55 protein-coding genes, 3 tRNA genes and 1 pseudogene (1 of these 59 only partly in view) are annotated in these 55830 nt (G+C 66.9%); 27 read left to right on the forward strand and 32 right to left on the reverse strand.

Going from position 1 to position 55830, the window contains the following annotated elements; all coding sequences use genetic code 11:
* The 6 genes from WKW82_RS30755 to mnhG form a co-directional block, all read left to right on the forward strand.
* A protein-coding gene (locus WKW82_RS30755) for a monovalent cation/H+ antiporter subunit A (RefSeq protein ID WP_340346571.1) crosses the window boundary here: on the forward strand, nt 1–713 show its final stretch. 2245 nt of this gene lie to the left of the window's left edge; the window shows 713 of its 2958 coding nt (coding positions 2246–2958); the start codon falls outside the window, past its left edge; it ends in the stop codon at nt 711–713.
* Nucleotides 713–1075: a Na+/H+ antiporter subunit C gene (locus WKW82_RS30760; RefSeq protein ID WP_340346572.1), complete on the forward strand. Its 363-nt coding sequence runs from the start codon at nt 713–715 to the stop codon at nt 1073–1075. The genes WKW82_RS30755 and WKW82_RS30760 overlap by 1 nt, the downstream gene beginning before the upstream one ends.
* A 154-nt stretch (nt 1076–1229) precedes the next feature.
* A complete protein-coding gene (locus WKW82_RS30765) occupies nt 1230–2924 on the forward strand; it encodes a monovalent cation/H+ antiporter subunit D (protein WP_340346573.1) in 1695 nt (564 codons plus the stop codon).
* 118 nt (nt 2925–3042) lie between these two features.
* Entirely contained in the window at nt 3043–3534 is a 492-nt protein-coding gene (locus WKW82_RS30770; RefSeq protein ID WP_340346574.1) for a Na+/H+ antiporter subunit E, read from the forward strand.
* Nucleotides 3531–3809: a K+/H+ antiporter subunit F gene (locus WKW82_RS30775; RefSeq protein WP_340346575.1), complete on the forward strand. Its 279-nt coding sequence runs from the start codon at nt 3531–3533 to the stop codon at nt 3807–3809. The genes WKW82_RS30770 and WKW82_RS30775 overlap by 4 nt, the downstream gene beginning before the upstream one ends.
* Complete coding sequence (mnhG, locus tag WKW82_RS30780) at nt 3806–4198, forward strand: monovalent cation/H(+) antiporter subunit G (RefSeq protein ID WP_340346576.1); 393 nt, start codon at nt 3806–3808, stop codon at nt 4196–4198. Before WKW82_RS30775 ends, mnhG begins: the two co-directional genes overlap by 4 nt.
* Before the next feature lie 31 nt (nt 4199–4229).
* Here mnhG and WKW82_RS30785 read toward each other — a convergent pair whose 3' ends face one another.
* Nucleotides 4230–4829 carry a murein hydrolase activator EnvC family protein gene (locus WKW82_RS30785; RefSeq protein ID WP_340346577.1) on the reverse strand — a complete coding sequence of 200 codons (600 nt, stop codon included), beginning with the start codon at nt 4827–4829 and terminating at the stop codon, nt 4230–4232.
* Nucleotides 4830–5031: 202 nt separating this feature from the next.
* Between WKW82_RS30785 and WKW82_RS30790 the strand changes: the two genes are divergently transcribed.
* Complete coding sequence (locus tag WKW82_RS30790; protein WP_340346578.1) at nt 5032–6282, forward strand: cation:proton antiporter; 1251 nt, start codon at nt 5032–5034, stop codon at nt 6280–6282.
* A 21-nt stretch (nt 6283–6303) separates the two neighbouring features.
* Here WKW82_RS30790 and WKW82_RS30795 read toward each other — a convergent pair whose 3' ends face one another.
* From WKW82_RS30795 to WKW82_RS30830, 8 genes are all read right to left on the reverse strand, one after another.
* Entirely contained in the window at nt 6304–7134 is an 831-nt protein-coding gene (locus tag WKW82_RS30795) for a hypothetical protein (RefSeq protein ID WP_340346579.1), read from the reverse strand.
* 288 nt (nt 7135–7422) lie between these two features.
* The gene (locus tag WKW82_RS30800) at nt 7423–8436 is read right to left on the reverse strand and encodes an XdhC family protein (RefSeq protein ID WP_340346580.1); all 1014 of its coding nucleotides are present in this window, start codon (nt 8434–8436) and stop codon (nt 7423–7425) included.
* A gap of 13 nt (nt 8437–8449) precedes the next feature.
* Entirely contained in the window at nt 8450–9094 is a 645-nt protein-coding gene (locus tag WKW82_RS30805; protein WP_340346581.1) for an SRPBCC family protein, read from the reverse strand.
* A 41-nt stretch (nt 9095–9135) separates the two neighbouring features.
* Nucleotides 9136–10329 (reverse strand): vWA domain-containing protein, encoded by a 1194-nt coding sequence (locus WKW82_RS30810; RefSeq protein ID WP_340346582.1) that lies wholly within the window; start codon nt 10327–10329, stop codon nt 9136–9138.
* 7 nt (nt 10330–10336) lie between these two features.
* Nucleotides 10337–11257: an AAA family ATPase gene (locus WKW82_RS30815; protein WP_340346583.1), complete on the reverse strand. Its 921-nt coding sequence runs from the start codon at nt 11255–11257 to the stop codon at nt 10337–10339.
* A gap of 138 nt (nt 11258–11395) precedes the next feature.
* Nucleotides 11396–12184 carry an FAD binding domain-containing protein gene (locus WKW82_RS30820; RefSeq protein ID WP_340346584.1) on the reverse strand — a complete coding sequence of 263 codons (789 nt, stop codon included), beginning with the start codon at nt 12182–12184 and terminating at the stop codon, nt 11396–11398.
* 23 nt (nt 12185–12207) lie between these two features.
* Complete coding sequence (locus WKW82_RS30825) at nt 12208–14652, reverse strand: xanthine dehydrogenase family protein molybdopterin-binding subunit (RefSeq protein WP_340346585.1); 2445 nt, start codon at nt 14650–14652, stop codon at nt 12208–12210.
* 16 nt (nt 14653–14668) lie between these two features.
* Nucleotides 14669–15163 (reverse strand): (2Fe-2S)-binding protein, encoded by a 495-nt coding sequence (locus WKW82_RS30830; RefSeq protein ID WP_340346586.1) that lies wholly within the window; start codon nt 15161–15163, stop codon nt 14669–14671.
* Between the two features lie 176 nt (nt 15164–15339).
* Between WKW82_RS30830 and WKW82_RS30835 the strand changes: the two genes are divergently transcribed.
* From WKW82_RS30835 to WKW82_RS30845, 3 genes are read left to right on the forward strand one after another with little or no spacing between them, the layout of a single operon-like run.
* On the forward strand, nt 15340–16464 hold the full coding sequence (locus tag WKW82_RS30835; RefSeq protein WP_340346587.1) for a helix-turn-helix domain-containing protein: 1125 nt from the start codon (nt 15340–15342) through the stop codon (nt 16462–16464).
* On the forward strand, nt 16461–17225 hold the full coding sequence (locus tag WKW82_RS30840; protein ID WP_340346588.1) for a substrate-binding domain-containing protein: 765 nt from the start codon (nt 16461–16463) through the stop codon (nt 17223–17225). The genes WKW82_RS30835 and WKW82_RS30840 overlap by 4 nt, the downstream gene beginning before the upstream one ends.
* 33 nt (nt 17226–17258) lie before the next feature.
* Complete coding sequence (locus tag WKW82_RS30845) at nt 17259–18170, forward strand: bestrophin family protein (RefSeq protein ID WP_340346589.1); 912 nt, start codon at nt 17259–17261, stop codon at nt 18168–18170.
* 58 nt (nt 18171–18228) lie between these two features.
* Here WKW82_RS30845 and WKW82_RS30850 read toward each other — a convergent pair.
* From WKW82_RS30850 to WKW82_RS30865, 4 genes and pseudogenes are all read right to left on the reverse strand, one after another.
* A pseudogene (locus tag WKW82_RS30850) lies at nt 18229–18312 on the reverse strand (helix-turn-helix domain-containing protein); the annotation flags it as partial.
* Between the two features lie 10 nt (nt 18313–18322).
* On the reverse strand, nt 18323–19069 hold the full coding sequence (locus WKW82_RS30855; RefSeq protein ID WP_340346590.1) for a TOBE domain-containing protein: 747 nt from the start codon (nt 19067–19069) through the stop codon (nt 18323–18325).
* A complete protein-coding gene (locus tag WKW82_RS30860) occupies nt 19066–19923 on the reverse strand; it encodes a methylglyoxal synthase (protein WP_340346591.1) in 858 nt (285 codons plus the stop codon). Before WKW82_RS30860 ends, WKW82_RS30855 begins: the two co-directional genes overlap by 4 nt.
* Nucleotides 19923–20324 (reverse strand): winged helix-turn-helix transcriptional regulator, encoded by a 402-nt coding sequence (locus WKW82_RS30865; RefSeq protein WP_340346592.1) that lies wholly within the window; start codon nt 20322–20324, stop codon nt 19923–19925. Before WKW82_RS30865 ends, WKW82_RS30860 begins: the two co-directional genes overlap by 1 nt.
* Before the next feature lie 89 nt (nt 20325–20413).
* Here WKW82_RS30865 and WKW82_RS30870 point away from each other — a divergent pair, with 89 nt between their 5' ends.
* The 5 genes from WKW82_RS30870 to WKW82_RS30890 all read left to right on the forward strand — a co-directional run bounded on the left by WKW82_RS30870 (nt 20414) and on the right by WKW82_RS30890 (nt 24173).
* Nucleotides 20414–21277, forward strand: a complete 864-nt coding sequence (locus WKW82_RS30870) for an SDR family oxidoreductase (RefSeq protein ID WP_340346593.1) — start codon at nt 20414–20416, stop codon at nt 21275–21277.
* 106 nt (nt 21278–21383) lie between these two features.
* A complete protein-coding gene (gene tsaA / locus WKW82_RS30875) occupies nt 21384–21878 on the forward strand; it encodes a tRNA (N6-threonylcarbamoyladenosine(37)-N6)-methyltransferase TrmO (protein ID WP_340346594.1) in 495 nt (164 codons plus the stop codon).
* A 180-nt stretch (nt 21879–22058) separates the two neighbouring features.
* Entirely contained in the window at nt 22059–22823 is a 765-nt protein-coding gene (gene modA, locus WKW82_RS30880) for a molybdate ABC transporter substrate-binding protein (RefSeq protein ID WP_340346595.1), read from the forward strand.
* A gap of 12 nt (nt 22824–22835) precedes the next feature.
* Nucleotides 22836–23489, forward strand: coding sequence for a molybdate ABC transporter permease subunit (gene modB, locus WKW82_RS30885; RefSeq protein WP_340346596.1), 654 nt, complete (start codon nt 22836–22838; stop codon nt 23487–23489).
* A gap of 9 nt (nt 23490–23498) precedes the next feature.
* A complete protein-coding gene (locus tag WKW82_RS30890) occupies nt 23499–24173 on the forward strand; it encodes a sulfate/molybdate ABC transporter ATP-binding protein (protein ID WP_340346597.1) in 675 nt (224 codons plus the stop codon).
* A gap of 387 nt (nt 24174–24560) precedes the next feature.
* Here WKW82_RS30890 and WKW82_RS30895 read toward each other — a convergent pair.
* From WKW82_RS30895 to folC, 9 genes are all read right to left on the reverse strand, one after another.
* Nucleotides 24561–24637 (reverse strand) — tRNA-Asp (locus WKW82_RS30895).
* Nucleotides 24638–24707: 70 nt separating this feature from the next.
* Nucleotides 24708–24783, reverse strand: a tRNA-Glu gene (locus WKW82_RS30900).
* Between the two features lie 37 nt (nt 24784–24820).
* A tRNA-Ala gene (locus WKW82_RS30905) sits at nt 24821–24896 on the reverse strand.
* 76 nt (nt 24897–24972) lie between these two features.
* Nucleotides 24973–26361, reverse strand: coding sequence for a glutamate--tRNA ligase (gene gltX, locus WKW82_RS30910; RefSeq protein WP_340346598.1), 1389 nt, complete (start codon nt 26359–26361; stop codon nt 24973–24975).
* Nucleotides 26362–26366: 5 nt separating this feature from the next.
* Nucleotides 26367–27584, reverse strand: a complete 1218-nt coding sequence (locus WKW82_RS30915) for an O-succinylhomoserine sulfhydrylase (RefSeq protein WP_340346599.1) — start codon at nt 27582–27584, stop codon at nt 26367–26369.
* 8 nt (nt 27585–27592) lie between these two features.
* A complete protein-coding gene (gene purF, locus WKW82_RS30920) occupies nt 27593–29110 on the reverse strand; it encodes an amidophosphoribosyltransferase (protein WP_340346600.1) in 1518 nt (505 codons plus the stop codon).
* Nucleotides 29111–29122: 12 nt separating this feature from the next.
* Nucleotides 29123–29608, reverse strand: a complete 486-nt coding sequence (locus WKW82_RS30925; RefSeq protein WP_340346601.1) for a CvpA family protein — start codon at nt 29606–29608, stop codon at nt 29123–29125.
* 12 nt (nt 29609–29620) lie between these two features.
* Nucleotides 29621–30574 carry an SPOR domain-containing protein gene (locus WKW82_RS30930; protein WP_340346602.1) on the reverse strand — a complete coding sequence of 318 codons (954 nt, stop codon included), beginning with the start codon at nt 30572–30574 and terminating at the stop codon, nt 29621–29623.
* 82 nt (nt 30575–30656) lie between these two features.
* Nucleotides 30657–31952, reverse strand: a complete 1296-nt coding sequence (gene folC, locus WKW82_RS30935; protein ID WP_422823636.1) for a bifunctional tetrahydrofolate synthase/dihydrofolate synthase — start codon at nt 31950–31952, stop codon at nt 30657–30659.
* A 46-nt stretch (nt 31953–31998) separates the two neighbouring features.
* Here folC and WKW82_RS30940 point away from each other — a divergent pair, with 46 nt between their 5' ends.
* The 3 genes from WKW82_RS30940 to ppnP all read left to right on the forward strand — a co-directional run bounded on the left by WKW82_RS30940 (nt 31999) and on the right by ppnP (nt 33375).
* Nucleotides 31999–32364, forward strand: coding sequence for an ArsC family reductase (locus WKW82_RS30940; protein WP_340346603.1), 366 nt, complete (start codon nt 31999–32001; stop codon nt 32362–32364).
* 116 nt (nt 32365–32480) lie between these two features.
* Complete coding sequence (locus WKW82_RS30945) at nt 32481–33029, forward strand: hypothetical protein (protein WP_340346604.1); 549 nt, start codon at nt 32481–32483, stop codon at nt 33027–33029.
* A gap of 28 nt (nt 33030–33057) precedes the next feature.
* Entirely contained in the window at nt 33058–33375 is a 318-nt protein-coding gene (gene ppnP, locus WKW82_RS30950; RefSeq protein WP_340346605.1) for a pyrimidine/purine nucleoside phosphorylase, read from the forward strand.
* A gap of 166 nt (nt 33376–33541) precedes the next feature.
* Here the strand turns inward: ppnP and WKW82_RS30955 are convergent, their stop codons facing one another.
* The 3 genes from WKW82_RS30955 to murB are packed head-to-tail and all read right to left on the reverse strand — an operon-like array spanning nt 33542 to nt 36882.
* Nucleotides 33542–34363, reverse strand: coding sequence for a glycine-rich domain-containing protein (locus WKW82_RS30955; RefSeq protein WP_422823637.1), 822 nt, complete (start codon nt 34361–34363; stop codon nt 33542–33544).
* A 13-nt stretch (nt 34364–34376) separates the two neighbouring features.
* On the reverse strand, nt 34377–35789 hold the full coding sequence (locus WKW82_RS30960; protein ID WP_340346669.1) for a YdgA family protein: 1413 nt from the start codon (nt 35787–35789) through the stop codon (nt 34377–34379).
* Between the two features lie 40 nt (nt 35790–35829).
* Nucleotides 35830–36882 (reverse strand): UDP-N-acetylmuramate dehydrogenase, encoded by a 1053-nt coding sequence (gene murB, locus WKW82_RS30965; RefSeq protein ID WP_340346607.1) that lies wholly within the window; start codon nt 36880–36882, stop codon nt 35830–35832.
* Between the two features lie 51 nt (nt 36883–36933).
* Here murB and WKW82_RS30970 point away from each other — a divergent pair, with 51 nt between their 5' ends.
* The 4 genes from WKW82_RS30970 to WKW82_RS30985 all read left to right on the forward strand — a co-directional run bounded on the left by WKW82_RS30970 (nt 36934) and on the right by WKW82_RS30985 (nt 41053).
* On the forward strand, nt 36934–37419 hold the full coding sequence (locus tag WKW82_RS30970; RefSeq protein ID WP_340346608.1) for a YajQ family cyclic di-GMP-binding protein: 486 nt from the start codon (nt 36934–36936) through the stop codon (nt 37417–37419).
* A 2-nt stretch (nt 37420–37421) separates the two neighbouring features.
* Entirely contained in the window at nt 37422–38060 is a 639-nt protein-coding gene (locus tag WKW82_RS30975; RefSeq protein ID WP_340346609.1) for a retropepsin-like aspartic protease family protein, read from the forward strand.
* An 863-nt stretch (nt 38061–38923) separates the two neighbouring features.
* Nucleotides 38924–39898 (forward strand): Bug family tripartite tricarboxylate transporter substrate binding protein, encoded by a 975-nt coding sequence (locus WKW82_RS30980; protein ID WP_340346610.1) that lies wholly within the window; start codon nt 38924–38926, stop codon nt 39896–39898.
* 9 nt (nt 39899–39907) lie between these two features.
* The gene (locus WKW82_RS30985) at nt 39908–41053 is read left to right on the forward strand and encodes a DUF917 domain-containing protein (protein WP_340346611.1); all 1146 of its coding nucleotides are present in this window, start codon (nt 39908–39910) and stop codon (nt 41051–41053) included.
* A 74-nt stretch (nt 41054–41127) separates the two neighbouring features.
* Here the strand turns inward: WKW82_RS30985 and WKW82_RS30990 are convergent, their stop codons facing one another.
* The 7 genes from WKW82_RS30990 to WKW82_RS31020 form a co-directional block, all read right to left on the reverse strand.
* Nucleotides 41128–41481: a RidA family protein gene (locus tag WKW82_RS30990; RefSeq protein ID WP_340346612.1), complete on the reverse strand. Its 354-nt coding sequence runs from the start codon at nt 41479–41481 to the stop codon at nt 41128–41130.
* A gap of 6 nt (nt 41482–41487) precedes the next feature.
* Nucleotides 41488–42126, reverse strand: a complete 639-nt coding sequence (plsY, locus tag WKW82_RS30995) for a glycerol-3-phosphate 1-O-acyltransferase PlsY (protein WP_340346613.1) — start codon at nt 42124–42126, stop codon at nt 41488–41490.
* A 28-nt stretch (nt 42127–42154) separates the two neighbouring features.
* Nucleotides 42155–42646: an aminoacyl-tRNA deacylase gene (locus WKW82_RS31000; protein WP_340346614.1), complete on the reverse strand. Its 492-nt coding sequence runs from the start codon at nt 42644–42646 to the stop codon at nt 42155–42157.
* Between the two features lie 7 nt (nt 42647–42653).
* Nucleotides 42654–43715, reverse strand: a complete 1062-nt coding sequence (locus WKW82_RS31005; RefSeq protein WP_340346670.1) for an aldo/keto reductase — start codon at nt 43713–43715, stop codon at nt 42654–42656.
* Nucleotides 43716–43766: 51 nt separating this feature from the next.
* On the reverse strand, nt 43767–44858 hold the full coding sequence (locus tag WKW82_RS31010) for an ABC transporter ATP-binding protein (protein ID WP_340346615.1): 1092 nt from the start codon (nt 44856–44858) through the stop codon (nt 43767–43769).
* A complete protein-coding gene (locus WKW82_RS31015; RefSeq protein ID WP_340346671.1) occupies nt 44855–46504 on the reverse strand; it encodes an ABC transporter permease in 1650 nt (549 codons plus the stop codon). Before WKW82_RS31015 ends, WKW82_RS31010 begins: the two co-directional genes overlap by 4 nt.
* Nucleotides 46505–46566: 62 nt before the next feature.
* Nucleotides 46567–47892, reverse strand: coding sequence for an ABC transporter substrate-binding protein (locus WKW82_RS31020; RefSeq protein ID WP_340346616.1), 1326 nt, complete (start codon nt 47890–47892; stop codon nt 46567–46569).
* 99 nt (nt 47893–47991) lie between these two features.
* On the opposite strand from WKW82_RS31020, the gene WKW82_RS31025 reads away from it, so the two are divergent.
* The 5 genes from WKW82_RS31025 to WKW82_RS31045 all read left to right on the forward strand — a co-directional run bounded on the left by WKW82_RS31025 (nt 47992) and on the right by WKW82_RS31045 (nt 55790).
* Nucleotides 47992–48909 carry an alpha/beta fold hydrolase gene (locus tag WKW82_RS31025; protein WP_340346617.1) on the forward strand — a complete coding sequence of 306 codons (918 nt, stop codon included), beginning with the start codon at nt 47992–47994 and terminating at the stop codon, nt 48907–48909.
* A 718-nt stretch (nt 48910–49627) separates the two neighbouring features.
* A complete protein-coding gene (locus tag WKW82_RS31030) occupies nt 49628–53116 on the forward strand; it encodes a response regulator (RefSeq protein WP_340346618.1) in 3489 nt (1162 codons plus the stop codon).
* A gap of 65 nt (nt 53117–53181) precedes the next feature.
* Nucleotides 53182–53964 (forward strand): CheR family methyltransferase, encoded by a 783-nt coding sequence (locus WKW82_RS31035; protein ID WP_340346672.1) that lies wholly within the window; start codon nt 53182–53184, stop codon nt 53962–53964.
* Between the two features lie 52 nt (nt 53965–54016).
* Entirely contained in the window at nt 54017–54601 is a 585-nt protein-coding gene (locus WKW82_RS31040; protein ID WP_340346619.1) for a chemotaxis protein CheB, read from the forward strand.
* Nucleotides 54591–55790: a hybrid sensor histidine kinase/response regulator gene (locus tag WKW82_RS31045; protein WP_340346620.1), complete on the forward strand. Its 1200-nt coding sequence runs from the start codon at nt 54591–54593 to the stop codon at nt 55788–55790. The genes WKW82_RS31040 and WKW82_RS31045 overlap by 11 nt, the downstream gene beginning before the upstream one ends.
* Nucleotides 55791–55830 lie beyond the last annotated feature (40 nt).

The following is a 55830-nucleotide window of genomic DNA, read 5'->3' on the forward strand; positions in this document are numbered from 1 at the left end:
TGATGCTGGTGGACTTCCGCGGCTTCGACACCTTCGGCGAGATCACGGTGCTCGGCGTGGTGGCGCTCACGGTGTATGCGCTGCTGCGGCGCTTCCGGCCGGCGCCCGAATCGATGGCGCTGCCCGAACAGCAGCGCGAGCAAGGCGATGACGGGAGCAGCGACCTGCTGAATCCGCGGCTCGCCAAGGACACGGCCGTGGGCTACCTGATGGTGCCGGCGGTGTTCATCCGGTTGTTGCTGCCACTGTCGGTGCTGGTGTCGGTGTACTTCTTCATGCGGGGACACAACGCGCCGGGCGGCGGCTTTGTCGCGGGACTGGTGATGTCGGTGGCGTTGCTGCTGCAGTTCATCGTGTCGGGCACCGAGTGGGTGGAAGAGCACCTGCGCATCTTTCCGCGCCGGTGGATCGCCGTCGGCATGCTGCTGGCGCTGGCGACCGGCGGCGGGTCGGTGCTGCTCGGCTATCCGTTCATGACGACGCATACGATGCACCTGCACTTGCCGTTGCTGGGCGAGATCCACATCCCGAGCGCGGCCCTGTTCGACACGGGCGTGTTTTCCATCGTGCTGGGCTCGACGATGCTGATCCTCCTGGCGCTGGCCCACCAGTCGATTCGCAGCCATCGCTGGGTGGCGGAGCAGGAGGAAAAGGAGGCCGAACGGCTGGCCGCTGCCGCCGCATCGTCGACCGACGCCGGAGGCGCCCGCTGATGGAAGCCGTGCTGGCCATCGCCATCGGCGTGCTGACCGGGTCGGGCGTGTACCTGCTGCTGCGGCCACGCACCTTCCAGGTGATCATGGGACTCACGCTGGTGTCGTACGGGGTGAACCTGTTCATCTTCAGCATGGGCCGGCTGATGGTCGACAGCGAGCCGGTGCTCACGCCGGGTATCCGAGCCACGCTGGCCAACACCGCCGACCCGATGCCACAGGCGCTGGTGCTCACCGCCATCGTCATCGGCTTTGCGATGACCGCCCTGTTCCTGGTGGTCCTGCTGGCGTCGCGCGGCCTGGCCGGCAACGACCATGTGGACGGCGACAAGCAGGCCGGCGACGGGGATGGCGAAGCATGAATACCGGATCGGAAGCCGAACGCAGGCGTCGCAACGACTTCGCCGATGTCGCAAAGAAAAGCCATGAAAGGTCGTCTTTGCGACTTGTGCGCAGTCTTCGTCTTCCTCGTGCGTTGGGTATCCGCATCCGAATTCAGGCAAGCGAGGCTGGCCAATGACCGTCGCGCAACTGCTCGACCGGCTGCTCGACGCCACCATGCCGCACCTCGTGGCGGTGCCGATCCTCGTGCCGATGCTCACCGCGGCCTTGATGCTGCTGCTCTCGGAAAAGCGGCGTCGCGAGAAGGCGGTGTTGAGCGTGGTGTCAGGCCTCGTCGGACTGATTGCCGCGCTGGCCTTGCTGCGCTGGGTGAACGCCCCGGACGTGGGTGGCGGACCCGGTTCCATCGGCGTCTACCTGCCGGGCAACTGGCGCGCACCTTTCGGCATCGTGCTGGTGGCGGACCGCCTCTCGACGATGATGGTGGCACTCACCGGCGTCATCGGCTTTGCGGCGTCGATCTACTCGACCTCGCGCTGGGACCGCGCCGGCGTGCATTTCCACGCTCTGCTGCAACTGCAGTTGATGGGATTGAACGGCGCCTTCCTGACAGGTGACCTGTTCAACCTCTTCGTGTTCTTCGAGGTAATGCTGGCGGCTTCATATGGCCTGCTGCTGCACGGTTCCGGCAGGCTGCGGGTGCAGGCGGGGCTGCACTACATCGCGGTCAACCTGGTGGCCTCGTCGCTGTTCCTGGTCGGCGCGTCGATGCTCTACGGCGCGACCGGCACGTTGAACATGGCGGACCTCGGCATGCGAATCGCGCAGATCGCGCCAGCCGACCGGGGCCTCGTGCATGCAGCGACGGCCATCCTCTTCACCGCTTTTCTTGCCAAGGCCGGCAGCTGGCCGCTCAACTTCTGGCTGGTGCCCGCGTACAGCGCGGCGGTGTCGCCGGTGAGCGCGGTGTTCGCGCTGCTGACCAAGCTCGGCATCTACACCATCCTGCGCTTGTGGACGCTGATGTTCGCACCGGACACTGGTGCTTCCGCGCAGTTCGGTCACAACGTACTGATGGCACTCGGCATGGTCACGCTGTTCGCCGGCGCGCTGGGCATCGTCGGCACGCAGCGCATGTCGAACCTGGCCGGCTTCAGCGTGCTGGTGTCGGCCGGCACGCTGTTGACGGCGATCGGCCTGGGCAAGCCCGCCGTGTGGGCCGGGGCGCTCTACTACCTGCTGAGCTCGACGCTGGCGGTCAGCGCCTTCTTCCTGCTGATCGACATGATCGAGCGCTGGCGCAACCAAGGCGCGAGCATCGCGCCGCACGAGATCCGCGATCACGCGCCCTTCCTCGCGCCAGACCTGCGGCCGCTGGAAGGCGTGAACCTCGACGACGACGAGCAGGAAATCCACGGCCGGGCCATCCCGGCCGGCGTGGCCCTTCTGGGGCTGGGCTTTTCCGGCTGCATGATGTTGCTGGCAGGCATGCCGCCGCTGTCGGGGTTCCTTGGCAAGTTCGCGATGCTGTCGGGCCTCCTCGGCGCTGGCGAGTTGGTCACCGCGGGGTGGATGTTCATGGCGTTGGTGCTGATCTCGGGCTTTCTCACGCTCGTGGCGATGACCCGCACCGGCATGCGCCACTTCTGGACCCAGCGCGTGGAGGCGCTGCCGGCATTGCGCGCCGTGGAGGTGCTGCCGGTGGCCGCGCTGTTGCTGTGCTGCGTAGCGCTGACAACCCAGGCCGGCCCGGTGATGCAGCACGCCGCGGCGACGGCCAAGGGCCTGTTCACGCCGACCGCCTACCGCAAAGCCGTGATGGGCGCCCGACAGGTGCCCAACCCCGAAGCCGGAAGGAAGGCGCCGTGAGCCGCCGGGCCGCTCCCAAGGCGAATACCGCAGCGCGTAGCGCGGAAGTTACCCTGACGAGCGCCGCACGGCCGCCCGAAGGCGCTCGCACCGCAGCGCGCAGCGCGGAGGTCTCCCAATGAATCGCTGGTTGTCGTCGCCGCCGTTGTCGGTGTTCCTTTTCATCGTCTGGGTCCTGCTGCACCAGTCGCTGGACGCCGGCACCCTGGTCCTGGCCGCGGTGCTGGCCATCGCGGTGCCGATGATCACGCGGAGCCTGCGACCTGCCGAGGGGCGCCTGCGCCGGCCGAGCCTGCTGTTCAAGCTCGGAGGCGATGTGGCGGTGGACCTCGTGGTGTCCGCGTTCGAAGTCGCACGGCGGCTGCTCACGCGCCGCAGCCCGGCCATCTCGTCGCGCTTCGTCCGGGTGCCGCTGGATCTGCGCAATCCGAATGGCCTGGCCATGCTGGCGATGGTGTTGTGCCTCACGCCCGGCACGGCGTGGGCAGAACTGGCGCTGGACCGGTCGTCGCTGCTGATCCATGTGTTCCACCTGGAGGACGATGACGAGACGTTCATCGCGCTGATCAAGCAGCGCTACGAGCGCCCGCTGATGGAGATCTTCGAATGACCCTCTTGCTGCTCTGGGCCCTGAAGGGCGCGCTCTTCCTGCTCGCGATCGGCATGCTCTGCGCGCTGGCCCGCCTGCTCATCGGCCCCACCGCGCAGGACCGCGTGATGGCGCTGGACTGTCTCTACATCAACGGCATGCTGACGATGCTGGTGCTCGGCATCATCTATGCCAGCGACGTGTACTTCGAGGCGGCCATGCTGATCGCGCTGTTCGGCTTCGTGGGATCGATGGCGATGGCCAAGTTCCTCTTGCGTGGCGAGGTGATCGAATGAACGCCACGGGTGCACTGCCCCTGTGGGCCGAGGTGCTGACGGCGGTGTTCGCCGTGCTCGGGGCTGCGTTTGCCGCGATCGGCTCGTTCGGGCTGGTCCGGTTGCCAACCTTTTTCCGCCGTATTCACGCGCCGACGCTGGGCTCGACCTTCGGCGTGTGGTGCATCACGCTGGCGACCGCCATCTACTTCTCCGTGCAGGGGTTGCACCTGTTCCTGCATGCGAGCCTGATCTCGCTGTTCGTCGCGTTGACGGCACCGATCACGACGATCTTCCTCATGCGCGCGGCGCTGTTCCGAGCCCGCAAGGCGCAGCGGTCGCTTGCCAGGGCCGACGCCACCCAAAGCGTACCGCCCGCAGCCGAGGCCGAGGCATCGGACAAGGCGTAGCCCAGCGGTCACCGGTCGCGCCGGTCGCCGATCAGCGCAATTCGCCCCGCAGGTAGGGCTCGGGATCCTGCGCGACGCCCTGCTTGCGGATCTCGAAATGGAGCTTCACGCGGTTGGTGCCCGTGCTGCCCATCTCGGCAATCTGCTGGCCTTGCCGGACCACCTCGTCTTCCTTGACCAGCACCTTGCCGACGTGGGCATAGGCGGTGATGAACGTGTCGTCATGCTTCACGACGACCATCGTGCCGTACTCGGGCAACGCGCTGCTCACCAGCACCACCCGCCCGTCGCGTGACGCCAGCACCGGTTCGCCCGCGACACCCGCGATGTCCAGCCCCTTGTTGCGCTGGTCGTACCGGCCAACGATCGGACCCGGCGCCGGCCGCAGGTAGGCGCCCGCGGGCCGGGGCGAGGCGACGGGTGGCGCAGGCATCGGCGCTGGCGCCGGAATGGTCGGCGAGGGCAAGGGCGGCAGCGGCGGCAGGGGAACGCGCTCGGTGGCGCAGCCCGCAATGCCCAGCACCGCGACAGCGCAGAAGCTGATGCGAAACCTGCCAAGAGATAAACCGAAAGGACTGCGTACGTGGTGCATAGTGCCTGCCGGCTTGGCCGATTGAATGATCTGTTGCAATGCCGTCACTTCGATGCCCCCCGGCGCTGCAAGCCGCGCGTGCCTGATAAAACCAGGGCGACGCCTGTCCGGGGTCACCCGCGGAACCGGCTTCGCCGGGCCGCTGGGTACGCCCTTTGAAGGGGGAGTGCCGCAGACGCATTCGGGTGTGGGCTTCATTTCAAGGTTTTATACCTCACAACCAGATTCCACGGTCCACAACATGCGCACACTCGACATTGCGGCCGGCTGCCTGGTTCTCACGGCCCTGCTGGCTTACCTGAACCATCGACTGGTCAGGTTGCCGATGACGATCGGCGTCATGGTCATCGCGCTGGTCATTTCGCTGGCGATGCTGGGGCTGAATGCCCTCGGGTTGGACCACGGGTTGCGGCAGCATGCGGAGAGCTTCCTGCGCTCGATCGATTTCTCCGATGTGCTGATGGAGGGCATGCTGTCGCTGTTGCTCTTCGCGGGGGCGCTGCATGTCGACCTGCACGCGCTGGGTCGGTACCGCTGGCAGGTGGCCGTGCTCGCGCTGGCCGGGACGCTGCTGTCCACGCTGGCGGTGGGCTATGGGATCTGGCTGGCCCTGCCGTGGGTCGGCGTGCCGCTGGCGTTGCCGTATTGCCTGCTGTTCGGCGCGCTGATCTCGCCGACCGACCCGGTCGCGGTCATGGGCATCCTGAAGTCGGCCGGTGCGCCGCCGAGCCTGGAACTGGTGATTGCAGGCGAATCGCTGTTCAACGACGGCGTCGGGGTGGTGATCTTCGTGCTGTTCCTCGGGATGCTGGCGAGCGGCAGCGCGCCGACTGCAGTGGGCGCGGGCACGCTGCTGCTGCGCGAGGCGGGCGGCGGCATCGCCTTCGGGTGGGTGCTGGGCTATCTCACGTTCAGGCTGCTCAAGAGCATCGACCACTACAAGATCGAGGTGCTGCTCACGCTGGCGGCGGTGATGGGCGGCTATGCGTTGGCGCATCACCTGCACGTCTCGGGGCCGCTGGCGATGGTGGTGTGCGGCCTCATGATCGGCAACCGCGGCCGGGCCCTGGCCATGTCCGACGTCACGCGCCGCTACGTCGACATGTTCTGGGAACTGGTCGACGAGATCCTCAATGCGGTGCTGTTCGTGCTGATCGGCATGGAGGTGCTGCTGATCGCCTTCACGGCACCGTTGCTGTTGGCGGGCGGCGTGGCGATCGCGGTCACGCTGGCGGCCCGATGGTTGACGGTCGGCCTGCCGGTCGTCTTGTGCGGGCCTCTCTTCGCGCTGCCGCGCGGCGCCGGGCGGGTGCTCACCTGGGGCGGGCTGCGGGGCGGCATCTCCGTGGCACTGGCGCTTTCCTTGCCGATCGGGCACGCGCGCGAGACGGTGCTGGCGCTGACCTATTGCGTTGTGGTGTTCTCGATCCTGGTGCAGGGGCTCAGCATCGGTCGCGTGGTGCGGATGGCGGTCGGCAACGGCCCGCCCTGAGCCTGCATCGGCGGGTTTCGGTCAGCGCCGGAACTTCCGGACGATCCGCTTGGCCGCCCGAAGCGGCGCGCCCAACCGGTCGACGGCGGAAAAGATCGCTTCATCGAAGGTGCTTGGCCGGGACTTCGACAGTGCACGGATGACACGGCGCTTGGCCTTGTCCAGCGAATGCGAGCGACCCGGCGGCGTCGGCCGCAGGCCGAGTTTGCGCAGCACGTAGTTGGCTTGGTAGACATGCGCCCGAGCATCGGCCTCGGGCAGGGAATAGTGAATGGAAATGCTCACCGACACTTCATCGCCGGTCCGCGTCAGCCGCGGCGACAAGGGCGGGTTGTGGACCCCCGCGCCAGGCCTCAGCAGGTAGTCGGTGCCGGCGCCGTCCAGTTCAGTGCGGAACTTTGCCGCCAACGGGTTGTGGCGGTAGTAGTCCTCGATTTCCTCTTCGGTCAGGACGTGGCGCTCATTCGGGAACACCTTCAGGTTCTTCGCGCCACGGACCTGCAGCACGAAGGTGTTCGAATGGTCGAAGTGATACGGCGCCGCGAAGCCGGGCGGCTGGATGAAGATCGTCATGCCGGCCCAAGTCATCTTCTGGCGAAACTGGTTGCCTGCGGCGCGCTCTATGTCTGCCAGCACCTGCTCGTACAAGGCCTGGTATTCCGGGTCCGCCTGGTCGACGAAGTTCAGCACGACCCACTCGTCGCCGGCGGCGATATCGAGCACCGATTCGCGCAGGCGGTTCCGCACCACTGTTTGCCCCAGGCTGCGCTGTACGGGCGTGAAGTCGCGCATCCAGTCGGATCGGTCAAAAGTCTTCTCGGCCAGCAAGCCGAGCCGCTCAAGTTCGAACAAGGGATGGCTGGCAAGGTTGTGCTGGAAGGAGAACGGTTGTTCGCCGACTTGGCGCCAACGGGCCGGGTCCCGGGAATCGACCCAGCGGTGGCATGAAACATCGACTGCGCGCGGGGCAGTCACGGAGAGATCGTTGAGAGGGTCGCGGAACATGGAGACAAGCGAGTGGACGGAAGCTGCGCCACCAAACCAGCTTGGCACCGAGCGAAACGACTCAATCTACTACACAGGGCTGATACTTTCCGAGCAGCAGCCCAAACAAGCCGGGAACCCGTGAATTGTTAAAGGTCAATCGGCTTCTTGCAGCGCCTTGGCATGCGCCACTTCGGCCTCGCGCGGCAGGGTCACCGCATTCTTGACGGCCAGGATTTCCGCCATCACGCTCACCGCGATCTCGGGTGGCGTCTTGCTGCCGATGTAGATGCCGATCGGGCCGCGCAGGCGCGCCAATGATTGCTCGGTCTGGTCGAAGTGCTCGATCAAGCGTTCGCGCCGCGCTTCCGCATTGCGGCGCGAACCGATGGCGCCGACGTAGAAGGCTTCGGACTGCAAGGCCTCGAGCAGCGCCAGGTCGTCGAGCTTGGGGTCGTGCGTGAGGCCGACCACGCAGCTGCGGCGGTCGGGCCGGAACGCGGTGACGGCATCGTCGGGCATCTCGGTGGTGATGGTCACGCCGGGCACCGACCATTCGCTGCGGTACTCGTCGCGCGGATCGCAGAGCGTGACGGCAAAGCCGCAGAAACGCGCCATCGTGGCCAGGTATTCGGCGAGCTGGCCGGCGCCGATCAGCAGCATGCGGTATTCGGGGCCGAAGGTGTTGACCAGTTCGCGCTCATTCACGGTGAGCGCGGCCGGCGAGGCGGCCGCGGCCAGCCTGACGCTGCCGTCGGCCAGCAAGATGGTGCGCTGCATGAGCTTTCCTTGCTCCAGCTCGGCTACCAGCGCCTCCAGGGATGCGGCATCGGGGTCGTATTCGAGCAACAGTTCCAGCGTACCGCCGCAGGGCAGGCCGAAACGATGCGCCTCGTCCGCCGTGATGCCGTACTTGACCAGCGTCGGCGCGCCGTGCGGCATGGTGCCGGGGCCGCCATGGGCACGCGAGTAGCGCGCGATCAGGTCGTCCTCGATGCAGCCGCCCGAGACGGAGCCGGACACTGCGCCATCTTCCGCCAGCGCCATGATCGAGCCGACCGGCCGGGGCGACGAACCCCAGGTGCGCACCACCGTCGTCAGCAGGGCGCGACGGCCGGCGAGGCGCCAGTCGCGCAGATGTCGCAGCACCATCACATCCAGGTTTTCCATGGCCGCCGTTCTCCTAGCCGCGCATGTAGAGGTACGCGCCGACGGCGACCACGACGGCCACGACGACCCAGATCCACTTCTGGCTCGAACCGCCAGACGGGGCGCTCGATGGCGGCGTCGGCCGGTTGCGCGGCGCGAGTGCATCGATGCTGCCGAAGGAGGTGCTGCCGTCGTCCTCATCGTCGTTGGCAGCCACGGCGGCAGCGGGCGCCGGATAGCGCTCCGCCATCAACGCATCGAAGCGCTTGAAGAAATCGTCGGCCATCGACTTGGCGGCGCCGTCGACCAGCCGCTGGCCCAGTTGCGCGATCTTGCCGCCGACCTGGGCCTGCACGGTGTAGCTGAGTTCGCAGCCGCCCGCGTTGGGTGTCAGCGAGACGCTGGATGCGCCCTTGCCGAAGCCGGCGACGCCGCCCTGCCCTTCGAAGGACAGCTTGTAGCTCTGCGGCGGCACGATCTCGGTCAGCGCGACCTTGCCAGTGAACTTGGCCGACACGGGGCCGACCTTGACGGCCATGCCGACGGCATAGGTGTCGTTGCCGGCGGGCTCGAACTTGTCGCAGCCTGCGAGGCAAGCCTTCAGCGTCGCCGGGTCGTTGAGCGCTTCCCAGGCCTGTTGTTGGGTGACGCCGAGTTGGCGGGTGCCGAGCATTTCCATGGTGTTTCCTTTTTCTGTCCTGTGGTTCGCGGTCGCGGGGTCTAGCGCCCCGCCCGCATCAATGTCGCAAGGCTCGCGGCCAGCTCTTCCAGCGCGCTCAAATTGTGGACCGCCAGCATCGCGTCCGCATGGCGGTGCAGCAATGCCGCCCCGCGCGCAAGGGGCGCATAGCCCTCGTAGCGCATCAGCGGGTTGAGCCACAGCAGCTTGCGCGAATGGCGCTTGAGCCAGAGCAGTTCCTGCTCCAGTTCGGCCGGCTCGCCGGTGTCCAGGCCGTCGCTGATGACGAGCACCAGCGTGCGGCGGCCGACAAGTCTTCTTGCGTGCCGGCGGCGCAATTGGGTCAGTGAACCGCCCAGCCGGGTGCCGCCGGCGAAGTCGTCGATCGCAGCGCTGGCGGCTTCGAGCATGGCGTCGGTGTCGGCGATGCGGAAGGCGGGCGTGAGGTCGGTCAGGTGCGTGCCGAAGGCGAACACGTCGCGCTGGCCTGCCCTGCGCGTGGCCGCATGCAGGAAGGCCAGCAGAAGGCGAGCGTAGCGCTCCATCGAGCCCGACACGTCGACCAGGATCAAGAGGGGCAAGGGTTGCTTGCTTCGCTCCAGGCGCGGCAGCCGGATCAACTCGCCGCCGGTGCGCGCGGCCTGGTGCAGCACGCCCGGCCAGTGCATGCGCGAATGCGTGCCGGCGCCAGCGGCGACGCGCAGGCGGCGCGCGGGCAGCTTGGGCACGGGCAAGGCGATGTCGCGGGCGAGGCGCTCGACCAGCTGGTATTCCGCGGCGCCGAGCGCGTTGAAGTCGGCATGCTGCATGCGTTGCCGGTCGCTGGCGGTCATGGTGGTGTCGAACTCGACCTCGCGCTCGTTCTTCGCCGGCATGACCTTGGCACGCGGTGCGGCCAGCGCCTCACGCACGCGCGGGCGGCGCTTGACCGGTTCGGCCTTGCCCTCGGCGCTCGGCAGCATCTGCTGCAGGATCTTCTTGGCCAGCTCCGGGTCGCGGAACCAGGCGTCGAACAGCTCGCGGAAGACCATGCGGTCCTGCTCGCGGCTGACCATCACGGATTCCATCGCGGCGGCGAAGTCGAAGCGATTCTCGACGCCGACCAGCATGGCCGCCTCGGCCGCCAGCGCGATGCGCGCCGAGTCGGTCCGCACGCCAGCGCGGCGCAAGGCTCGACCGAAGCTCGCCATGTTGCGGGCGAGCTTGCCGACGCGGGCGTCGCCTAGTTGCTGCATGTGCTGGTCATGCCCCCGCCTCCTCCGGCTTCAGCAGGTCGGCGGCCAATGCGTGCGTCAGCGCGGCCACGTCATCGCGTTGCTTGAAGAGGATGCCGGCCGTGTCGACCACGACTTCGGGGTCGAGTTCAAGGGTGTCCAGCGCCACCAGGGCCTTGGCCCATTCGACGCTTTCCGCGATGCCGGGGGCTCGCTGGAAGGCGTTGTGGTACGGCGTGGACCGCAGCTTGCCGACGAAGGCTGCGACCTGCGCGGACAGCACGTCGCCGGCCTGCGGGGCCTGCGCGCGGACGATGGCCAGTTCGCGCTCGCGCTCGGGGTAGTCGAGCCAGTGGTAGAGACAACGGCGCTTGACGGCGTCGTTCAGCTCGCGGGTGCGGTTGCTGGTGAGGATGGTGACGGGCGGCACGATGGCGCGGACCGTGCCCAGTTCGGGGATGCTGACCTGGTATTCGCCGAGGTACTCGAGCAGGAAGGCCTCGAAGGGCTCGTCGGCGCGGTCGACTTCGTCGATCAGCAGGACGGCGCCGGGCATGGGGGCCTGCAAGGCTTGCAGCAAAGGGCGGCGTACCAGGTAGCGGGGTTGGTAGACCTCCGACTCGATGTCGCTGGATGCGCCATGCGCCTCGGCTGCACGCATGTGCAGCAGTTGCGCGGCGTAGTTCCATTCGTAGAGCGCCTCGCGCTGCTCCAGGCCGTCGTAGCACTGCAAGCGCAACAGTTCGCGCTCAAGCGCTTTCGAGAGCGCCTTGGCCAGTTCGGTCTTGCCGACGCCGGGCTCGCCTTCCAGCAACAGCGGACGCTGCAGCTTGAGCGCGAGGAAGACGGCCGTTGCCAGTCGGCGGTCGGCGAAGTAGCCGGCCGCCTGCAAGGCTTGCGTGACCGCGTCGATGGAGGCGAAGGGAGCGGTCGGCGTTTGGGAAGTCATGTTGTCTTTTTACCGCGAGTTCACTCGCTTCCCGTGGGGACCGTGGGAAACACCCCGGGACCGGCATCGCCGGCCCGAAGGTGTTCCCCGGTGGGAGGGTGAAAGTCGCGCGCGAATGTCGCGCTGACCTTGGGGCAACTACACCAGCGCCTTGACTGCGCGCTGCGTGAGCACGCTGATCAGGTTGGCGCGATAGGCTGCCGATGCGTGCAAGTCGGAATTCAACTCGCTCGAATCGATCTTCACCGAGGCTGCCGACTCCGGCGTGAAGCTCTTGTTCAGCGCGTCCTCCAGCCCCTTGTGCCGGAACACGCCATTGCCCGCGCCGGTGACGGCCACGCGCACGCCGCCGTCGTATTGCGCGAGGAACACGCCGACCAGCGGGAAGTGCGAGGCCTTCTGGCGCAGCTTCTCGTAGACCGCCTTCTTCGGGATCGGGAAGCGGATCGCGGTGATCAGCTCGCCCTCTTCCAAGGCGGTCGTGAACAGCCCCTGGAAGAAGTCGTCCGCCGCGATCTCGCGCTTGCTGGTGACGATGGTCGCGCCCGAGCCGAGCACCGCGCTCGGATAGCACGCAGCCGGATCGTTATTGGCCACCGAGCCGCCGATGGTGCCCATGGCACGCACCTGACGGTCGCCGATGCGCGAGGCCAGGTTGGCCAGCGCCGGGTAGGCGGCCTTGACGTCGGCGTTGTTGGCCACGTCGAGGTGGCGCGACATGGCGCCGACGACGAGCGTGTTGCCGTCCTTCTTGATGCCGGTGAGTTCCTTGATGCCGCTCAGGTCGACGAGTTGCTCGGGCGCCGAGAGGCGCAGCTTCATCGAGGCCAGCAGGGTCTGGCCGCCGGCCAGCGGCTTGCCGCCCGCGCCAGCCAGCTTGACGGCATCGGCGACGGAGGCGGGACGTTCGAGGGTGAAGGCGTACATGGTTTGTTTTTCCTTCTTTTGTCTTAGACGGCCGGACGGCCTTGCGTGCTGGCGGCCAGCGACGGGGTTTCAGGTTGCTGCGTGGGCGTGGTGCTGCCCTTCTGCATGGCTTCCCACACGCGGTGTGGCGATGCGGGCATGTCGAAGTCCTTCACGCCGAGCGGCGCGAGCGCATCCAGCACGGCGTTGATGACCGCGGGTGGCGAGCCGATCGCGCCCGCCTCGCCGCAGCCCTTGGAGCCGATCGGGTTGTGCGTGCAGGGGGTGCTCAGCGTGTCCAGCTTGAAGTTGGGGAAGTCCTCGGCGCGCGGCATGGCGTAGTCCATGAAGCTGCCGGTGAGGAGCTGGCCCGTCTCGTGGTCGTACACGCAGTTCTCCATCAGCGCCTGGCCGATGCCCTGCACGATGCCGCCCTGCACCTGGCCCTCGACGATCATCGGGTTGATGATGGTGCCGAAGTCGTCCACCGCGGTGAAGCGGTCGATCTTGACCTCGCCGGTGCCCTTGTCGATCTCCACCTCGCAGATGTAGGTGCCGGCCGGGTAAGTGAAGTTGGTCGGGTCGTAGAACGCGGTTTCGTTCAGGCCCGGCTCCAGCTTGTCGAGCGGGTAGTTGTGCGGCACATAGGCCACCAGCGCCACCTGGCCGAAGGGGATCTTCTTGTCGGTGCCCTTGACGGTGAACTCGCCGTTGGCGAACTCGATGTCGGCATCGCTGGCCTCCAGCAGATGCGCGGCGATCTTCTTGGCCTTGGTCTCGATCTTGTCGAGGGCCTTCATGATCGCCGTGCCGCCGACGGCCAGCGAGCGCGAGCCGTAGGTGCCCATGCCGAAGGGCACGCGGCCGGTGTCGCCATGCACGACATCGACGGCTTCCACCGCGATGCCGAGGCGTGCCGCCACCAGCTGCGCGAAGGTCGTCTCATGGCCCTGGCCGTGGCTGTGCGAGCCGGTGAAGATGGTCACGCTGCCGGTCGGATGCACGCGCACTTCGCCGGCTTCGAACAGGCCGGCACGCGCACCGAGCGCACCCGCCACGTTCGACGGCGCGATCCCGCAGGCTTCGATGTAGCTGGAGTAGCCGATGCCGCGCAGCTTGCCGTTCTTCTCGCTCTCGGCCCGGCGGGCGTCGAAGCCGGCGACCTCGCCGAGTTCGTTGGCGCGGTCGAGCAGCGGCGGGAAGTCGCCCGTGTCGTATTGCAGCGCCACGGGGGTCTGGTACGGGAAGCTGCTGATGAAGTTGCGGCGACGGATCTCGTCCTGCTTCAGGTTCATCTCCCAAGCGCAGCGGGTGACGAGGCGTTCCAGCAGGTAGGTCGCTTCCGGACGACCTGCCCCGCGGTACGCATCGACCGGCGCGGTGTTGGTGAACCAGGCATCGACCTCGACGTAGATCTGCGGCGTGGCGTACTGGCCGGCCAGCAGCGTGGCGTAGAGGATGGTCGGCACGGCGGTCGCGAAGGTCGACAGGTAGGCGCCGAGGTTCGCGTCGGTGTGCACGCGCAGGGCCAGGAACTTGCCATCCTTGTCCATCGCCATTTCGGCATGGCTGACGTGGTCGCGGCCATGTGCGTCGCTGAGGAAGGACTCCGAACGCTCGGCCACCCACTTGATGCTGCGGTTGAGCTGCTTCGATGCCCAGGTCAGCGCCACGTCCTCCGCATAGAGGTAGATCTTCGAGCCGAAGCCGCCGCCCACGTCCGGCGCGATCACGCGCACCTTGTGCTCGGGCAGGCCCAGCACGAAGGCCGTCATCAGCAGGCGCTCGACGTGCGGGTTCTGGTTCGACACATAGAGCACGTATTCCTCGGTCGCGCGGCTGTAGCTGCCGATGGCGACGCGGGGCTCGATGGCGTTGGGGATGAGGCGGTTGTTGACCAGGTCCAGCTTGGTCACGTGCGCGGCATTGGCAAAGGCGGCATCCACCGCGCCCTTGTCACCGAGCACCCACTTGTAGCACTGGTTGTCCGGCGCCTCGTCGTGGATGGTCACGCCGCTGGCTTTCTTCGCTGCGTCGGCCACGCTGACGACCGGCGTGTGCACGTCGTAGTCGACCATCACGGCCTCGGCCGCGTTCTTGGCCTGCTCGATGGTTTCTGCGACGACGATGGCGACGTGGTCACCGACGTAGCGCACCTTCTTGATCGCGAGGATCGGGTGCATCGGCTCCTTCATCGGCGTGCCGTCGGGGTTGTTGATGAGCCAGCCACAAGGCAGGCCGCCCATCTTTCCCTCGATGTCCTTGCCCGAGAAGATGCCGATCACGCCAGGCATCTTCATCGCCTCGGCGATGTCGACGGACTTGATGGTGGCGTGCGCGTGTGGCGAGCGCACGAAGACGGCATGCGACTGCTGCGCGAGATTGATGTCGTCGGTGTAGTTGCCGGCGCCGGTCAGGAAGCGATAGTCTTCCTTGCGACGGACCGAGTCGCCGATGTGCGGCAGGTTGGCAAAGTCGGAAGCACCCATGTCGTGTGCTCCTCGTTCAGGCCGGGACGGTGGCTTTGGCGGGCGCGGCGAGCATCGCCTCGCCGCCCATCTTCACCGCCTTGACGATGTTCTGGTAGCCGGTGCAGCGACACAGGTTGCCGTCGAGCAGGGAGCGGATCTCGGTCTCGCTGGACTTGGGATGGTGGGTGCACAGGTCGATGGCGCTCATGACCATGCCGGGCGTGCAGAAGCCGCATTGCAGGCCATGGCATTCCTTGAAGGCGGACTGCATCGGGTGCATGGTGCCGTCGGGCTGAGCGATGCCTTCGATGGTGGTGATGTTCGCGTCGGCGACCTGGCCGACCAGCACATTGCAGGACTTGACCGCGCGGCCGTTGACGTGGACGGTGCAGGCGCCACACTGGGCCGTATCGCAGCCGACGTGGGTGCCGGTCAGGTGAAGATGCTCGCGGATGGCGTGCACGAGGAAGGTATTGGGCGGCGCGTCGACTGTGACCGCGCGGCCGTTGACCGTGAGCTTGACCTGCATTTGGCTGACTCCTTTTATGGGGATGGCTGATGGCCGAATTCGGCGAGTTGAATCTTCGGCGCGGGTCCGCAGGCGGATGCTAGGCAAAACCCTAGACGATTGCAGGCTTGCTCTTAAATTCTCAAAATGCAACAGCGCACCCACATTCGGGCCTGTCCGCAGACCCCTTCCCCTCGATGCATTCCACCGCTCCCGCCCTGCAGCCTGAACGCACCGCGCAAGTCGCCCAGGCGCGCCGCGAAGTGATCGACGCCGCCGCCACCGACAGTTCCCGCGTCGCACCCTGGATTTCACGCTCGTGGCTGCGCTGCCTCTCGGCCGGCCACAGGCCGCAGCAGCGCGTGAGTTTCGATGCCGTGTCGGTGCAGCATGCGCGCCGCATGTCCGAGCGCAATCGGGGTCTCGTCGCGGCGGCGGGGCCGGTGCTCGACAGGCTGGCGCGCGCGATTGCCGACACCGGCTACTTCGCGATCCTGACCGATGCACACGGCGTCGTGATCGACACGCGCGGGCTTCCGTCGAATGCGGAGCCAGTGGCCACCAACATCGCGCGCGTCGGCGTCGACCTGTCGGAGCGCGCCGTCGGCACCACCGCCATCGGCGCCGCGTTGTCGGAATTGCAGCCGGTGTGGCTGCACCGCAATGAGCACTTCTTCGATGACACCAGCGTGTTCAGTTGCGCGGGCGCGCCGCTGTTCGGGCATGACGGGCAGTGTGTCGGCATGCTGGACCTGAGTGCGGTGAATGCGGTGGAGCGGCCGGAACTCAAGCAACTGGCCGCGCTCTCGGCGCGCAGCATCGAGAACGCGCTGGTGCTGCGGCAACCGCACGACCTGCTGGTGCGCTTGAACTGGCCCGGCTGGGGCGGGCATGCGGAGTCCGAGGGCCTGCTGTGTCTGGACAGTGACGGTCATGTGACGGCCAGCAACGCGGCGGCGCGGGAGATGGTGAACCAGTCCGCCATGACCGCAGCTTCATCCTCGCCGCTGCACGCCAGCGATTTGTTCGCCCTGCCGTGGACCTTGCTGGATGACGCGGCGCGTCGCGACGACGGGGCCGTGATCGAGGTGCCGCTCTGGTCGGGATTGCGCCTGCAAGCACGACCCCAGGCCGGCCGGGACAGTGGCGCGGGGATGAGGTTCTCCGCCGCTGCCGCACCACGCACGCGGCTGCGCGATGTCGAATCCGCGCTGATCCGCAAGGCGGTCAGCGATGCCCGCGGCAATGTCGCCGAGGCGGCGCGCGTGCTCGGCATCAGCCGCGCGACCGTCTACCGCAAGCTGGCGCGCGGCGGCCGATGAAGCGGGCTCTTCGCGCCGCCGTCGTTGGCCTTGTGGCAGGGGTGGCCGTGGCGGCTCACGCGGTGGCGGCCGAGATCAAGGTGCTGAGCGCGGGCGCTTTCAAGCCGGTGGTCGTGGCGGTGGCGCCGTTGTTCGAGCAGCGCACGGGACACAAGGTCGTCATCGACAGCGACACGGCCGGCGGGCTGGCCAAGCGTATTGCGGGCGGCGAGGCGTTCGACGTGGCGATCCTCACACCGCCTGGCGTCGAGCAACTCGTGCAGGCCGGCAAGATGGCGGCAGGCAGCTCGGTCGCGGTGGCGCGCGTGGGCATCGGCGTGGCCATCAAGCAGGGAGCGCCGGTGCCGGACGTCGGCAGCGTTGCCGCGTTCCAGCAATCGCTGCTGAAGGCGCGCGCGGTGGCGATGATCGACCCAGCGGCCGGCGGCTCGAGCGGCATCTACCTCATGTCGCTGTTCGAGAAGATGGGCATCGCGGGGCAGATCAAGGCCAAGGCCGTGCTGGTGCCCGGCGGGCTGGCCGCGCAGCGCCTGGTCAGCGGCGAGGCCGACATCGCGCTGCAGCAGATCAGCGAATTGCTCTCCGTGCCGGGCGTGACGGTGCTCGGGGCCATTCCGGCGGACATCCAGAACTACACGGTGTATGCGGGTGGCGTGAGTGCGGCCGCGACGGACGCCGGTGCGGCCAAGGCCTTCCTGCAGATGCTCGGCGGACCCGAGGCCAGGGCGGTCATGAAGGACAAGGGCATGGATGCGCCCTGACGAGGTTCCTGAAAGCGCCGATCCGTCCACCCCATGATCGTCCGCCCGCGTCCCCACTGGCTGCGCATGCTGTTCGTCTGGCGGGGCTCGGTGCTGCCGGACATCCTGCCGCAGTTGCTCGGGACCACGGCTTTCGCGATCCTGGTGACGGTGCTCCACGGCAGGCTGTTCGAGTGGAAGATTCCGCTCAACTTCGTGCCCTTCTCGCTCATCGGGCTGACGCTGGCGATCTTCCTGGGCTTTCGCAACGGCACGAGCTACGCGCGCTACTGGGAAGCACGCACGCTCTGGGGCAGCGTGCTCAACGAAACGCGCGCGCTGGTGCGGCAAGCTCTGACGCTGGCCGACGCGCCGGCCGATGTGCCGCTGCTCACGGTACGGCTGATCGCGTTCGTGCATGCGCTGCGTCATCAGTTGCGCGGGACGGACCCGTCGGCGGACCTGGAACGGCTGCTGTCCGCCGAAGACCGCGCGCGTCTGCAGGCCGCGCGCTTCAAGCCGGCGATGCTGTTGCTGATGGCCGGCGAATGGCTGCGCGATCGGCGCCAGCGCGGTGCCATCGAACCGGCGCTGGTACCGGCCATGGAAACGCCGCTGGGGCGATTGACCGATGCGTTGGGCGGCTGCGAGCGCATCGCCAGCACGCCGATCCCGTTCACCTATGCGGTCATCATCCACCGCACGATCTACCTGTATTGCGTGCTGCTGCCCTTCGGCCTGGTCGATGCGATCGGGCCGATGACGCCGGTGATCGTGGCCTTCATTGCCTACACCTTCTTTGCGCTGGAGGCGCTGGGGGCGGAACTGGAGGAGCCGTTTGGCATTCAGCCCAACGACCTGGCGCTGGAGGCGATGTCGGCCATGATCGAGTCGACCTTGAGAGAGATGATCGGCGAGCCGCAGCCGGTGGTCGTGGCGCAGCCGGATCGGTTCATCCTGCGCTGAAGCCACGAGGCGGCCGTTGCCAAACGCTCCTGGCGTTGTGCGGCCTGCGCTTGGCGAATCAGCGCAAGCCCAGACGCGTCAGCTTCTTAATCAGTCCCACGCGCGAGACGCCCAGCCGCCGCGCAGCCTCCGACTGATTGCCGCCGGCTCGCTCAGCCCGGCAACGCGATGACCACCGCGGACTCGTCGACCACCGCCGTCACCCGCTGACGCGCGCGCAAGCCGCTGCCGCCCGTGGCAAAGCCCACCACCTGCAAGCCACCGGCCAGCGCGACCACCACCTCGTCGCCGCTGTCGATGTCGCGAGCGATGCGCGCCACCGTGCCGCTCAGTTGATTGCCCTGTGGCGGGGCTGCGGAATCGATCCGCTCCACGCGCACCGCCGTCGCCTTGCACAGCGCGATGGCGCTCATGCCCTCGGCGAGTCCGAGCAGCTCGGCGCTTTCCTGCGTGATGCGCGCCGCGAGGCCGTCGCCATCGGGCAATTGCATGCACACGCGGACGACGCGCCCGTTGCGTTCCAGTGCGCTCACTGTGGCCGGCAGCTGGTTGCGCATGCTGGTGCGGATCGACAGCCGGGCCATGGCAGCCGACGCGTGACCGCCCGACTGCACGGCGCGCCGCGCCGCCTCGTGCGCCTCGGCCAGGGTCAGCAATTGCCGCCCTTCTTCGGTCAACGCCGCACCACCGCCGCCGGCACCACCGACCGAACGCTCGACCAGCGGCACGCCCGCGAGATTGGTCAAGGTCGCGATCGCCTGCCACGCCGCCTTGTAGCTCACCGCGGCCTCGCGTGCGGCCTGGGAAATGCTGCCGGTGCGGCCCACGCCGCGCAGGATGTCGATGCGCTTGTCGCTCATGCCGTGGCCGAGCGCATCGCTGAAACGGGGAAGGGTCATCCGCGGATTGTGCTGGCGGCGGCCCATCGCTCGGCCGTGGCCGGCGAGTTGAAGCAGGTGGTGTCGTGGGTGGCGGCGCAGACGGCCCGCTCCAGCAACTGGATGTCGGCCTCGTGCTGACGCGCGACGTGCGGGTCCTCGAAAAAGATGACCTTGTCGCAACGCCGGTCCAGCACCAGCTCGGCGATCTGCGCGTCGCCGCCCATCGGCCCGCTCAGGTAGCGCGTGACCCAGGGCACGCCCGCCGGCCAGCCACGCGACCAGGCCAGGTCGTTGAGCAAGCCACCCGTGGTGCCCGTGCCGATGCGCGTCGCGAAGCGGGAGAGCAGGTCGAAATGCGTGGACGCGAACTCGACCATGCGCTGCTTCAAGGCATCGTGCGCGATCAACGCGACGGTCTGCCTGCTCGTGGCGGCCGCAAAGCCCGTGTCGCCCTTGCCGGCGAGCGCCAGTTCCACCGCGACCCACTCCATCGCGCCGGCCGCGGTGGAGATGAAGGGCTTGCCGTGGATCACGCATTGCCGCTTGAGCGCCTGTGTCTCCGGGTACAGCGACGAGGGGTCGACCGGATCGATGAAGTAGATGACGCCATCGAGTTCATCCGCTGGCGACAACCCGCCCGCGATGCAAGAAGCCAGCCGCATCACGCCGCCCTCGACGCCGGAGGGCAGCCGCACCAGCGAGGCTGCACCGGACAACAGTTGCTGCCCGACCAACGCGTCATAGGTACCGCCGACCGCGTGCAGTCCCAGCCCGAGCGTGCGGATGTCAGCCTCGCAAGCGCGCGCCCAGCGCACGAGCGCACCGTCGACGCGCTGCCGATGCAGCCGATGGGCAACCAGTCCGAAGCGCATCACGACACCCTCTCTTCCATCGCCTCGACGGCACTTGTTTGCTGCCGCACTTCCATGATCCGCGGCAGGTTGAACTCGATCCAGTCCGCGAGCGACTCCACGCGCTTGCCGACTTCCAGGCCCAGCGGCGTCAGGCTGTATTCGACGTGCGGCGGCACAGTCGCATAGGACTTGCGCAACACCAGCCCGTCCTGCTCCAGCCACTTCAGCGTCTGCGCCAGCATCTTCTCGCTCACGCCGCCGATCTTGCGATGCAATTCGCTGAAGCGATGCGTGCCGCCCAGCAACACCACGAGCAACAACACGCCCCAGCGGCTGGTCACATGCTTCAGCACCTCGCGCGAGGGACATTCGGCCGACAGGAGTTCGCCGCGCCGGATCGTTTCGGCAATCGATTTCATCAAGCTAACCTTTTGGTGCGTACTTACAAAAAGTGAGTTAGGGCGCTATTCTGCCGTTCCCTCCCCGTCATCACAAGGTCAATCGAATCATGATCGTCGTCACAGGCGCCACCGGCCAACTGGGCCGCCTCGTCATCAAGGCGCTGCTGCGCAGCGTTCCCGCAAGCGATATCGTCGCAGCCGTGCGCAGCCCCGACAAGGCGAAGGACCTCGCCGCGCTCGGCATTGCCGTCCGCCAAGCCGACTACACGAAGCCCGACACCTTGCGCACCGCCTTCGCCGGCGCTGACAAGCTGCTGCTGATCTCCTCCAGCGAAGTCGGACAACGCGCGCCGCAACACCGCGCCGCCATCGATGCGGCCAAGGCCGCGGGCGTGAAACTCATCGCCTACACCAGCATCCTCCGGGCCGACAACTCGCCCCTGAGCCTGGCCGCCGAGCACCTCGCGACCGAAGTCATGCTCAAGGAATCGGGCGTGCCTTTCGTGGTGCTGCGCAACGGCTGGTACACCGAGAACTACACCGGCTGGACAGGTGCCGCCCTCGCAAGCGGCACGCTGATCGGCAGCGCCGGCGACGGGCGCATCGCCTCGGCCGCGCGCGCCGACTACGCCGAAGCGGCCGCCGCCGTGCTGACCCGCGACAACCCGGCCGGCGCCATCTACGAACTGGCCGGCGACAGCGCCTACACCTTGACCGAACTGGCCGCCGAGATCGCCAGGCAATCGGGCAAGCCGGTGCTCTACAAGAACCTGTCCGAGACGGAGCACAAGGCCGCGCTGCTCGGATTCGGCCTTCCGGAGCCGATCGCCGCGATGCTCGCCAACTCTGACGCAGGCGTATCGAAGGGTGCGTTGTTCGACGATGGCCGGCAACTGAGCCAACTCATCGGCCACGCGACCACACCTTTGGCGGCGACAGTGGGGACGACCATGGCGGCATTGGCGGGCTGAATACGCACGCCTACACTTTCGCGAACCACCCACGCGACAGTGCAGGCTCCTGCGCCGCAGAAAACGCATCGTCTGCATGCCCGTCGCTCCACGGCCTCGACATGCCATGACAACCACAGACCTCGATCCCATCACCTGCCGCCCCATCGGCTTCGTGCGCAGTCTCTTCAAGCAGGTCGAGGGCATGCCGATCCAGGCGGTGGCGTCGCAAGACATGGCGCGCCTGGAGGTCCACGCGGACTTCGCACCCGGCCTGCGCGACATCGAAGGCTTCGACTACCTGACCCTCATCACGCACATGCACCTCTGCACGCGCGAGCCGCTGGAGGTCACGCCCTTCCTCGACACCGCGTCGCACGGCGTTTTCGCCACGCGATCGCCGACGCGGCCGAACCGGCTCGGCCTGTCGATCGTGCGCTTGCTGCGCGTCGAGGGCGCCACCCTGCACTTCAGCGGCAACGACATGGTCGACGGCACGCCGGTGCTCGACATCAAGCCCTACGTACCGCGCTTCGACGTGCGCCAAACCGAGCGCATCGGCTGGTTCGCCGACAAGCTGGAAGCCTTGCCTACCGCGCTGGCGGACCGCCGCATGACCTGACAGCGGTTGGCCACGCGGCCATCCACCCCTCGGCATGCGCGGCAGAGGTCATCTGACACCGGCTCCTCCTGGTCATTCACGCTCGAACACGCCGATCAAGCCGGACGCGCGTGCGCAGGGACGACGATATGATCCGCTATTCCAATGATGAATAGCGCTCGACGTGAAAGGACGCCCGCCATGAAGACCTGCCCTTGCTCGCTGCGCACCGCCGCCGTGATGGCCGCCCTCTCGCTCGTCGCTGTGGCCGCGCAGGCGCAGGAGATCGTGGTGTCGGCCGCGGCCAGCCTGACGAACGCCTTCCAGGAAGTCGGCAAGGCTTTCGAGAAGGCGCAGCCCGGCACCAAGGCAACATTCAACTTCGCCGCCTCCGGCGCATTGCTGGCGCAGATGACGCAGGGCGCACCGGTCGACGTTTTCGCCTCCGCCGACCAGGAGACCATGAACCGCGCCGTCGCCGCCAAGCTGATCGCCGAGGGCACGCGTGCCGACTTCGCGCACAACACGCTGGTGCTGGTCGTTCCCGCCACCACGACCACCCCACCGCAGCAGTTGGGCGACCTGGCCGGCGCCAGCTACAAGCGCATTTCCACCGGTACGCCCGCCTCGGTGCCCGTCGGCCGCTACACGATGGAGTCGGTACAGCAAGCCGGCCTCACCGCTGCACTGGAACCGAAATGGATCTACGGCGAGAGCGTGCGACAGGTGCTCAACTACGTCGCGCGCGGCGAGGTCGATGCCGGCTTTGTCTACCGCACCGATGCACTGATCGAGCGCGACAAGACGAAGATCGCGCTGACCGTCCCGACCGGCACCCCCATCAGCTACCCGATCGCGCAACTGGCCTCGAGCAAGAACGCGGCAACGGCCAAGTCCTTCATCGCCTTCGTGCGCGGCGCCGAGGGGCAGGAGATCCTCGGCCGCTACGGCTTCTCGAAGCCCTGAGAACCTTCGACATTGCTCGTTCCCCTCTGGCTCACCCTCAAGGTCGCGCTGATCGCCACGCTGCTCGCGGGCGTGGCGGGCATCGGCATGGGCTGGTGGATGTCGCGGCGGCGCTTCCCCGGACAAGGGATCGTCGATGCCGTGCTGATGCTGCCGATGGTCCTGCCGCCGACGGTGCTCGGCTACTACCTGATCGTTCTGATCGGCCGCAACGGCGTGTTCGGCCAGTACCTGGACCGGTGGTTCGGCATCAACCTCATCTTCACCTGGCAGGGTGCGGTGATCGCGGCCTCGATCGTTTCGCTGCCGCTGATCTACAAGGCGGCGCGCGCGTCCTTCGAGGATGTGGACAGCCGCTTCGCGCATGCGGCGCGCACGCTCGGTGCCGCGGAACTCGAAGTGTTCCTGCGCGTCAGCCTTCCGCTGGCGCTGCGCGGCATCGCGGCCGGCCTGATGCTGGCCTTTGCGCGGGCCATGGGCGAGTTCGGCGCCACACTGATGATTGCCGGCAACCTGCCGGGCAAGACGCAAACGCTTTCCATCGCCGTGTATGACGCGGTGCAGGCCGGCAATGACGCGCAGGCGCTGTGGCTTACCGCGGTGATCTCGGTGGTTTGCATCGTGGTGCTGGTGATTTCGGGCCGGCTGTTGCAGGCGAAGCACTGAGCGTCGGATATGACGGCCCTGCTCGACATCGACTTGCGCGTCGCCCTGCATTCGGACGAGCGGGACTTCGAACTGCATGCGCGCTTCGGCACGGCCTCGATGCGCACCGCCCTGCTCGGGCCATCAGGCGCTGGCAAGTCGACCGTGCTGCTGGCGGTGGCCGGGTTGGTGCCGGGCGCCAAGGGGCATGTGCGCCTGGGCGATTTCACCTTGCTCGACACCGCAGCCGGCATTGACCTGCCGGCACGCGAGCGCCGCATCGGCTTCGTGTTCCAGGACTACGCGCTGTTCCCCCACATGACGGTCGAACGGAACATCCTGTTCGGCATGCACCGGCTCGGCGCTGCCGTGCCGCCCGCGACCACGGCCCGTATCGGCGAACTGCTGCACCAGTTCGACCTGGACAAACTCGCCCGTGCCTACCCGCGGCATCTCTCGGGCGGCCAGAAACAACGCGTGGCACTGGCCCGTGCGCTGGCGCCGAACCCGCGCCTGCTGCTGCTGGACGAGCCACTGTCCGCGCTGGACACGGCATTGCGCACCCGGCTTCGCGCTGAACTGGCCGAGATGCTGGAGCGCGTGCAGGTGCCGACGCTGCTGGTGACGCACGATCCGCACGATGTGGAGGCGCTGGCGCAGAGCACTGTCCAACTGGACAATGGCCACGTCGTGCTGGCTGAATGATTTGAGGTCTCACAACGCCTGCAGGATCTCCCGCCTTGCGTGGGCGTGCCCCGCTGGCAGGCAGTTCACCAGGGGCCTGAACGGGCTTCGCCACTCGCCCATGATTTTCACTGCGGCTGCGGTCCCGGCGATGCACGCAGACTCATGAAAGGGCCTCGACCGCCATCAACCAGCCGGCGCAGGCACGACGCAGCGACTCCGTTCAAGCACCGTTATTCAGGATGTCCGACATGCATCTTCAGACGCGCGCTTTTCGTTCACAGCCGCAGACAAAGAACGCCCGCATCCAGTCCGAAAAGGGCAGAAGCACGGCCCGCAGGCAGGCATCTCCCAACGCGCCAACAACCAAAAAGCCCCTGCAGCGGGAAGCTACAGGGGCTTGCAATTTGGCGGAGTGGACGGGACTCGAACCCGCGACCCCCGGCGTGACAGGCCGGTATTCTAACCAACTGAACTACCACTCCTGGTAGACAACGTTCACTCTGAAAACAGAGCCAAGTGTTGCCACTTGTGCCTCGCTGACCGAAGTCAATTTGGCGACCCTACGGGGATTCGAACCCCGGTAGCCACCGTGAAAGGGTGGTGTCCTAGGCCTCTAGACGATAGGGTCAAAACCTTGGAACATCTTCCGACTCGACAAGAAACTTTGGTGGAGGTAAACGGGATCGAACCGATGACCTCTTGCATGCCATGCAAGCGCTCTCCCAGCTGAGCTATACCCCCAAATTTCAACAAGACTTTCGTCTGTATCGCTGAGCCCCTGCTCCTGCGTGTCGAGCCTCAAATTATATACCGAAAATCAGGCTGTTCTCAATCTCGTCAAAATAGTTTCACGAGAAAACAATGCGAGCACTGCATCCAGTGACGGTGTCTGCGGCGTTCCGAGAACAAGTACACGCACCGGCATGGCGAGAGCCGGCATTTTAAGGCCATGTGCAGCCAGCACTTCCTTGATGGCAGCGGCGATGGTCAATTTGTCCCACTGGACATCCGCCAACTTGTCGGCGAGCGCAGCGATGGCGGGGCGCACTGCATCGGTCAGGTGCTGCGCGCGATCGGCGTCGCTGGCCGTCACGTCGGCATAGAAGCTGGCGGCCCAGTTCGCAAGCGCGACGGTGGTGTCGCAACGGTCCTTGAACAGCGCGCAGATGTCGGCGAGGCGCGCGTCGGCGGTGATGCCGCGCTTCTTCAGCTGCGCGCCCACCAGTTCGGCCAGCGCAGCGTTGTCCATCTGCTTGATGTAGTGCGAATTGACCCAGCTCAATTTGGCCGCGTCCCATTGCGCGGGGCTCTTCGACAGGTGCGTGCCGTCGAACCATTGCACCAGTTGCTCGCGTGAGAACAACTCGTCGTCGCCGTGACTCCAGCCGAGGCGCGCGAGGTAGTTCAGCATGGCTTCGGGCAGGTAGCCATTCTCTTCGTAGGCGGTGACGCTCACGGCGCCACGGCGCTTGGAGAGTTTTTGACCGTCATCGCCCAAGATCACCGGCACATGGCCGAACTGCGGCAGCGGTGCGCCCAGCGCATTGAAGATGTTGATCTGCCACGGCGTGTTGTTGATGTGCTCGTCGCCACGAAAGACGTGGCTGATGGCCATGTCCCAGTCGTCGACCACCACGGCGAAGTTGTAGGTGGGCACACCATCGGGGCGCTGGATGATGAGGTCGTCGATCTCGCGATTGTTGATGGTGATCGGGCCCTTGACCAGGTCGTCCCAGGTCACGTCGCCTTCGACCGGGTTGCAGAAGCGCACCACGGGCGGCACGCCTTGCGGCACTGGCGGCAGCACCTTGCCGGGCTCAGGGCGCCAGCGGCGGTCGTACAACGTCTTCTCGCCGCGCTCGCGCTGCGCTTCGCGCATGGCTTCGAGGTCTGCGGGCGTGCAGTAGCAGTGGTAGGCCTTGCCCGCCGCAATCATTTGCGCAATGACTTCCTGGTAGCGCGCCAGGCGTTGCATCTGGTAGATCGGGCCTTCGTCGTATTCGAGGCCGAGCCAGTGCATGGAGGCGAGGATCTGGTCGGTCGATTCCTGCGTCGAGCGGGCCACGTCGGTGTCCTCGATGCGCAGCACGAATTCGCCGCCGTGATGGCGCGCATAGGCCCACGAGTAGAGAGCGGTGCGAGCGGTGCCCAAGTGCAGGAAGCCGGTGGGCGACGGGGCGATGCGGGTTCTGATTTTTCGGGTCATGGGATTCAAATGGCGAGCGTGCCGAGGCCACGCAGCAGGTCGGCCTGGATGTCGTCGATGTGGTCGAGGCCGGCCGCGATGCGGATCAGGCCCTGGCCGATGCCGGCTGCTTGACGCTGCGGCTCGGAGAGGCGGCCGTGCGAGGTGGTCGCCGGATGGGTGATGGTGGTCTTGGTGTCGCCGAGGTTGGCGGTGATGCTCAGCACACGGGTGCTGTCGATCACGTGGAAAGCATTCGCGCGTGCTCCCTCGGGCGTGTCGCCGAGCACGTCGAAGGACACCACCGCGCCGCCCTGCCCCGACTGCTGTTGCATCGCGAGCGCGTGCTGCGGATGCGAGGCGAGGCCCGGGTAGTAGACGCGCTTCACCGCAGGCTGCTTCTCCAGCCATCGGGCCAGCGCGAGCGCGTTGTCGCAGTGCGCCTTCATGCGCAGACTCAAGGTCTCGAGGCCCTTCAGCACAACCCACGCATTGAACGGCGACAGCGCCATGCCCGCGGTGCGCACCACGGGGCCAAACACTTCATTGACCAGCTTCGCGCTGGTGCAGATCGCACCGGCCAGCACGCGGCCCTGCCCGTCGAGGTACTTGGTGCCGGAATGCAGCACGAGATCGGCGCCGAATTCCACGGGGCGCTGCAACGCGGGCGAGCAGAAGCAGTTGTCGACCGCGAGCAATGCGCCAACGCCATGCGCGATGTCGGCCAGCGCGCGGATGTCGCAGACTTCGGTCAGCGGGTTGGTCGGCGTCTCGGCGAACAGCAGCTTGGTGTTGGGTCGTACAGCGGCGCGCCATTCGGCCACATCCGACTGAGAGACAAAGGTGGTCTCCACGCCGAACTTCGCGAACTCGCGACCGAGCAGGTTGAAGGTCGAACCGAACAACGAACGCGAGCTCACGACATGGTCACCGGCCTTGAGCAGGCCCATGCACATCATGAGGATCGCGCCCATGCCGCTCGATGCGCCGATCGCCGCTTCCGTGCCCTCCAGCGCGGCGAGGCGGCGCTCGAAGCTGGTCACGGTCGGGTTGGAGGTGCGGGTGTAGGTGAAGCCCTCCTCCGTGCCCGCGAAGCGTCGCGCCGAGGTCTCGGCGTCGGGCTGCACGAAGCTGCTGGTGAGGAACAACGCCTCGGAGTTCTCGCCGTACTGGCTCGGCTCCAGGGCCGTGCGCACCGCCAGCGTGTCGCGGTGCAGGCCCGCGGGCAGGGATCGATGGGTCACGGCGTCTTTCAGTTCAGGTTGGGCAGCGCGAGGCGGGAGGCGTCTTCCTCGGTTTCTTCGACACGCGGACGGTTGTTGTTCATGCGGTTGATTGCATCGGTGTCGATGTCGCCGGTCACGTAGTAGCCGTCGAAGCAGGAGGCCTCGAGGCCCGCGAACTTGGATGCGCCGGTCGTCGCGGGTGCGGCCTTCATGACGGCGCGCTTCATCGCATCGACGTCCTGGTAGATCAGCGCGTCGCAGCCGATGAGGGCGCGGATCTCCTCGATGGTGCGGTCATGGGCCACCAGTTCGCCCTTGGTCGGCATGTCGATGCCGTAGACGTTCGGGTAGCGCACCGGCGGTGCGGCGCTGGCGAGGTAGACCTTGCGTGCGCCGGCGTCGCGCGCCATCTGCACGATCTCGCGGCTGGTGGTGCCGCGCACGATGGAGTCGTCGACCAGCAGCACGTTGCGGCCCTTGAACTCGCTGGCAATGGCGTTGAGCTTCTGGCGCACCGACTTCTTGCGCTCGCCCTGCCCCGGCATGATGAAGGTGCGGCCGACGTAGCGGTTCTTGACGAAGCCTTCGCGGTAGGGGATGCCGAGCAGGTGCGCAAGTTGCGTCGCGCTCGGGCGGCTCGACTCGGGGATCGGGATGATCACGTCGATGTCGCTCGGCGGCACCGTGGAGACCACGCGCTTGGCCAGCGTTTCACCCAGGTTCAATCGGGCCTGGTAGACCGAGATGCCATCCATCGTCGAGTCGGGGCGCGCCAGGTAGACGAATTCGAAGATGCAGGGGTTGAGCGTCGGCGTCTCGGCGCACTGGTGCGCGTGCACTTGGCCTTGCATGTCGATGAACACCGCTTCACCGGGCGCAATGTCGCGTTCGAACTTGAAGCCCAGGCCTTCGAGCGCGACCGACTCGCTGGCCACCATGGCAGTGCCTTCGGCATTGCGGCCCAGGCACAGCGGCCGGATGCCGTATGGATCGCGAAATGCGAGCAGGCCCTGGCCCGAGATCAACGACACCACGGCATAGGAGCCGCGCAGCCGCTTGTGCATGCTCTTCACCGCGGCAAAGAGTTGGTCGGTGTGCAACTGAACGCCGCGCGTGGCGCGCTCCAGTTCATTCGCGAGCACGTTGAGCAGCACTTCCGAGTCGCTCTCCGTGTTGGTGTGGCGGTGATCGGTCGTGAACAGTTCGGCACGCAGCGCATGCGCGTTGGTGAGGTTGCCGTTGTGCACCAGCACGATGCCGAAGGGCGCGTTCACGTAGAAGGGCTGCGCCTCTTCTTCGCTGTAGGCATTGCCCGCGGTCGGGTATCGCACCTGGCCCAGGCCGACAGTGCCCGGCAGCGCACGCATGTTGCGGGTACGGAACACATCCTTCACCATGCCCTTGGCCTTGTGCATGAAGAACTTGCGGTCGAGCAGGGTCACGATGCCAGCGGCGTCCTGGCCGCGGTGCTGCAGCAACAACAACGCGTCGTAGATCAATTGATTGACAGGGGCGTTGCTGACAACGCCGACGATTCCACACATGAAGCGATCCTCTCAGGGCAAGTAGCTTGCCAATTTCTCCGGCAACGCAGGCTTGATCGCCTGCAATGCCGTATCCAGAACAGTGGCACTGCGCGACTCGCGCCACCACGCACTGTCGTTCAGCGAAAAAAGGTGGATCCCTGTAGCCACCGCCAGCAAGGCAACGGCTCCACGCACAAAACCAAAACCGGCACCCAGGGTGCGATCGACCGGCCGAAGCCCGGCCGCCACAACCATCTTGCGCACCAGCGCGGTGATCAATCCGGCCGCAAAAGCCACCGCCACGAACACCAGCACGAAAGCGACTGCGTAGCGCCAGACCGCATCAGGCGCGCCGACCGGCAACCATGCCGCGACAGGATCGGCGAAAAACTGCGCGCAGATGAAGGCCACGACCCAACCCGCCAGCGACATCAACTCGAACACCAGGCCGCGCACCATGCCGACCAGAACCGACAGCAACAGCAGCGCGACGACAACCCAATCCAGCAACGCCACGGAATGCGCTGCTTACAGCGTGAGCACGGCCGCGGACAGGGCGAGGCCCTTGACGCGGGCAGCCGCCTTGTCGGCATCGGCACGCGTGCTGAACGGGCCGACGCGCACACGCGTGCGATCGCCGTCGGCCGTCTTCGCGACGTGCGCGTAGGTCTTCAGCCCGGCCCGCTCCAGCTTCTGGCGGACCTCGCGCGCCTTGTCGGCGTCGGCGAAGGCACCGACCTGCACGACGAAGCGGCCGGCCTCGTCGGCGGCAGAAGCGGGTTTGGCGGCGGCGGAGTCGGCGGAGCGGCCATCGAGCAAGGCACGCGCGCGAGCTTCGTCATCGCCGGTCGGCTTGGTGGTCTTGGGCTCGGGCTTGGCCTCTGCCTTGGCTTCCTTTGTCTCGACCTTGGGCTTGGCTTCGGGCTTGGCTTCGGGCTTGGCTTCGGGCTTTGTCTCGGGCTTGACCTCGGCCTTGCGCTCAGGCTTGGCTTCGACCTTGGCCTCGGGTTTCTTCGGCTCGGGCTTGGCCTCCGGCTTCGCCTCGGGTTTCGGTTCAGGCTTGGCCTTGGCTTCCGGCTTCTGCTCGGGCTTTGGTGCGGCATCGGCCACCGGTTTTGACGGGATGATTTCCGTGCCGTCGGCGGCCTCGGTGATCATGCCGCCCGGCGAAGCGGCCGCCACGCGGGTCGATGCGTCCTTGCCCGGCGCGACGGAGGTGGTCGGCGCGGATGGCAAGGCCAGCGGCTTGACCTTGTTGCGGTCGGGAATCTCGATCGGGATGTCGACGGCCACCGGGCGCGGCTGCGTGTCGAACAGCAGCGGAAATCCGACCACGCCCAGCAGCACCAGCACGGCCGCGCCGAGCAGGCGGTGGCGGGCGCGGCGGCGCATGGTTTCGACGCTCTCCGCGGGCACCGCACCGGCCACGTTGCGGGCTTCGTTGCCTTGCTGGCCGCGTGCGCGGAACTTGAAAAACGCCATGAAAGTTCGATTCCTGTGGGAGAGCAGCGTGGTGTGATGATGCGGCGGAAATCAGGCCTTGTCAGGCCCTTCAGGCCCCATTTCAAGCGTCCCGCAACAGGTGTCTGGCTTGCAAGCGGGGGGTTCCATTCAGGAGCACGCCGCCGACGGTAAAGAACGATCCGAAGACCACGATTCTATCAGCCGGGTCCGCCTGATCGATGGCCGCCTGGAGGGCCTCCATGGGGCTGGCGCACAGCGTGCCGGACGCGTCCTTGCGCGTGTTCTGCGCCTGCCAGCGCGCCAGCAGATCGGCCCCCGCCGCGGCGCGTGGGGTCGGCAGGTCGGTGAAGTACCAGCGGTCGATCAGCGGCCCGATGCGGGCAAAGATCGGCGCCAGGTCCTTGTCGGCCATCACGCCGAAGACGGCATGCGTGGTCGGGTAGAAGCCCATCGCGTCGAGATTCTCGGCCAGCGCCGCCACGGCATGGCCGTTGTGGGCCACGTCAAGCACCAGCGTCGGCTCGCCCGGCACGATCTGGAAGCGGCCCGGCAACTCGACCATCGCCAGCCCCGTGCGCACGGCCTGCGCGGTGATCGGCAGCACCGGCCGCAGCGATTCGAGTGCGGCCAGCACGCCGGCCGCGTTGATCAACTGGTTGGCGCCGCGCAGCGCGGGGTAGGCCAGCCCGCTGTAGCGCCGGCCACGGCCGCTCCAACCCCACTGTTGCTTGTCGCCGGCCACATTGAAATCGTGGCCGAAGCGCCAGAGATCGGCGCCGATGGCGTTCGCATGCGCGATGACGCTGTCGGGCGGCATCGGGTCGCTCACGATGGCGGGACGGCCGGCGCGCAGGATGCCGGCCTTCTCGAAGCCGATGCTCTCGCGGTCCGGCCCGAGGAAATCCATGTGGTCGAGGTCGATGCTGGTGATGACGGAACAGTCGGCATCAATGATGTTGACGGCGTCCAGCCGGCCGCCCAGGCCGACTTCGAGGATCGCGACCTCGACGCCGCTGGCCGCCATGCAGTGCAGCAGCGCCAGCGTGGTGAATTCGAAGTACGTCAGCGAGGTCGATCCGCGGGCCTCTTCGACGGCGGCGAAGTGCGGCAGCAGCGCGGCGGCCTCCACCGATTCGCCACGCAGTCGCAGTCGCTCCTCGAAATGCACCAGGTGCGGCGAGCCGTAGACCCCGGTGCGGTAGCCGGCATGCCGCAGGATCGACTCCAGCATGGCGCAGGTCGAGCCCTTGCCATTGGTGCCCGCCACCGTGATGACGGGGCAGTCGAAGCGCAGGCCGAGCCGGTCGGCCACGGCGCGCACGCGGTCCAGCCCGAGGTCGATGTTCTTGGCGTGCAATTGCTCGCAGTGGGCGAGCCAGTCGGCGAGGGTTTCCATGGCGGGCGGAATTGTCGCCGACCCGCCGACGCGGCATCATCCCAGGATGACAACAACCCTTTTCGGCATCCCCAACTGCGACACGGTCAAACGTGCGCGCACCTGGATGGACACGCAAGGCGTGCCCTACACCTTCCATGATTTCCGCAAGAACGGCCTGCCCGACGCGGCCCTGGACCGCTGGCTGCAAGCGCCGGGCTGGGAGGCACTGCTCAATCGGCGCGGCACCACCTGGCGGCAACTGGACGAGGCGACCCGCGCCTCGGTAGTGGATGCGGCCTCGGCGCGTGCGGTGCTGGCCGCTCATCCGACGCTGATCAAGCGCCCGGTCGTCGAATGGCAGCCTGCGCGCGTTGTAACGGTGGGCTTCGACCCGGCCGCGTGGACGGCCCATGCCGCGGGGAAGGCTTGACGGTAAAGCTGCCGGCAAAGCCGGGCAAAAGAATGTGAAGCAGTGAACCCGGCGCGGGCATTGGCGTCCAACCAGCCAGCACCAGCGAAAGCGCTGCGTTCTTGAGGAGAAATTTCATGCGCACCCCCACCCGAATCATCATCGGCCTGGCCCTCGTCGGGGCACTCGGCAGCGCCGTCTCGCTGGCCCAGGCGCAGCAGGTTTCCGGCCGCGTCATCTCCAGCACGCCGATACGCGATGCGAGCGGCCAGACCGGCTACAGCGTGGTCTACGAATATGCCGGCCAGCACTACACCACGCGCACCGACAGCCCGCCCGGCCAGACCATCGCGCTGCAACTAAGCCCGATGGGCGTGGCCACTTCGCCGGTACCGAACCAGCCTCCGCAGGCCGCCTACAACGACCCGAATCCGCAGAACTGGGACAACGTGGCGGTGGAGCCGGGTGTGGTGGTCGGGGCCGGCGGGGCGCCAGGGCCGGCCTATGGTGCACCGGTCTACGGTGGCCCCGTCTACGCCCCGGCCTACGCGGCACCCGTGTATGTGCAGCCGGCCTACGGCTACGGCTATGCGTCGCCCTGGATCGCCGCACCGATCGGGCTGTCGCTCAACTTCGGCTATTCGCGCGGCTGGGGTGGCGGCGGCTACCGCCACGGCTGGCGTTGAGCGATTTCACGCTCGCTAAACTCGGCCCATGACCGAAACCATCCAGAGCGTGGCCGTGGCCACCAAGGCCAATGTTTATTTCGACGGCAAGTGCGTGAGCCATTCCCTGACCCTTGCCGATGGCACCCGCAAGTCCGTGGGCGTGATCCTGCCCTCGACGCTGACCTTCAACACCGGCGCGCCCGAAATCATGGAAGGCACAGGCGGCGCCTGCGAATACCTGTTGAGCGGCAGCACCGAGTGGAAGAAGGCCGGCATGGGCGAGAAGTTCAGTGTGCCGGGCGATTCCTCGTTCCAGATCCGGGTGACGGGCGAGCCTTACAGCTATATCTGCCACTTCGGCTGAACCGTCCGACCCATTCACTGAGCCACCTTCGGGTGGCTTTTTTGCGCCCGGGTCGCTGGCTCATACGACTTTGCAATCAATCGCAGAACAAGGCGGAGCGCCGCAGACAGTGCTGTAGCACGGCAAGGCGATCCAACGCAGTCATGCGGTTGAATGCGAGGGAGTATCAGTCGCCTCCGCCCCCACCGCAGCCGCCGCCACAACCGGAACCGCTGTCGCCGCCCCCGCTGTCCCCGCCACTGCCCGAAGAGGACGACTCGCTGCCGCCGAAGCCGCCCGCGTCGCCGGAGCCTCCACCGGAATCGCTGAAGCCGGTCCCACAATACGCGTCGGAGCCGGCGGCGCGGTCGATGGCGCTGCAGTCGGGCGTGTACTTGAAGCCGCCTTCGACGTCGAACTTGGCATCGAGCGCGAACAGCAAGGGCAGCCGGGAGGGTTTGCGCGGGTCGATGCTCTCCTCCTTGCAGGCCCAGTACCACGTGCGGCGCAGGCCGTCGTTGCGCCGCGCATCGTTGCCGAGCACCTCGGCCGGCGTGTGATGCAGCATGCCGCCGAAGGCTGCCTCGCACCAAAGCTGGTAGCCGCGCGTGTGCAGGATGTACTCGTGCCAGGCCTCGTCCACCACCTTGGAGGGCATCGCGACGAACTGGCGGCCTGAACGCAGGTGCGCCATGAAGAACTGGCGCAGCCCGCGCAGCACGAGGTCCGCGTCGCCTCGCCGCAGTTGCGGGAAGGCGGCCATCAACTTGCGGACGATGAAGGGCGGGAATTCCGCCTCGCGGATGAACTGGCGGCGCACGCTCATTTGCCAGGACTTGAGCGCGCCGTTCAGGAGCACGGTGACGACGAGCAATGCCACGGCCCAGCCAAATCGGCCGCTGGCAAACAGCACGAATGCCGCAAGAAGGCCGCCAAGCAAGGACAGCCGTTTCGTCCACACCAGCAGGTTGATGCGACGACGAAAGTTGAGTGTCGGCAATACGCTCATCGTCATCCTCGTGTCACTTGCCCCCGCCCATCATTGGCTTGCCGTTGACCAGCAACGCGCCTTTCTCCAGGACGGCGGCGCTTGTCAGGAAATCACCCTCGCGCACGGCAAAACCCTTGCCCACGGCCAGTTCGACCAGCGAGTGGGCCTGCGCCCCGCGTTGCGGCGCGCCGGCGGGATCGCCGCCGCGCTCGCCGAGCAACTGGACCCAGGCCACGGGCAGCTTGGCATTGGCCTTCATCAGCATGTGGGTCTGCAGCTTGGTCTGGATCGACATCGGGTCCTTGACGTCCTCGGCCGTCAGGCCCGGCGCGCTGGCCGAGAAGGACAACTCGCCGCGCTGGCCCTCGTAGGTCACGGCGAGCTTGTTGATCGACACCTCGGGCGTGTGTGGCAACAGTTGCGCGAGCGTCCGCATCATCTCGAGACCCAGCGCGGCGGCGTCCTCTTCCGACGGCTTGACACCGTCGCAAGTCGACGACAGCTGCGCCATCGACGTTTCCATGGCCTTTTGCAGGGTCGGGCCGTGCAGGTGCTTCACCGACTCCTGGAACTCGAAGTTGTCGAGCTGGATCGGCTTGGCGTCCTCGCCCACACGCAGCGTTGCATCCGCGGTGATGGCGGCCTTGCCATCGAGCAAGTCCTTGTCCGCCTTCACTTCCGTCAGGTACTTGAACTTGCCGATCTGAGCGAAGACCGGCTTGTCGCCGGCGCTGGCGAGGACTTCCACCCGCTCGATGTCCACGGTGCTGGTGCCGGGGCGCAGCCAGACGCTGTCGGCCGGCAGCGAGGTACCGTGCCAGCGCAACTTTGCGAGCTTGATGTTCAGCGTGGACTTGCCGTCCTTTTCTGAGCCGGCATAGACGAATTCGGGCAGGGTACCGTCGAAGGTGAAGGCGCCGCCGTCCAGGTTGCCGGTGGCACTCAGGTGAACATCGGACCAGGTGAGCTTGCCCTGCGGCAGATCCTGGTTGCCACCTGGCAAGCGCACCTTGGTGTCGTAGTCACCGCCGTAGCTGATCACCGTGCGGATGTCTTGCGGCTTCATGCCGGCGAGGTACTTGCGCACGCCCTCGGGCACCTCGTCCGGCAGGATCACTTCAGATTCGATCACCGCCGCGCCGACCGTGCTGAAGCCCGGCAACGGGCCGGTGCGCACATGGTCGCGGAAGCCGATGTCCAGCGTCTTGCCGGGCTTGTCGGCCTCCCCCGCGGCCGGCGCGCAGCCGATGCGAAGCTTGCCGCCGTAGGTCGAGGAGAACATACCCTTTTCGGTTTGCCGGTCCACCACATGCAGAAACGGAAACTGCTTCTCCAGCTTTTCGGCACGCGTCTCGTAGGCGGCTGCGATCTTGTTGCCGGTGACGGCGGTCGCGCCCAGGTACCCGCCCACCACGACGACCGCAATGGCCGCCAGTGCTTTCATCTTCAATTCACACTCCCTGTTGTTGACTTCTAGTTCTTGGCTACACGACCACCGGCTCGGGCTCGAGCAGGATGCCGAATCGCTCGTAGACGCTGGTCTGGATGGCCTTGGCCAGCGTCATCACTTCGCCGCCGGTGACCGGATGCGTCCGGCCGCCGCGGTTGACCAGCACCAGCGCCTGCTTCTCGTAGACGCCCGCATTGCCGACCGATTTGCCCTTCCATCCGCAGGCATCGATGAGCCAGCCGGCTGCCAGCTTGATGCTGCCGTCGGCCATCGGGTAATGCACGATCTTCGGGTCGCGGGCGATGATGTCGGCGCACTGTTCGGCCGTGACGGTCGGGTTCTTGAAGAAGCTGCCCGCGTTGCCAAGTTGTCGCCAGTCGGGCAATTTGGCGCGGCGGATGGCGCAGACCCAGTCGAACACCTCGCGCGCATTGGGCGTGAAGTTGCCGGTTTCGGCCATCTTGCGCTCCAGGTCGAGGTAGCCCATGACGGCCTTCCAGGGCTTGGGCAGGCGGAATCGCACCCGCGTGATCAGCGCCCGGCCCGCGAGGCCAAAGCTGTTGGCGCCGCTCGCGACATGCTTGAAGACGGAATCGCGGTAGCCGAAGGCGCATTGCGCGGCATCGAGCGTGAAAGGGCGCCCGGTGTCCAGCGCGATGGCGTCGAGCGATTCGAAGCGATCCTGCAATTCGACCCCGTAGGCGCCGATGTTCTGCACCGGCGAGCCGCCAACGGTGCCGGGGATCAGCGCCAGGTTCTCCAGGCCCGGGAATCCGTTGTCCACCGTCCACTCGACCGTGTCGTGCCAGGTTTCCCCGGCGCCGGCCTCGACGATCCAGGCGCGCGGTGTTTCCTCGACCAGGCGCAGTCCCTTGATCTCGACCTTCAGCACCAGCGGCTTGACGTCACCGGTCAGCACGATGTTGCTGCCGCCGCCGAGCACGAACTTGGGCGCGTCGCGCCAGTCGGCGTCGGCCAGCAGCGCCAGCACATCAGCCTCCGAGGCGATGCGCGCCAGGTGCTGCGCGCGCGCCACGATGCCGAAGCTGTTGTAGGGCTGCAGCGGGACATTGTGCTCAACGATCATGGGAGAATTGTCGCATTCACCCTGCGCCATTCGCCTTACAGGAGGCATGACATGCCCTCATTCGATACCGTCTGCGAACCCAATCTCCCCGAAGTCAAGAATGCCGTGGAGAACACGGCCAAGGAAATCGGCACCCGCTTCGACTTCAAGGGCACCTCCGCCGCGATCGAACTCAAGGACAAGGACATCACCCTGATCGGCGATGCCGACTTCCAGCTCGTGCAGGTGGAGGACATCCTGCGCAACAAGCTCACCAAGCGCAGCGTGGATGTGCGCTTCCTCGACAAGGGCGACGTGCAGAAGATCGGCGGCGACAAGGTCAAGCTGGTCATCAAGGTCAAGAGCGGCATCGAGAGCGAGCAGTCGAAGAAGATCCAGCGCCTGATCAAGGACAGCAAGCTCAAGGTGCAGGCCGCCATCCAGGGCGATGCGGTGCGCGTGACCGGCGCCAAGCGCGACGACCTGCAGGCGGCGATGGCGCTGATCAAGAAGGATCTGCCCGAGATGCCGCTGAGCTTCAACAACTTCCGGGATTGATCTTGCGGCACGCCCTCGTTGCCGCCGCCCTGCTCTCGGCCAGCCTGCTGGCGCATGCGGATTCAGTGATGCTCACGGGCACCATCGGCAGCCGCGCCATCCTCATCGTCAACGGCGGCGCGCCGAAGACGGTGGCGGTGGGCGAGACCTGGCAGGGCGTGCGCGTCGTGTCGGTGCAGTCGGACCAGGCGCAAGTCGAGATGGGCGGCAAGCGGCTCGCGCTGCGCATGGACACGCCGGTGAGCGTGGGCTCTTCCGGCGGCAAGCCGGACGGCAAACGCATCGTGTTGACCGGCGACAGCCGCGGCCACTTCATGAGCGGCGGCACGATCAACGGGCGCCCGGTCAGCTTCATGCTCGACACGGGAGCCACCAGCGTGTCCCTCTCCTCGGCCGACGCGGTGCGCATCGGGCTCGACTTCCAGAAGGGCACGCCCGTGCAGATGAACACGGCCAACGGCGTGATCCAGGGGTACCGAGTGAAGCTGGGGTCGGTGCGGGTGGGCGATGTCGAGGTGTACGACATCGACGCGGTGGTGTCGCCGCAGCCGATGCCTTATGTGCTGCTGGGCAACAGCTTCATCAACCACTTCTCGATGCGACGGGATGCGGACCAGATGGTGCTGGAGAAGCGGTTCTAACGCTAACAGCCACGAGAATCCCCGATTGCACGGCAGTCGCCATGCGGGGCCGATTTCGCAGGCAAGCGCTTTTGCCTGGCAATGGCAGCGTGCTCGATCGCGCGGGCTCGGGCGCAGCACCTGCGGGCATAGGCGCAGGCGAGCTCCTGCCGGTGCGCTCTTACGCACCATCGACTCCGCCCCGTCCAGCACTCTGACGTAGCTGGCGTAGCCAAGTTTCCGCGGCCAGGAGTTCGACCTCGTCTTCCAGCAGTGAAGAAGCGTTGCGAGCGGCCCGAAAGTGGGAGGACGCTTCCATGATCAGCCCGCCGGCCTGTAGGCGCGGGTGATGGGATCGCGTTCGAGAAAGCCGTACCCGGACGTCATGCTCTGGGCGCGACAAAGAACTCTTGGCCCAGCCAGCTCGGCTGCCACGTCTGCAACGTCTGCCACGTCTGCCACGTCTGCCACGTCTGCCCCGTGATGTCACGCCGCAGTCCAGCACCAGTTTCAAGCACGTCCATCGCGTTGCCAAGTGCGAAGGCGCAGCCAACCGCTTCTGGCTGTTCGTGCCCCGAACCTTGACCGCGCCCATCCGGGGCAAATACAATAATGTGCAACTAAGTTCTAAATTATGGAACTGCTTGGGCCACAACGTACATGCCCAGGCAAAACAACCGCATGAATATCCCAGCCAACGGGGCGCTTTCCGCCCATTGCGATCCTGCTGCCTGGCGCGGTGACTTCCACCCGCGCGCGCTTGCACCGGGTCGACCCCATCCTCACGATCACGTCGCACCGTGTCGACGTAGCGTCCAGCCTCGCATGCCGTTCGGCTCTCGGGCCGTACCCACTCCCAAACCCCGCCCGAAAGGAACTCGCCCGTGACAGGACTTACCCGGCGCGCCGCGCTCGCCGCGCCGCTGCTACTTCTACCCACTTACCCGCACGCCCAGAGTAGCTGGAGCCCGACCCGGCCGATCAGCCTGATCGTGACCTTCGCTGCAGGCGGCTCCACCGATGCGCTGGCCCGCCGCCTCGCCGAGGCGCTGGGCAAGTCTCTCGGTCAGCCCTGCATCGTCGAGAACCGGCCAGGCGCAGGCGGCAATATCGGCATGACTGCAGTGGCTCGCGCGGCGCCGGACGGCCATGTCATCGGCATCGGCGCGAATGGGCCGCTCGCGGTGAATCCGGCGCTGCCGAACATGCGCATGCCCTACGACGCGGCCAAGGACTTCACGCCGGTGATCCGCCTGGTGAACCAGTCGAACATACTGCTCGTCAACCCCTCCGTCCCGGCAAGCCCGATGCCGGCCTTTCGCGACTGGCTGCGCGCCCACCCGAACGAGCCCTTCGGCATGCCGGGCAATGGCACCTCGAACCACATCGCCGGCCTCGTCTTCGCACGTGCGCTCGGTGCGACGATGGAGCCCGTCGCCTATCGCGGCTCCGCCCCGGCGCAACTGGACCTGCTCGCTGGCAACATCCGGCTGCAAGTGGACAGCCTCGCCGGGAACGTGATCTCGATGGTGCGGGAAGGGAAGATGCGGGCGGTCGCCGTCACCACCGCCACGCGCTCGCCCTTGCTACCCGATGTGCCAAGCATGACGGAATTCGGTGCGCCCGCCATGCCGGTCTGGCAGGGCGTTGTCGCTCCACGAGGCCTGCCTGAGGCCGCGTTGCGCCGCCTCAATGCCGCTTTCAACGAAGCGCTCAGCCAGCCCGCGATCCGCGATTGGTTGCTGGAAAACGGAGCCGTGCCCGCCGGCGGCACGCCCGAGGCATTTGCCGCCTTTCTCACCGAGGAGCGGACGAAATGGGCCCGCCTGGTCCGGGAAAACGGCATCAAGGGTGAGTGAGGTCAGATCATGGGAACAAAGTCTGACCGACTGGAGGACGAGGCCGATATCGACGCCTTCATCGCTGGCCTTGTTCTGCTCGGGACGGGTGGTGGTGGCAACCCGTTGAAGGGGAAGGCAGCGCTTCTGGAGGCGCTCGATCGCGGTGGGAAGCTCGCCTGGACGCCGATAGACCGGCTTCCACCCGACGCGGCCGCCTGCGCACTGACAGGTGTCGGCTCGATAGCGCCGGGACGTGCGCTCAGTGCCGAGGAACGCATCGCGCAGGGCTACCTGCTCGGACCACTTCCCGAGCCTCCGATGCACCGTGCGCTGCGTGCAATGGAGGAAGCGCGGGGGGCGCCCATCTCGGTGATCTTCGCGACCGAGTTGGGCGGGTCGAAAGGCGCGGTGCCCCTTGCCGTCGCGGCCACGCTAGGCCTCGCCATGGTGGACGGGGACTGCTGCGGCCGCGCGGTCCCGGAGATGACTCAGATCAGCCTGGTCCGTGCCGGGTGCACTGCCGTGCCGGCTTGCTTTGCCGATCCGTGGGGCACGGTGGCGGTGGTCAGCGAGGTGGCTTCGGCCACTCAACTCGAGCGGATCGGGAAGCTGCTGAGCCAGGCGACGAAGCTGGCCGACCCGATGGCCCAGTGCGCCCGCGCGGCCTTTTCCATGACCTGCGGAGAACTTGCGAAGCACATCGTCCCCGGCACGCTCTCCCGCGCGCTGAGGGTCGGCCGCGACATCCGCCAGGCAGCGCAAGAAGGAGGCGACCCGGCCGAGGCGGCAGCGCGAACCCTGGGAGGGCAGGTGTTGTTCCGCGGCAGAGTCACGCGCAAGTCCTGGGAAGACCAAGGTGGCTTCATGGTGGGCACGACGGAGCTCGAGGGGACGGGTGAAGATTCCGGCAGCGTGATGCGCATCTGGTTCAAGAACGAAAACCACGTTGCCTGGCGGAATGACGTGCCCGTCGCGACAGCGCCGGATCTCATTTGCCTGCTGCATGCCGAGACTGGGGAGACATGGACCAACACCACCTTGCCGGACGGTGTGCCCATCGCGGTGCTCGGCATCACGGCCGAACCGAGTTGCCGGACGCCGCAAGCGGTGGAAGTGCTCGGCCCGCGGCACTACGGGTTCGACATTCCCTACATGCCACTCTCGACGCCATGAGGGCTCGCGTCCCACGCGCGTGCCCCTGAACCCCGACGCGCGCGCCCGCACATCTGTGTGCGAGGACGAAGAACCTACCGCTGCGCGGCCGTGACGACCACCTCGATCTTGTAGCCCGGGTTGGCCAACTTGGCCTGCACCGTGGCGCGCGGCGGCGTGTGGCCGGGCGCGACCCAGGCGTCCCACACCTCGTTCATCACCGTGATGTCGGAAATGTCGGGCAGGAAGATCTGAACCATCAGCATGCGCGACTTGTCGCTGCCGGCCTCGGCCAGCAGGCGGTCGATCATGCCGAGCACCTGTTGCGTCTGGCCGCGCATGTCGGCGTTGGTGTCGTCGGGCACCTGGCCGGCGAGGTAGACGGTGCCGTTGTGAACGGCCGTTTCGCTGAGGCGCAGGCCGACGTGGAAACGCTGGAGTTCAGCCATGGTCTGTCATTCCTTCTTTTTCTTGGAGCCGAGCTTCGACTCCGTGCCGGCCAGAAGCCGCTGGATGTTTTCACGATGGCGCCAGGCGAGCAGCAGGCTCATCCCGACCATCGCGACGAATGCCGTGGCGTCGAGCTTCCAGACGATGCCGCCGCCGAGGAGGTAGTAGGCCGGCGCGAACAGCGCAGCCGCCAGGGAGGCCAGCGACGAATAGCGGAAGAACAGCGCCACGATGAGCCAGGTGCCGCCGGTCGCCAGCCCCAGCAGCCAGTCGAGCCCGAGCAGCACGCCGGCCGCCGTCGCCACGCCCTTGCCGCCCTGGAAGCCGAAGAACACCGGGTACAGATGGCCGAGGAACGCGGCCAGGCCGGCCAGCGCGGCGATGCCCATGTCCATGCCCCAGGCCGCGCCGTAGTGCTGGATCAGGAACACCGGCAGCCAGCCCTTGATGGCGTCGAGCAGCAAGGTGGCCAGGGCCGCGGCCTTGTTGCCCGAGCGCAGCACGTTGGTTGCGCCGGGGTTGCCGCTGCCATAGCTGCGCGGATCGGCCATGCCCATGGCCTTGCTCACGATCACCGCGAAGGACAGCGAGCCGAGCAGGTAGGAAGCAATGATGGCGACGACAGACGGCCAATGAAAATTCAACGTGGGCTCCGACCGGGAAAAAGGTCGCTCATTCTGCCAGCGCGCACTGCACCGGCTTCGCGCCCAGCAGGCTGACGCACACCTGCGGATCGATGCCGACCAGGTAGCCGCGCCGGCCGCCGTTGATGGCGATCCTCGGCAAGTCGAGGATGGTCGACTCGATGTACACCGGCATGGCCCGCTTCGTGCCGAAGGGCGAGGTGCCGCCGACCAGGTAGCCGCTGTGCCGGTTGGCGACCTCGGGCTTGCAGGGCTCGACCGACTTGGCGCCGATCTGCCGCGCCAGGTTCTTGGTCGACACGGTGCGGTTGCCGTGCATCAGCACCAGCAGCGGCTTAGCGTCCTGGTCCTGCATGACCAGCGTCTTGACGACGGTGAAGGGGTCGAAACCGAGGACGGCGGCGCTGTGCTGGGCGCCGCCGTGCTCCAGGTACTCGTAGGGGTGCTCGGTGAAGGCGATCTTGTTCGCACGCAACAGTTGCGTGGCGGGGGTTTCGCTGACGTGTGCCTTCTTCGCCATCGGCCGGTCACATCGCGGGGTCGCGAATCTCCCAGCGGATCTTGTCGATCTCGGCCAGCACTTCCGGAGGCAGCGTGGTGCCGAAGGCGTCGATGTCCTCGTCGAGTTGCGCCACGGTGGTCACGCCGATGATGGTGCTCGTCACATGCCACTTGGTGTAGCAGTACGCGAGCGCCATGCGCGTCGGCGTCAGGCCATGGTCGCGGGCCAGTTGGTTGTAGCGACGCGCGGCCTTCAACGCATCGGGCCGGCCCCAGCGTTGCTTGCGCACGGATTCGAAGCTGGAGATGCGCGCACCCTTTGGCGCATCCGGGCCGTCGATACCGCCCTGGTCGTACTTGCCGGTGAGCAGTCCGAAGGCCAGCGGGGAGTAGGCCAGCAGCGACACATCGAGCCGGTGCATCGCCTCGTCCATGCCGTTCTCGTGCGCGCGATTGACCAGGTTGAAGGCGTTCTGCACCGACGCCACACGCGGCAGGCCGTGTTGTTCGGCCAGGCGCACGAACTCGTGCACGCCCCAGGGCGTTTCGTTGGACAGGCCGATGTGGCGCACCTTGCCGGCCTTGACGAGGCCCGCCAGCGCTTCGAGTTGTTCGCGGATGGGCGTCGTCGAAGTTTCCTTGGCCGGGTCGTAGTAGATGTTGCCGAACTGCGGCACATGGCGCTCCGGCCAGTGGATCTGGTAGAGGTCGATCACGTCGGTCTTCAGGCGCTTCAGGCTCGCATCGCAGGAGGCCACGATGTCGACCGGCGTCATGCCCTTGCCTTCGCGCACCCACGGCATGCCGCGCGACGGGCCGGCGACCTTGGTGGCCAGCGTCACCTTTTGGCGCACGCCGGGGTTGGCGGCGAACCAGTTGCCGATGATGGTTTCGGTGGCGCCGCAGGTTTCCTTGCGCGTCGGCACGGCATAGATCTCGGCCGTGTCGATGAAGTCGACGCCGCGCGCCAGCGAGCGGTTCAGGATCTGGTGCGAGGTCGCTTCATCGACCTGCTCGCCGAAGGTCATCGTGCCGAGGCAGATCGGCGTGACGTGGAGGCCGCTCTGGCCGAGGGGGACTTTTCGCAGTTCGGTTTTTTGCATGCGCGGGATGCTACCGCCGCCATCGCAGTCGCGCGTTCAGGCCGCCAGAAACCTGACCTGTCGCGGGTCGATGCCGCATTGCACGGCGGCACCCGGCGCCAGCACGGGTTCGCCGGCATAGTGCAGCTGGTCCGCCACCACCAAGGCCTGGCCGACACGCAGCTTGTATCGCGACACCTCGCCGAGGAACTCGGTGCTTTCGACGACGCCAGACAACCACACGCGGGCGCTGTCGAGAGCGGATGCATCGGCCGCCCTAAGGTGCACCTGGTGCGGCCGGAATGCCATCGCCGCCGGCCCTTCCGCGGGCGGTACGCCGTCGTGCCACGGAAGCCGCAACTCGCCGATGCCCTCCGCATCGAAGCGCAGCACGCCGCCCTCCTGCCCGGTGATGCGACCAGCCAGCAGGTTGGCCGTGCCAACGAAGCCGGCCACGAAGCGATTCACCGGAAAGTCGAACAGGCTCGTCGCCGGCCCGGTCTGCTGCAGCACGCCCTTGTCCAGCACGGCCATGCGGTCGGCCGTGGTCATGGCCTCCTCCTGGTCGTGCGTGACGAAGATCGTCGTGAGGCCGAGCTTGCGCTGCAGGTGCTTCAGTTCGTCGCGCATCTGCACGCGCAGGTTCTTGTCGAGGTTGGAGAGCGGCTCGTCGAGCAGCAGCAGCCGGGGCTCGATGACGATGGTGCGGGCCAGCGCCACGCGTTGCTGCTGGCCGCCGGAGAGTTGCCCGGGCCGGCGCTTGCCGTACTCGCCGAGCCCGACAAGCTCCAGCGCCGCGCCGACCTTGCGCCGGATCGCGTCGCGGCTCTCGCGCCGCTCCACCAGCCCGAAGGCCACGTTGTCCCACACCGTCATGTGCGGCCACAGCGCATAGCTCTGGAACACCATGCCGATGTTGCGCGCATGCGGCGGTATGCGTGTGATGTCCTGCCCATCGACCAGCAACTCGCCGCGCTGGTGCTGGCTGAAACCCGCGATCAGGCGCAGCAGGGTCGACTTGCCCGACCCCGACGGCCCCAGCAGCGCGAAGAACTCGCCGGGCTCGATCTTCAGGTTGATGTCGCGCAGCACCTCGGTCGTGCCGTAGCTCAGGCTGATGTGTCGCGCTTCGAGCGAGACCTTGTTCATGTCGCGGCCCTCCGGGGCGATTGCGTGCGTTGGGCAAAGCGATGCGAGGCCCAGGTGCCGAGCGCGACCACCACCACCGCCAGCACGGCCAACGCCGCGCCCGGCCCACGGCCCGACACGCTCTGCATGTAGAGATAGATGCCGTAGCTCATCGGCGCCTGGCTCTCCGACGAGCTCAGCACGATGGTCGCCGACAGTTCCACCGCCGCCGTGATGAAGCTCGTGACGAAGCCCGCCAGCATGCCGCCCGCCATGAGGGGCACCATCACCCGGCGCACCATGCGCCAGCGCGTCGCGCCGAGGCCCTGCGCCGCCTCTTCGAGCGAGATGTGCACCTGCTGCAGCGCGGCCATGCAGGCGCGCAGCGCATAGGGCAGGCGCCGCACCGCATAGGCCAGCATGATCAGCACCCAGCTCGTGACCACCGGCGCATCGGAGAACGGCAGGTTCACGCCCTTGAACAGCCGCAGGTAGCCGATGGCCAGCACCAGGCCCGGAATGGCCAGCGCCATCGAGGCCAGGTGGTCGAGCCAGCGCCGCGCCGGCAAGGTCGTGCGCAGGATCAGCCACGCGATGGCCGTGCCGATCACCACGTCGAGCCCCGCGGCCAGCAGGCAGTAGAGCATCGTGTTGCCGATCATCTGGCGCGAGTTCTCGAGCACGTTGGCATAGTGGTCGAGGGTGTAGGCATCGGGCAGCACCGAGAAGCTCCACACCTTGGCAAAGGACATCAGCAGGATGCCGAGGTGCGGCGCCAGCACGACGAACAGCACCGCCGCGATCCAGCCGTAGGCCAGCACCCGCTCCCATCCCGCGAGCCGCCGCCGCTGCAGGGAGCCGCCGCCCTTCTGCAGCGTCGCGTAGTCCCTGTTGCGGGTCACGCGCCCGGCCATCCACAGCGCGAGGATCGAGAAGCCGATCATCAGCACGCTGGTCACGTAGCCCAGAGGATCGTCGATGCCGACCGAGGTGATGCGCAGGTAAGCCTGCGGCGCCAGCATGTTGGTCACGCCCATCACCAGCGGCGTGCCGAGGTCGTCGAACACCTTCACGAACACCAGCGCCGCACCGGCCAGGTAGCCCGGCATCGCCAGCGGAAAGATGATGCGGCGGAACAGCCGGAAGCCGCGGGCGCCGAGGTTCAGTGCCGACTCCTCCATCGCGGCATCGATGTTGCGCATTGCCACGACGAGGTTGAGCAGGATGAACGGAAAGTAATGGATGCTCTCGACGAAGGTCACGCCGACCAGGCCGTCCATGATCGGAACCTTGAAGCCCAGCCAGTCATCCAGCAGCAGGTTGACCGAGCCGTTGCGCCCGAAGATCAGTTGCAGCGCCACCGCGCCCACGAAGGGCGGCATCACCAGCGGCAACACGCCCAGCGTCTGGATCAGCAACGCGCCGCGGAACTCGAAGCGCACCGTGAGATAGGCCAGCGGCACCGCGATCAACGATGCGAAGAACACGCTGGCCAGGGAGACCGCGAGGCTGTTGAAGAAGGACTCGCGAAACACGCTCTGGCCGAAGAAGGTGCCGAAATGGCCGAGCGTGAGGCCGCCTGTTTCATCGACGAAGGCGGTGTAGATCACCAGCCCGACCGGGATCAGCAGGAACAGGACGAGGAAAGCCGCGATGGCCGCGGCCACCGCCCACGCGCCCCACCCCGCACCCGCCTTGCGGGAACGCGGCGCCGCCGCGACGGCTGCGCTCACCGGGCCAGCGCCACTGCCTCGTTGGCCAGTTCGGTGGCCTTGGCGTAGTTGGCCTTGGCCTTCGAGGCCCAGAGCTCTTCCTGGCCGGTGAGCTGCTTCGACACCGCCACGTCACGACGGTTCTTGCGAAACAGCTCGAGGAACTGTTCGTTCTTCACGTTGTCCTGCCCGACCAGCGGTGAATAGGCAAAGCCGCGCGCCTGCTTGAGCAAGTCGGCCGCCTGCGGATTGGGCTTGGCCTTGAGCTTCTGCTCGGCGTCGTGGATCGCCTTGGTCGCGGCCTGCAGTTCCTTGAGCCTGAAGGTCACCATCTGGTCGAACAGGCTCACCACCACCTGGTAGCGCGACTCGGACAGGTCGGAATCGAACTGCACCTTGGCCCGCTTGGCGACGGCCTGCACATCGGGGTAGCCGGCCGGCACCTTGAGGTCGGCGTAGGGGAGCACCGGCAGGCGGCTGATCTTCGGGTCGAACAACAGTTGCTGCCCTTCCTTCGACAAGGTGTACGCGATGAATTTCTTCGCCTCGTCCGCGTTCTTGCCGCCCGTCACCAGGCCGATGTTGGCGGGCACCACGGCCGTCACGCTCGGGTACGCGAACTCGACCGGGAAGCCGGAGTACTTGCCCGCGAGGCCGAAGAAGTCGATCACCATGCCGATGCCGTATTGCCCGCTGTTCACGCCGTCGGGCACGCCGAAGCTGCGGTCCGTGATGGCGGCGCAGTTGCCCATGATCTCGAGCAGTTGCGTCCAGCCCTTGTCCCAGCCCTCGCCTTGCAGCATCGTCTCCACGGTCAGGTGCGTGGTGCCCGAACGCGAGGGCGACGAGATCGCGACGTGGCCGAAATATTCGGGCCGGGCCAGGTCGCTCCACTCCTTGGGGGCCGGCAGCTTGTTGGCCTGCAAGTAGCGCGTGTTCCACATCATCCCGTAGCCGGCCAGCGCCTGGCCGTAGTAGAGGCCCTGCGGGTCGTTGATGGGGTAGTTGCCGATCTTGGCCGGCACATGCGGGTTCTTGACCTCGGGCGCGGCGGTCAGCAGCTTGTCGCGCGCCAGCACCTCGAAGGCGTCGGGCGCCGAGGCCCACATGACGTCCGGCCGCTGGCCCGGCGAGAGTTCCTTGATGTAGGCGATGGCGGCCGTCGTGTTCTTGTTCAGCACTTCGAGCTTGATGCCCGCGTTGGCCGCCTCGAAGCCCTTCTTGTAGGCGTCGGTGAGCTCCTTGGGGAAGGACGTGACCACGGTCACCGTGCCGGCCTGTGCCGCGCCCCAGCACAGCAGCAGGCTGGCGGCGAGCAGGTGAAGGATCGGGGTGCGTTGCATGCGTGACTCCAGGTGACGGATGGGACGGGTGTCACTCTAGCGTCGCCGTGTCGCGCGCGGCTCCGGCTTATCCCTTGGGCGCTGCTTATGATCGGCCGCATGTACCAGCCTCGTCGTCCTGCCCGCAGTGAGTTCGTCCCCGTGCGCGGCCTTCAATATCACGTGTTGCATTGGGGTGAGCCCAAGCCGGGACAAGCCCCGTTGGTGCTGCTGCATGGCTGGATGGACGTGGCCGCGTCGTATCAGTTCGTCGTCGATGCCTTCGACAGGGAGCGCCATGTGATCGCGCCCGACTGGCGCGGCTTCGGCCTTACCGAGGCGCCGGGCATCGACAACTACTGGATCGCCGACTACATGGCCGATCTCGACTGGCTGCTCGACCACTATGCGGGCGAGACCGCGGTCGACATCGTCGGTCACAGCATGGGCGGCAACGTGCTCATGCAGTACGCCGGGGTGCGGCCGCAGCGCGTGCGCCGCGTCGTCAACCTGGAGGGCTTCGGCATGCCGGCCGCGCAGGCCGACGATGCGCCCGCGCGCTACGGCAAGTGGATGGACGAGATCAAGCGCGTGCACCGCGGAGAGTTGGATCTCCATCCCTACAACGCACTCTCCGGCGTGGCGCGGCGGCTCATGAAGACCAATCCGCGCCTCACGCCCGACAAGGCGAACTGGCTCGCAAGCCAATGGGCACGCGAGACCACCACGCAGGACGGGCGCCCTCAGTGGCAGATCCGCGGCGACCCGGGCCACAAGATTACGAGCGCGCAGAACTACCGGCTCGATGAAGTGCTGGCGATGTACCGCCGTATCACCGCGCCGGTGCTCGCGGTGATTGCCGATGGCAACAGCCTGGGCGGCTGGTGGAAGGACCGCTACACGCTTAACGACTACCACGAGCGGCTCAAGTCCGTGCCCGATGCGCGCGTGGCGATGGTGGCGGACGCAGGGCACATGCTGCATCACGACCAGCCGGAGCGGGTGGCGTCGCTGATCGACGAGTTCCTGGGCGGCTGACGGTTCAGTGGCCGGGGGCGCGGCGATGGGCGGCGTGCGGTACGCGCCGGTCGCCTTCACTGTGCCGGCCGCTTCGCGGCTCCCCTGCAGTGCTCGCGTTCGGCGGGGTCCACATGAACTCGCTTCGCTCAAACAGCATGTGGCCCTGATCCGCCAAACGCTGCGCGCTTCGGCGGCACAGAGGCGGCGCCCGACGCGCACCGCACACCACCCACCGCCGTGGACACGATCGTTGTATTCCTCCCTCTCCCCCCGGGAGAGGGCCGTGGTGAGGGCAACAGCTTCCCCGAAGGACGATGCGTTCGATCGTCCCCCAAGCCCGGTATGCGGTGCGGGCTGGTCGATCCCTTCTGCGGCGCTGAGGAGCGCAGCTTTTGCCGGATCAGGGCCACATGCTGTTTGAGCCGCAGGCGAGTTCATGTGGACCCCGGCAAAAGCGAGCACCGCAAGGGAGCCCCGAAGGGGCCGCCGCAGTAGGGTCGACCGGCCCGTACCGCGTACCGGGCGCTCTCACCAACGAGTGCAATCCAAACGACGTATCGCCCCCAATTGCTGCTCGTCGCCGACCTCCAGCAGCTGATCGAGCTTCCCCGCGTCGGCTTGCCGAGGAAGTCGGGTTTTTCCTTCCAGACACGGTCCGCAATGCGCGGCCTTCTCCCACAAGGCGAGCGGGCACGCTCGGGCAGACTCAACCGGTTTTGCTCAACCTGTCCCGTCCATGAATCGCCAGACCCCGATCGACAACCAAGCCTTCCAGCGCGTGCTCAGCCGCAACGTCAAGTTGCCGCTGATCGCGGGCCTCGTGGGGGCAGTGATTTTCGCGGGGCTGATCTTCTATCTGCTGTCGGTGATCGCCTGGGTCGAGCACACCGACCAGACCACGCGCAGCGCCACCGAAGCGCAGCGCCTGTCGGTCGACATGGAATCCAGCATGCGCGGCTTCCTGATCAGCGGCGATGCGCGCTTCCTGGAACCCTACGAGGCCGCCCAGTCACGCATCGAAGGCAGGCTGTCCGCCCTGCGCGCGATGGTCGGCGACAACCAGCAGCAGGTGCAGCGCATCGACCGGATCCTGGCCGCGCAGAAGAGCTGGCTCACCTATGCCGGCGAGCTGATTGCCGCACGGCGCCAGGACGAGGACTACCGCAAGGCCGTCGTGGCCGGACGCGGCCGGGCCCTCAGCGAAATCATGCGAGACGAGTACGCGGGCTTCCTCGACACCGAACAAACCCTGCGCTTCCAGCGCAACAACGCCGCCAACAACACCAGCATGCTGGTGGTGGGCTCGTACGTGCTCTTCAGCCTGTTGCTGACCGGCGCGCTGGCCTACTTCGGTCGCCGCCAGCTCACGCAACTGTCGGGCAGCTACGAGGCGGCGCTGGCCGAGCAATCCGCGCACGCCGACGTGCTGAACCAGCAGGCCTGGCTGCGCAGCGCGCAGAGCGAACTCGCGGCCGAGTTGGTCGGCCAGCTCAGCGCACAGGAACTGGGGCGCAAGGCGCTGGCCTTCTTCGGAAGGCACCTGGGCAGCAGCATCGGAGCCTTGTACGTGCGCGAGTCGCATGGGCAACTGCGCCGCGCCGCGAGCTACGGTTTTTCCGCCGAGGCTGAGGCCATCCCGCAGGTGTTCGCGCCCACGCAATCCCTGCTCGGCCAGGCCGCGACGGAGAAGCGGACGATGCTCGTCGAGCCCGTGCCCGCGGACTACCTGAAGGTCAACACCGGCCTCGGCGAGACCGCGCCGCGCGCCGCACTGCTGCTGCCCGTGACGAACGAAGGCCAGGTCAACGGCGTGCTCGAACTGGGCCTGATGCATCGGCCCAATGAGCGCGCCTCGTCGCTGCTCGATGCTGTGGCCGGCAACATCGGCAGCGCCGTCGCCGCAGCCCGCTACCGCGAGCAATTGCAGGACGCGCTGGCCGAGACGCAGCAACTCAACGAGGAGTTGCAGGTGCAGCAGGAAGAACTGCGCACCGCCAACGAGGAACTGGAGGAGCAATCTCGCGTGCTGCGCCAGTCGCAGGCCACGCTGGAGAACCAGCAGGCCGAACTGGAGCAGACCAACAGCCAGCTCTCGGAACGCACCGAGGCACTCGACCAGCGCAATGCCGCGCTCAAGCGCGTGCAACTGGACCTGGAAGACCGCGCCGAGGAACTGCAACGCGCCAGCCGCTACAAGTCCGAGTTCCTGGCCAACATGTCGCACGAGTTGCGCACGCCGCTCAACAGCGCGCTGATCCTGGCCAAGCTGCTCGGCGACAACCCGCAAGGCAACCTGTCGGTGGAACAGGTGAAGTTCGCCGAGTCAATCTACTCGTCGGGCAACGACCTGCTGGTGCTCATCAACGACATCCTCGACATCGCCAAGGTCGAGGCCGGCAAGCTCGATGTGGTGCCGGAACGCATCACGCTCGCGAGCCTGGCCCAGGCCCTGACGATGACCTTCACGCCGCTGGCGCAGAACAAGCACCTGGACTTCAAGCTCGACGTCGCACCTGACGCGCCCGCCGGCTTCGTCAGCGACCGTCAGCGCGTCGAGCAGATCCTGAAGAACCTGATGTCGAACGCCGTCAAGTTCACCGACCGCGGGGCCGTGCGGCTGCAGGTGTTGCCGGGCGCCGATGGCGGCGTGCGTTTTGCCGTGAGCGATTCGGGCATCGGCATCGCGCCGGACCAGCAGGAGGTGATCTTCGAGGCCTTCCGCCAGGCCGACGGCACCACCAGCCGGCGCTATGGCGGCACCGGCCTGGGCCTGTCGATCTCGCGCGACCTTACGCGACTGCTCGGTGGCACGTTGAGCGTCCAGAGCGTGCCCGGCGAAGGCAGCACCTTCACGCTGGAACTGCCGGCCGACGTTGCCAAGCCGCTGGAAAGCTCCGGTCGCAAGGCCGACGCGCCGCCCTCGCGGGCCGCGCCATTCCGTGCAGTCCAGATGCCCATTGCCAAGCCGGTGTCCTCGCCCACCGTGCCGGCGCCCGAGATTCCCCAATTCACCGACGACCGCGAACTGCCGCCCGACCCCTCGCGCCGCGTGCTCGTCATCGAGGACGAGCCGCAGTTCGCGCACATCCTCTACGACCTGGCCCACGAACTGGGCTATCGATGCCTGGTCGCGCATGGCGCGGTCGACGGCTTCGAACTGGCCACGCAATTCGTCCCCGACGCGATCCTGCTCGACATGCGCCTGCCCGACAGCCCCGGCCTGCAAGTCTTGCAGCACCTCAAGGACGATCCGCGCACGCGGCACATCCCAGTGCATGTGGTCTCGGCGCACGACCAGGCCGAGGCCGCGCTGCACATGGGCGCGATTGGCTATGCGCTCAAGCCGACCACGCGCGACCAGTTGCGCGACGTGTTCCGCAAGCTCGAGGAAAAGCTGGCCCAGAAGGTCAAGCAGGTGCTGGTGGTGGAAGACGACGACCTGCAGCGCGACAGCGTGATCCGGCTCATCGCCGATGACGACGTGGCGATCACGGCGGTAGCCACAGGCGAGGAAGCCCTGGCCCTGCTGCGCCAGCGCGTGTTCGACTGCATGATCACCGACCTCAAGCTGCCCGACCTGCAAGGCAGCGAGCTGCTGCAGCGCATGGCCTCGGAAGAGATCGTCTCCTTTCCGCCGGTCATCGTCTACACCGGCCGCAACCTCACGCGCGATGAGGAGGCGCAGCTGCTGCGCTACTCACGCTCGATCATCATCAAGGGCGCGCGCTCGCCGGAGCGCCTGCTCGACGAGGTGACGCTGTTCCTGCACAAGGTGGAATCGAAGCTGTCGAGCGAGCGCCAGACCATGCTGAAGACCGCACGCGGACGCGACCGCGTCTTCGAAGGCCGCCGCATCCTGCTGGTGGACGACGACGTGCGCAACATCTTCGCGCTGACCAGTGCGCTGGAACAGCGCGGCGCCGTGGTCGAGATCGGCCGCAACGGCGTGGAAGCGCTCGACAAGCTCGACCGCGTGCCCGACATCGACCTGGTGCTGATGGACGTGATGATGCCGGAGATGGACGGCCTCGAAGCCACGCGCCGCCTGCGCCGCGACCCGCGCTTCCAGAAGCTGCCCGTCATCGCCGTCACCGCCAAGGCGATGAAGGACGACCAGGAGCAATGCATCGCCGCGGGCGCCAGCGACTACCTGGCCAAGCCGGTCGACCTGGACCGCCTGTTCTCGCTCTTGCGCGTGTGGATGCCGAAGATGGAGCGCCTGTGACCCAGCCAGCGGCGTCCTCGAAGGCGCAGCCGCCCGACAACACCGCCATCGAATTGCGGTTGTTGATGGAGGCGATCTACCTCAAGTACAACCACGACTTCCGCAACTACACCGGCGCCTCGCAGAAGCGCCGCGTGCTGTATGCGTTGGACCAGCTCGACCTGCCGACCATCTCCGCGCTGCAGGAGAAGGTGCTGCGCGACCCCGCCCTGTTCGCGCAGTTGCTGCAGTACCTCACCATCCCGGTCAGCGAGATGTTCCGCGACCCGGCCTACTTCCTGGCGCTGCGCCGGCAGGTGGTGCCGGTCCTGCAGACCTACCCGTCGATCAAGGTCTGGGTGGCCGGCTGCAGCACCGGCGAAGAGGTCTATTCGCTGGCCATCCTGCTGCGCGAGGAAGGCCTGCTGGAACGCGCGCTGATCTACGCGACCGACATCAACCCCACCTCGCTTGACAAGGCGCGCCAGGGCATCTTTCCGCTCGACGCGGTGCGCGGCTTCACCGCCAACTACCAGCGCGCCGGAGGCCAGCGCGCCTTCTCCGACTACTACACCGCGGCATACGACGCGGCCCGCTTCGACCCGAGCCTGCGTGCCAACGTGATCTTTGCCGACCACAGCCTGGCCACCGACAGCGTGTTCGCGGAGACGCAGCTGGTGTCCTGCCGCAACGTGCTCATCTATTTCAACCGGCAGCTGCAGGACCGCGCGCTGGGCCTGTTCCACGAATCGCTGTGCCATCGCGGCTTCCTCGGCCTCGGCAGCAAGGAGAGCATCGATTTCTCCGCGTATGCCGACCGCTTCAGCGCGCTCTCGCCGCTCGAGCGGATCTACAGGAAGGCGCAATGAACCGCGCCTTGACGTCCGCAAACACCGCAGCGCAAAGCGAGGAGGTGGCTTCATGAATGGCCGCACGTTTGAAGCCATCGTGATCGGTGCCTCGGCCGGCGGCGTCGATGCGCTGATGGTGCTGCTGGCCGACCTGCCCGCCGGCTGGCGCATTCCGCTGGTGGCCGTGCTGCATCTGCCCGAGGCCCACGAAAGCCGCCTGCCCGAGGTGTTCCGCCCGCGCATGCCCATCGACGTCCGCGAGGCCCGCGACAAGGCGCCCGTTGCGCCCGGCACGCTCTACTTCGCGACGCCGGGCTACCACCTCTCCATCGAGCGCGAGCGCTGCTTCTCGCTGAGTTGCGAGCCGCCGCTGCACTGGTCGCGTCCTTCCATCGACGTGCTGATGGCTTCGGCCGCCGATGCCTACGGCCCTGCACTCGCGGGCCTCGTCCTGACCGGCGCCAACGAAGACGGCGCCGACGGCCTCGCGCTGATTCACCGCGCCGGTGGCTTCACCGCCGTGCAGGACCCCGACGAGGCCCAAGTCCCCACCATGCCCCGAGCCGCGCTTGCGCGGCATCGGCCCGACCACGTGCTTCCCCTGCGCCAACTGCGCGACCTGCTGCTGAAACTGGATCCCGCCCATGCCTCTTGAACACGAAAGCAAGCTGTTGCTCGTCGACGACTTGCCCGAGAACCTGCTGGCGCTCGACGCCCTGGTCCGAGGCGAGGGGCGCACGGTGTTCCAGGCCACGTCGGCCGATGCCGCATTGGCTCTGATGCTGGAGCACGAGTTCGCGCTCGCCATCCTCGACGTGCAGATGCCCGGCATGAACGGCTTCGAGTTGGCCGAGCTGATGCGCGGCACCGAGCGCACGCGGCACATCCCGATCATCTTCGTCAGCGCCGCCGGCAGCGAGCTCAACTACGCCTTCAAGGGTTATGAGAGCGGTGCGGTCGACTTCCTGCAGAAGCCGCTCGACGGCCATGTGGTGCAGAGCAAGGTCAGCGTCTTCGTCGACCTGTACCGCCATCGCAAGGCGCTGCGGCGCGAGATGGATGCGCTGGCCGCCTCGCACCGGCAGACCGAGCAACTGGTGAAGCAACTGCAGTCAGCGCAATGCGAGCTGGAGCGCGCCGTGCGCATGCGCGACGACTTCATGTCGATGGTGTCGCACGAATTGCGCACGCCGCTCAACACGCTCTACCTGGAGACGCAGGTGCGCAAGCTGCACCTCTCGCGCGGCAACAGTGCGCCCTTCCAGGTCGAGCGCCTGCCGGCCATGATCGAGCGCGACCAGCGCCAGATCCAGAACATGGTGCGGCTCATCGACGACATGCTCGATGTGTCGCGGCTGCGCAGCGGCAGCCTGTCGATGCAGCCCAGGCCCGTCGACGCTGCCGCATTGGCAAGGCGGGTCGTCGAAAGCCTGGCGCAACAGGCGGAGGCGGCGGGCTGCAGCATCACGCTGGCAGCGCCCGCCCCGGTCGAAGGCGCATGGGACGAGTTCCGCATCGAGCAAGTGCTGACCAACCTGCTGACCAATGCCATGCGCTATGGCGCAGGCAAGCCGATCGCCGTGACGGTGAGGCAGTTCGAAGAAGACGCGCACATCGCGGTGCGCGACAACGGCATCGGCATTGCACCGGCCGACCAGGAGCGCATCTTCGGCCAGTTCGAACGCACCGAATCGAGCCGCAAGCAGGCGCCGGGCCTGGGCCTGGGCCTCTACATCGCGCAGCAGATCGTGCAGGCCCATGGCGGCAGGATCCTGGTCGACAGTGCGCCCGGCCACGGCGCTTGCTTTACCGTGGTGCTGCCGCGGGTTTCGCCGGGTGGGTAGACCCGCAGAAGCGCCAGTTCACATTGACTCACAATCTCCG

The sequence above is a fragment of the Variovorax rhizosphaerae genome, assembly GCF_037889975.1.
GTDB lineage: Bacteria > Pseudomonadota > Gammaproteobacteria > Burkholderiales > Burkholderiaceae_C > Variovorax > Variovorax rhizosphaerae.

Coding starts and splice junctions, on each gene's coding strand:
- WKW82_RS30760 (WP_340346572.1), top strand. CDS start 713: ATGGAAGCCGTGCTGGCCATCGCCATCGGCGTGCTGACCGGGTCGGGC.
- WKW82_RS30765 (WP_340346573.1), top strand. CDS start 1,230: ATGACCGTCGCGCAACTGCTCGACCGGCTGCTCGACGCCACCATGCCG.
- WKW82_RS30770 (WP_340346574.1), top strand. CDS start 3,043: ATGAATCGCTGGTTGTCGTCGCCGCCGTTGTCGGTGTTCCTTTTCATC.
- WKW82_RS30775 (WP_340346575.1), top strand. CDS start 3,531: ATGACCCTCTTGCTGCTCTGGGCCCTGAAGGGCGCGCTCTTCCTGCTC.
- mnhG (WP_340346576.1), top strand. CDS start 3,806: ATGAACGCCACGGGTGCACTGCCCCTGTGGGCCGAGGTGCTGACGGCG.
- WKW82_RS30790 (WP_340346578.1), top strand. CDS start 5,032: ATGCGCACACTCGACATTGCGGCCGGCTGCCTGGTTCTCACGGCCCTG.
- WKW82_RS30800 (WP_340346580.1), bottom strand. CDS start 8,436: ATGGAAAACCTGGATGTGATGGTGCTGCGACATCTGCGCGACTGGCGC.
- WKW82_RS30805 (WP_340346581.1), bottom strand. CDS start 9,094: ATGGAAATGCTCGGCACCCGCCAACTCGGCGTCACCCAACAACAGGCC.
- WKW82_RS30810 (WP_340346582.1), bottom strand. CDS start 10,329: ATGCAGCAACTAGGCGACGCCCGCGTCGGCAAGCTCGCCCGCAACATG.
- WKW82_RS30815 (WP_340346583.1), bottom strand. CDS start 11,257: ATGACTTCCCAAACGCCGACCGCTCCCTTCGCCTCCATCGACGCGGTC.
- WKW82_RS30820 (WP_340346584.1), bottom strand. CDS start 12,184: ATGTACGCCTTCACCCTCGAACGTCCCGCCTCCGTCGCCGATGCCGTC.
- WKW82_RS30825 (WP_340346585.1), bottom strand. CDS start 14,652: ATGGGTGCTTCCGACTTTGCCAACCTGCCGCACATCGGCGACTCGGTC.
- WKW82_RS30830 (WP_340346586.1), bottom strand. CDS start 15,163: ATGCAGGTCAAGCTCACGGTCAACGGCCGCGCGGTCACAGTCGACGCG.
- WKW82_RS30835 (WP_340346587.1), top strand. CDS start 15,340: ATGCATTCCACCGCTCCCGCCCTGCAGCCTGAACGCACCGCGCAAGTC.
- WKW82_RS30840 (WP_340346588.1), top strand. CDS start 16,461: ATGAAGCGGGCTCTTCGCGCCGCCGTCGTTGGCCTTGTGGCAGGGGTG.
- WKW82_RS30845 (WP_340346589.1), top strand. CDS start 17,259: ATGATCGTCCGCCCGCGTCCCCACTGGCTGCGCATGCTGTTCGTCTGG.
- WKW82_RS30855 (WP_340346590.1), bottom strand. CDS start 19,069: ATGACCCTTCCCCGTTTCAGCGATGCGCTCGGCCACGGCATGAGCGAC.
- WKW82_RS30860 (WP_340346591.1), bottom strand. CDS start 19,923: ATGCGCTTCGGACTGGTTGCCCATCGGCTGCATCGGCAGCGCGTCGAC.
- WKW82_RS30865 (WP_340346592.1), bottom strand. CDS start 20,324: ATGAAATCGATTGCCGAAACGATCCGGCGCGGCGAACTCCTGTCGGCC.
- WKW82_RS30870 (WP_340346593.1), top strand. CDS start 20,414: ATGATCGTCGTCACAGGCGCCACCGGCCAACTGGGCCGCCTCGTCATC.
- tsaA (WP_340346594.1), top strand. CDS start 21,384: ATGACAACCACAGACCTCGATCCCATCACCTGCCGCCCCATCGGCTTC.
- modA (WP_340346595.1), top strand. CDS start 22,059: ATGAAGACCTGCCCTTGCTCGCTGCGCACCGCCGCCGTGATGGCCGCC.
- WKW82_RS30890 (WP_340346597.1), top strand. CDS start 23,499: ATGACGGCCCTGCTCGACATCGACTTGCGCGTCGCCCTGCATTCGGAC.
- gltX (WP_340346598.1), bottom strand. CDS start 26,361: ATGACCCGAAAAATCAGAACCCGCATCGCCCCGTCGCCCACCGGCTTC.
- purF (WP_340346600.1), bottom strand. CDS start 29,110: ATGTGTGGAATCGTCGGCGTTGTCAGCAACGCCCCTGTCAATCAATTG.
- WKW82_RS30930 (WP_340346602.1), bottom strand. CDS start 30,574: ATGGCGTTTTTCAAGTTCCGCGCACGCGGCCAGCAAGGCAACGAAGCC.
- folC (WP_422823636.1), bottom strand. CDS start 31,952: ATGGAAACCCTCGCCGACTGGCTCGCCCACTGCGAGCAATTGCACGCC.
- WKW82_RS30940 (WP_340346603.1), top strand. CDS start 31,999: ATGACAACAACCCTTTTCGGCATCCCCAACTGCGACACGGTCAAACGT.
- WKW82_RS30945 (WP_340346604.1), top strand. CDS start 32,481: ATGCGCACCCCCACCCGAATCATCATCGGCCTGGCCCTCGTCGGGGCA.
- ppnP (WP_340346605.1), top strand. CDS start 33,058: ATGACCGAAACCATCCAGAGCGTGGCCGTGGCCACCAAGGCCAATGTT.
- WKW82_RS30955 (WP_422823637.1), bottom strand. CDS start 34,363: ATGAGCGTATTGCCGACACTCAACTTTCGTCGTCGCATCAACCTGCTG.
- WKW82_RS30960 (WP_340346669.1), bottom strand. CDS start 35,789: ATGAAAGCACTGGCGGCCATTGCGGTCGTCGTGGTGGGCGGGTACCTG.
- murB (WP_340346607.1), bottom strand. CDS start 36,882: ATGATCGTTGAGCACAATGTCCCGCTGCAGCCCTACAACAGCTTCGGC.
- WKW82_RS30970 (WP_340346608.1), top strand. CDS start 36,934: ATGCCCTCATTCGATACCGTCTGCGAACCCAATCTCCCCGAAGTCAAG.
- WKW82_RS30985 (WP_340346611.1), top strand. CDS start 39,908: ATGGGAACAAAGTCTGACCGACTGGAGGACGAGGCCGATATCGACGCC.
- WKW82_RS30990 (WP_340346612.1), bottom strand. CDS start 41,481: ATGGCTGAACTCCAGCGTTTCCACGTCGGCCTGCGCCTCAGCGAAACG.
- WKW82_RS31000 (WP_340346614.1), bottom strand. CDS start 42,646: ATGGCGAAGAAGGCACACGTCAGCGAAACCCCCGCCACGCAACTGTTG.
- WKW82_RS31010 (WP_340346615.1), bottom strand. CDS start 44,858: ATGAACAAGGTCTCGCTCGAAGCGCGACACATCAGCCTGAGCTACGGC.
- WKW82_RS31020 (WP_340346616.1), bottom strand. CDS start 47,892: ATGCAACGCACCCCGATCCTTCACCTGCTCGCCGCCAGCCTGCTGCTG.
- WKW82_RS31025 (WP_340346617.1), top strand. CDS start 47,992: ATGTACCAGCCTCGTCGTCCTGCCCGCAGTGAGTTCGTCCCCGTGCGC.
- WKW82_RS31030 (WP_340346618.1), top strand. CDS start 49,628: ATGAATCGCCAGACCCCGATCGACAACCAAGCCTTCCAGCGCGTGCTC.
- WKW82_RS31035 (WP_340346672.1), top strand. CDS start 53,182: ATGGAGGCGATCTACCTCAAGTACAACCACGACTTCCGCAACTACACC.
- WKW82_RS31040 (WP_340346619.1), top strand. CDS start 54,017: ATGAATGGCCGCACGTTTGAAGCCATCGTGATCGGTGCCTCGGCCGGC.
- WKW82_RS31045 (WP_340346620.1), top strand. CDS start 54,591: ATGCCTCTTGAACACGAAAGCAAGCTGTTGCTCGTCGACGACTTGCCC.